Here is a 57092-nt window from a genome sequence, read left to right as displayed (position 1 = left end):
GGCGAGCTTAAATATTTTGAGACTTTGGGATCTTCTGGCCGAGCTATTAAAAGAGCGTTCTGCCCGACGTGTGGTTCTCAGCTTTTTGGCTTACCTGAAATTGCGCCTGAAATGATTTCAATACGTGCAGGTACGCTTGATGACCCGAGTCTCTATCAGCCTAGAGCAGAGGTGTTTGTGAGCCAAGCCTATGCATGGGATACCCTGAACCCAAACCTTAAACACTTTGAAAAAATGATAGAGAAGAGCAAGAAATAAAGCTTAATTAAAAAAGCCAAATATTCCTAAAATAATCACTAAAGTAAGGCTACCAATAGCTAGAAATAATATAGTTTTTCTATATTTTAGCTGCGGCATTTTACTTACAATGAAAATAAGGCATGCGAGTATGAGCGCTAAGGGCTGAAAAATATTTGATGGCAAAGTAAACATCTCGTTCCTTGTTATTTTTAAATTTATTTTAGAAATAAAGTAATAATCTCATTATATCGTCTTTTTATTTAATTGACGAACAGAACTTGTTTATAAATTCATATTTTTATTTCCATGATAGATCAATCAAGTTTTAAATTTAAAAGAACCATGTACGCTTTTTCGTACATACATTCGGGAAATTTGCGTCTTTTTATGACGTGATGAATTGCCTATGATGAACTCATCAGGAACAGGAAGTTCCGAAACGTAAAACAACAATAATAAGTTTAAGCATCAGGACGTGAGGTATTACAGGAAGTGTACCTAGTAACGAAATACGAAAAAAGCCCAACAGGATGTTGGGCTTTTTTCATTTCTTATTAACGAATTTCTTTACCACCTAAGGCAGCACAGTTAAATGGTGTATTCCATTTCACAGCAGTACCTGTGAGTACTGGGCGAACAATACGCCAAGGCCAGAAGCCAAATCTTTGGCTTTGGTGATAATTAATTACCACATCTGCACCATATTTACGGGCAACGGTAGCTAATTTAGGTTTTACTTCTTCAAAACCACCATAGGTTCCTTTCGCGGCTTTAATACGTTTAATAGATTTATAGTGCTCTGCTGAAGGGGTACCCTCAATTAAGCAAATAGGTGGATTTGCAGTAGTTTGAATTTGAGGTTGAGATGCAGTTTCTTGAGCATATGTTGTTAAAGGGAATGCTAGAAATAAAGCAGATAAAATAAAACGAAGTTTCATACTTTTCCGTATTGGTATCTTAATGAATTAAAGTTTATAAAATAGGTCTTATTTATATGACCTTATTTGGTGGCGCATTATAATCTTATCTTTTTCATATTTCTTATTTTAAAATTATATTTTTTAATAAATTAAGAACGTATATTTTTCTGTTAAAAGAATAAATTGGTTTTAGAAAAAAATTTTGAAGCTCGAGTTTATAATAAAATTTTAGGTAAATACCTTCATTCAAAACAGTATGAATATACTATGCCTAAAACCACAGACAACAAAAAACCCCATAAATCAAATATTCATGAGGTTTGATGATGGTGCCGGCACACGGATTCGAACTGTGGACCTACTGATTACAAGTCAGTTGCTCTACCAACTGAGCTATGCCGGCAATGTGGAGTGAATTTTACAGTTTCTTAAAAAAATTACAAGCCAAAAAATGAGCATTTAAATTTTTTCATATCATTTTTAAATTCTCATAGGGTTTAGCCTGAAAAAGTTAGGGTTTCAACGCATTAATGCGCTTTCACGTGTTTTGTATAAATGACTAAAAATATCCCAAGTAATGACAGTACAACGGTTAAGCCAACAATCGCATTCCAACCACCGTGCAACCAGAACCAACCACCTGCCGAACCGACAATACTTGAACCCATATAGTAAAAAAGTAAGTAGAGCGAACTAGCATGTGCTTTAGCTTGTTTGCTTTCAGCTCCAACAGAACTACTGGTGAGTGAGTGGGTAATAAAGAAACCCGTAGTAATAAATGCAATACCAATAATAATGCCGAAAAGAGAAGTGAGCAGGGTCATGAGACTTCCCACAATCATTAAAGCAAAGCCACTCATCATCATGGTTTTTTTACCGAAACGCTCGGCTAGTGTTCCTGCCAACGATGAAGACACCATGCCAAAGCTATACGACAAGAAAATAAGGCTAATTTGCGTCTGACTGAGTGAATAAGGCGCTCCACTTAAACGGAAAGTGGCATAGTTAAACAAGGTGACAAAAACACTAGTCAGCAAGAACCCAATGGCAAACAGGCGTAATAATTTTGTATTGCTTAAATGAGCACGCCACATTTGCATGTGAAAATCTAAATTTAGCCCTTTTTTCTGCACAAAATTACGCGAAGCAGGCAGTAGTTTTAAAAAGGCAATCGAGCAAATAAAACAGATTGCTCCAAGTAAGCCTAAAGCAGTTCGCCAAGAAAAATATTCAACCAAAATACCCATGCCGACACGGCCCATCATGCCACCAAAAGCCGTACCTGAAATATATAAACCCATAGTTTTACCTAGGTGCTCAGGTGCAATTTCTTCGGCAATCCAAGCCATCGTCACTGCGGGAACACCACCGAGCAGTAAACCTTCTAAAGCGCGTGCTATAAGCAAGCTGTGCCAGTTAGGGGTAAACATTGAGACAATATTAAGAATTGCTGCACACAGCATTGATGTAAAAATTACACCACGACGGCCAAGGGCTTGTGAAAAAGCACTCGATAGCACAATTGAAATCGCTAAAAAGGCAGTCGTTAATGACAGTGCTAAAGAGCTACTCGCAGGGCTAATTTGGAAACTTTGGCTAAATGCGGGCAGGAGTGGCTGTACACAATAAATCAGAGAGAAACTGGCAAAACCTACGAGGAATAAAGCAAATCCTGCGTATTTATAGGCTTTAGTCCCTTTGTGAATCCACTCACGGGAAAGAACAGAAGTTGCCTCAGTGTTTAAGGTACTGGGTGTAGATAAAGAGCTCATATCATGACCATGACAGAAAGAAAGTGCAGCGCTTGAAGGCGTGCTGCATCGAGAAAATTCGATAAATTAAAATTAGCAATTTGAATGGTATTTTTCTAATATATTTAACAATGGATCATGATATGTTTTATATATAGTGATGGAACTAAGACATATACGTTACTTTTTAGCAGTAGCAGAAGAAAAAAACTTTACCAAAGCTGCGCAACGCTTAAACATGAGCCAGCCGCCTTTAAGCATGCAAATACGAGACTTAGAAGAAGAGCTAGGTGCAGATTTATTTATTCGATCACCTCATGGGGTGGGGCTGACCGAAGCAGGGCTTGCCTTTTTAAATGCCATTCAGCCCGTACAGCAGCGTGTAGAAGATGCAGCGAGCTTAGTTAAACAAGTGGCAAATGGCGAAGTGGGCCAATTGCGATTAGGCTTTACAGGCACTTCAATGTTGAACCCTTTAATTCCTAAATGTGTTCGCTATTTCCAGCAGCAATACCCGAAAGTGAATTTAAAGCTTGAAGAAGCCAATACTTTACTACTCATCGATTTATTGCTTGAAGACCGTTTAGATGTCGCGATTATTCGCTCACCACGCAACATTCCAGATAGTTTAATTATTCAAGAATTATTAGCAGAACCCCTCATTGCTGCTTTGCCTTCCGAGACTTTTCAACTCGACGATGCATCACCAGAAATTGATTTAACGGCGCTACGAGAGCTTGATTTTATTGTCTCGCCCCCTTCCATTAGTGCAGGGCTTTTTGATGCGATTAAACAAGCCTGTCATGAGCATGGTTTTGAACCAAAAATTGGACAAAATGCTCCGCAAATTGTGTCAATTTTATCGTTGGTATCTGCAAATTTAGGGGTGTCTTTGGTTCCCGAGTCGACCAAACAATTGCAAATACAGGGTGTGGCTTATCGGTCTTTAAAAGCACCTGTACCTACGGTGGGGTTAGGGCTTGCTTATAAGAAACATAACCCTTCGCAAATGGCAATTAACTTTGCCAGTGTGGTACAAGTGGCTTGTCACCATGCGGACGAATATAAATGAAATTGGCTAGTTTGATTTTGGCGTTCTGTTCATTAAAAAAATGCCTGCAATAATAAAAATCGCGCCATATAAAAACGATAAAGTCGGCTGTTCGTGAATGAAAACCCAAGCCATAAGTGCTGCAAAAATCGGTTCAGAAAGTTCGGTCACTTGTACCTTGGCCGCACTCATATAAGACAATGCTTTGGTGGTGCAGAAAAAGCCGAGTATGGTCGGCAGAACAGCTAAACCAATCAAACCTAAAATAATGTCACTATTAAAATTAATACTGTGAAAATTAATTAAAAACGGAACCGCAAGATAAACGCTACCAAACAGCAGTAAGTATTTAGTCAGAAATAGTCCGCCGTTTAATTTGAACTTTTTCACTAAAACCGAAAATAGGCCATAACCCGTGCCGGCAATAGAAGCATTGATCAGCATTAAAAGGCTATTTTCACCTTTCCATGAAATGATACTAATACCGGCAACTGCCAATAATGTTCCAATAAGAGAGTGAATGTAGATACTTTCTTTTAAAATGAATCGACCAAAAAATAGGGCGGAGATGGCAGCCGAAGCCATGAGTACCACCACCACATTGGCTGCAGCACCGTGGTTGTAGGCAATGGTTTCGAAAAAGAATAAAGAGAAAATTCCTAAAAAAGCACATATGGCAATTTGAGTAAAAACGCTGAGTTTACTTGGCGTGCTGCTAATAAAAGCAAGCTTTTGGCTAACAGGGACTTTAAATAAAAACACACTTAAAAAGAAAAAGGCGATAATGGTTTTTAAAAAGGCAATGTCTTGTGGGTTTAAACCACTGTGCATGAGTAATTTACTAATTACACCAATAGAGGCATTGAGTGCAGCTGCACAAAGCGCAAATAGGCTTCCAATAATTAGATTATTCACTCTTATAATTCTTCCTAAGTTTTACGCATGCAGTCTACAATATTTTTTGGATGAATATTCAACAAAAATAACCAATTAACGCTTAATATTTTCAATGATTTATTTTGAATTGATTTAATCAGTTTTATAAAAACATAAACTCTTCTAAGAGACTTTTGTTTCAAATAATTGTGATTTATAGCGCCAACTCATATTATATAATTAGTTAATTATTAAAGAATTTTAAAAATGATTAAATCGATTATTTCTGGTTGCGCGGTTCTTACACTTTCGGCTTTGGCGGTGACTCATGCAGAGTTTTCTTATGAACAAGAATTACAACAAGGCTGTAATAAAGTGAAGCAATATGCGAGCTTAGGTAAGAAATTCTACGACCAAAAACAATATAAAAAAGCGCTCGAAAATTTCCAGAATCAAGCCTCTTGGACTGCATTTTGTAAAGCCAATGCAGACGAAACCACAGTTAAATTTACCGACCGAGATATTGAAGTTGCCAACAATAATGTGGGCTTAGCCTATGCTAAATTGGGTCAACCACTCTGGGCAAAATCTTGGTTTATGCTTGATGAAAAATCAAAATCTAGCCAGTTTAATCTTAAGCAATTACCTACACCTAAAGCATCAAATGACCTATCAGGTGAATATGTCCGTTACTCTGGTTTTGGGGAGTGGGATCACATCACGGTAAGCCGTGAGAAGGGCCAATATGCAATTAGCTATGCTGGTTTATATATGGGACTTAGAAGCTTAATTTATGGCCCAAACATGGGTGAGTTCGACACCAAAATGCCGTCTAATAAAAAGCAAACGGTTTATAAAAATGAAGACTGTCGCATTCAGCTCGATTTTAAAACCAATGCGAAGTTAGGAAATTATATTCAGGTTAAACAAAGCGAAGGCGAGTCGGGCTGTGGCTTTGGACATAACGTTTATGCCGATGGAACGTATTTAAAAGTTGAGTCTGGAAAATAAAAACGATAGGAACACAATAATGAAAAATATATTTGCGCCTTTACTACTTCTTTCGACGGTTATTTTTTCTGCTCACATTTATGCAGAGCCGACTAGCACCTGTAAAGAAGTGAAATTCCAAAAAGCCGATCAGGTATGGAGTGGGCACTATTATTTAAATGGCGTGATGGAAGTGGGTTCGGAGCTTTTACTTCAACCAGACGGAAAGTTTCAATGGATGCTCGCTGTTGGCGCTTTAGATCAATATGCCGAAGGCACATGGTGGAAAAACGGTGACTGTATTGGTTTAAAACCAGAGGCTAAATTTAAAAAGGATTTAAGTATATTCCCTGAAAGCCTAACGATTTCGGATAAATCCTTAGACGCGATTTGGGAAGGTGGACGCCAGCAGGGCACATATAGCAAAAATTAAATTAAAAAGTCCGACACAGAGTCGGACTTTTTTATAGCTTCGTTTTTAATGATTGACCGCAGCAAGTTGCTGAGCGTTATAGCGTGCGCCCATGTTTGGATATCTCGCAATAATCGCTTCAATTTCTGCCAAATCTGCCGCTGTTAAATGAAGGTCTACAGCACCTGCATTTTCCACAAGTCGCTCGATTTTACGCGTACCCGGAATTGGCATAATGTCGTCACCTTGCGCCAAAATCCAAGCCAAAGCCAGTTGAGCCGCTGTCGCATTTTTGCTTTGAGCAAACTCGCTGAATGCTTGCGCCAAGCTTTGGTTATTTTTCCAGTTATCGCCTTGATAACGTGGCAACTGACGACGGAAATCGTTTTCGTCTAGGCTACCCACATCAAGCGTATTGGTAATTAAACCACGTGACAGCGGTGAATATGGCACAAGGCTAATGCCTAACTCACGAATAGTTTGAAAGTGAGTATCTTCCAGCTCACGAGTAAGCAATGAATATTCATGTTGAACCGCTGCAATCGGATGAATCGCATGCGCTTTACGAATAGTTTCAGCCGACGCTTCACTGAGTCCTAGGTAACGAACTTTACCTTGTTTGACCAAGTCAGCCATTGCGCCAATGGTGTCTTCAACTGGAACATTTGGGTCTATGCGGTGCGCATAATACAAATCAATCACGTCTGTATTTAAGCGTCTTAAACTGTTTTCGACCGCAACTTTAATCCACTCAGGAGAACCGTCGATATAAGACTCTAAAGAGTTTTTCGGGTTAAGGTTGTCTTCTTTATAGCGGAAGCCAAATTTGGTCGCCAAAAATACTTTGTCGCGATGTTTTTCTAAAACTTTTGAGAGTAAAACTTCATTTGCGCCGTTGCCGTACATGTCGGCAGTGTCCCAAAAGTTAATACCGAGGTCTAAGGCCTTTTCTAGAGTGGCAATGCTTTGTGTGTCATCTGAGGCACCATAGGCAAAGCTCATTCCCATGCAACCTAAACCAAGTGCTGATACTTTTTCGCCTGTTTGTCCTAAAGTTCTATATTTCATTTTTCACACTCTTTTTGCAAAATCACTTGAGTAGAAAAACTATAAAATGCTTTGGCTCAAACTGACGTATAACATTCAAACCAATAATTATAAAATTCAAACAATCTGTTTTTAGGCTACGCAGTCTTCACGGAACTTTTTAGGTGAAAAGCCCGTGTTTTTCTTAAAGAAATTGGTGAAATATGCTGAATATTCAAAGCCTAAGCTATACGCAATTTCAGAAATATTCCAACTGGTGTGCTGTAGCAGCGCTTTGGCTTCTTGCGTAATACGCGAGCTAATATGCTCAGAGGTGGTTTTACCTGTGGCTTCTTTTACAGCTCGGTTTAAATGGTTCACATGCACCGACAAGCCATAGGCATAGTCATTTGCTGTTTTGAGTTTAAGCTGAAAATGGGGCGAGTCAATTGGGAACTGGCGTTCTAATAATTCAAAGAATAAATGGCAAATCCGAACCGCAGCATTGCTATGTTTTTCAAACTGTTGGGTCGGTTGCATTTTCATGGCTTCATGCACAATCAGGTGCAAATAGTTTCTTAAAACGTTGTATTTATGAATATAGTCTGAATTTATTTCAGTCATCATCTTTTTGAAAATAAATGAAATTTCTTCAATTTGTTGGTCATTTAAAAAATACAGCGGGTCGCCGTCGACTTTAAATAGTGGTGAATCTTTTAAAAAGCTTTGTCTTGACTCTTGGTTTACAAACTCTTCGGTAAATAGACAAAACCAGCCTGCTTGTTCGGGCGAATTAATTTCCCATGCATAGGGAACCATCGGGTTTGAAAACAGTAAAGCAGGGCGGTCGACTCGTATCCAGCGGTTGGCGTAGTGAAGTTCGCCTGTGCCTAAAACCAGTGAAATTTTATAATAATCGCGGCGGCTATAAGGTGTGAGGAACGAGCAAGCATCACGTTGGAACACGTTGAAATGTCCAAACGAGGTCGATGGAATCGAGTAATCGCTATCTCTGGTTAAAGAAAAGCGGCGATAAAAATCATGTATGGTTTCCATGTTTTTGCCTGCGTGCGTTATCAATTTATTTAAAGTTATAAAATTCAAACTTTATTTACTGTAGCTTTTATTTATAGCGTGATCAATCGGTTCATTTAAACAGGTTTGAAAATGAATGATAAATTAACAATGAAATGACTAGAAAAACTAAACTTTAAGAAAATATATTCTTAAATCACTATGCCAATGAAAATTAAAAATAATCTTTATAAATGAATAGCCAATATCACATTGACACTCAAAAACTCGCGGATTATCCTTTGCCTGCTGGCCACATTGCCAGTGGGTTTTAGCAGACCCTTTTACACAAGAGTACTAAAAGCTTGCTTTTCAGTACTGGATCCTTACGTCCCCCTTTTTTCTATGGTAGGACGGAGGGGGACGCGCTTGCGCGTGCTGGGTCCTTGTGTACCAGTCTGCTAACCCCTTTCGTTCTGCCACCATTATTTAGCAGTAATCGTGGTAGTTCTTCTTTAATACACAAGGAGTTCGCCATTATGCGTACTATTTCATCTCTCTCGTTGGCAACCTTCGCCAAAATCTTTGACTCTATACCTAACTGGTCTTTAAAACGGTTTAATCGACTCTAGGTTTTAAGCCATAGGTCATTACGACTAAAAAATCATAGCAACAATAAAACCCGAGATAGGCGAGCACACCATTTTTGTGCGGCTTTTGCATGCCTGTTTTTAGCGCTCAATTTAAGAGTGACGGCATTTCTATCTCTTTTATTTACAACAAGAAATTATTTTAAACGGTATACATGAAAAATTTAGAAGCTTCCTTTCGAGCGACGCGAGCGCTATACACAGCAGCAGAGTTATTTAAACAACATGGCTTCAACAAGGTCGGGGTGGACCGAATTGTTCGCGAGGCCAAAATGACTAAAGCCACCTTTTACAACTACTTTCACTCCAAAGAAAGACTGATTGAAATGTGTTTGTTGGTTCAAAAGGAACAGTTAAAAGAAAAAGTGCGGGCGGTAAGCGAGGCTCGCCAATATCCAGATTTGGTTCATCAACTCAGGCAAATTTACCTTTTACATGCTGACCTAAAAGGTGCCTATTACCTTTTGTTTAAAGCGATTTTTGAAATTAAAAAGCTTTATCCAAGTGCGTATCAAACTGCACTCAGATATAGGCGCTGGCTTAAAAATGAAATTTTTTGGGTACTGAGGGAATCTAAAAAAAGAGCCACATATGAAGAGTCTGATATTTTTGTATTTATGATTGATGGCGCGATTTTTGGACTTTTAGGTTCAGATCAGGCAAAGGACAGAGATACATTGCTTGAGTATTTTTTAAGGCGGGTTTGATGGAGGGAAGGCCCGACGGGAGTTGGGCTTTTAGTAGCTAAAAGAAATTTTTTATATTAAAGATTGCGAAACTCGTTTTTGCTTAAGAGTGGAATAAATGATAAAACACAAAGGATATTAATCCCTATTTTTCAATAAAATTTATTAAATATGAACCCAAAAACTCCTTGTATTAAATCAAATAAATTAAGTGAACTAAATAATTGTAATATATGGCTAAAAATGGAATCTTCACAGCCAACTGGTTCTTTTAAGCAAAGAAGTATTGGTAATGCTTGTCTGCAATATGCAAAAAAAGGTGCAAAAAAATTTATTAGTTCCTCTGGTGGAAATGCTGGGATTTCAGCTGCTTACATGGGAAATAAATTAAGTATTCCTGTAACTGTTGTTGTTCCTGAAACAACTTAATCACAAGCCATAAATCTCATGCAGCAAGAAAATGCAGAGGTTATTGTTCATGGGAAATCTTGGGTTGAAGCCAATGATCTCGCTCTAACTTATGTAAATTCAGAAGCTGTATATATTCATCCTTTTGATGACCAATATTTATGGGAGGGTGTTGCTCATATTATTGATGAAGTAATTTCAGACGGTGTGAGACCAGATGCAGTTATTTTATCTGTTGGCGGTGGAAGTTTACTCTCAGGAATTAGCCAAGGTTTAATAAAAAATTTACTTAATATTCCTATCTATGCTGTAGAAACAGAGGGAACAGCTTCTCTAAATACTTCTATCAAGACTGGTCAGCATGCGAAGTTAAATGAAGTAACTGGAATTGCTACAACACTCGCTGCTAAACAAGTATGCGAAAATGCTTTTAAAGTTTCGCAGGTTGAACAGGTTATTAGTTTGACTGTTTCAGATAAAGAAGCTCTAGCAGCTTGTTTTAATTTTTTAGATGATCATAGAACATTAGTTGAGCCAGCTTGTGGTGCGACTTTATCAGCCTTATACAATAAAAAATTATCCTTTTCTCCAACTGATAATATTTTAGTTATCGTGTGTGGAGGGGCAACGGTCACTTTGGAACAGCTGTTCAAATATTCGAAAGATTTAGCATTAGAAATATGAAATTTCTAATATATTTTAGAATAGATGCAAAATATTTTTAGTGTTATTCCCCGATAAGTAAAGGTTCTAATGAAGCATAAATTAATATTTATTTTCTCCATTATTCTCATAATTACAGGTTGCGGTAAAAAATATAAGATTACTCCAGAGGATTTGCCTGTCGCTCATATTAATCAAGAATACCAACAAATTATTAAGATTTCTGGAGGAAAGGTTATAGATAAATACGCTGAATTAGAAACGAATATTCCAGAAAATCTAGGTGTTACCGTTAAACCTGTTGATGACTTGGATGGATATAATGTTATACAAATCAAAGGTGTTCCAAAGTACAAAGGAAAATATACTATCCATATACGAGCTGACTTCTATGCAGGTGGTGATGCTGAAATTGACAAGACATATAGCTTTATTGTCCAAGATTAAAAATTATCGCAGAGTCGGGAAATAGCAAAGTAGAGAATTTAGTAATGACGGTAAAATTTAGACAATATTTCCTAATCTTTATTTTCGGATTATTACTTTCCGCTTGTCAGCCAGCCGCAAAACATAATGAAAGTTTAAATTCCCATCAGCAAGCCTACACTTTGCATATGGGTGAACAAGGTGTTCAAGATTTTTCAAAATATAGTGATGGAAATGTCGATAATCATCCAGCTGGCGTTAGCTTTAGAGAGCTTCAATTTTCTCCTCCTAACTTAGGAAAAATAACTATAGAGAATGGTTCTAATACTTTATCGATTGAGCATGTTTTCTCTGTATTAGGAACTCAATATGATAAAAATGAAGGGATCCAAGTTTTAGATATTGATGCTGGCTTTACAAAAGAAGAATTTGCTACCTCAGAGCAGGTTTATCAAAGCTATGTAGCTTTAATTAAGCGTATTAATCAGGCTGGTTGGAAAAACTATTTCTTTACAGATGCTCCGCGTATCGCTAAAGAAGATAATATTAAGCATCTATCGAAAAGTCGTGATGTCATTGACCCGAGTTATATTTTTAGCTTTGAAGAGTGGAAAAATATAATAAACAACAACCCGACAAAATCATTGGGTTATAGGTTGTATGCTAATGGGGTTATTTTAGATATCAGTTTAAAAAGAACAGCTAAGAATGAGCGGAATGAAGAACAATATATGCTTAGATTTAGCTTTCAGAGTGTGCGATACAATGAAAGAGACTCAATTCCTGACTCTGATAAAATGACACCTAGTGAATTCGAGCAAGCGTTTAAAAAAAGATTAATTGAAAATAAAAAATATCGGGAAAAGGAAGAAAGAAAAGCTAAGGCTGAAGGCTATCATATCGATGAAGAATATATAGATCCTGATGTTTGGTCTTATGTTAAGTAATTAATTTTTAAGTTTAAAATAATGAAAAGGCTTAAATTTAAGCCTTTTCGAATAACTCTAATTACCGCTCATTTAAAACCAACTGTTTAATCTTAACTGCCTTCTCGAAGTGATCTAGCTTGTGTACCATAATCCACCAATGCGCTGCTTCCATCAGTAACACAGGGTTATCATTCTTATTTTTAAAAAAAGCATAAAAAGATAGACCGACATTGTCTCCTTTTTTTTCAATTTTATCGTCGCATCCCTTAATAAAAATTTTTCTTAATTCATTTCTCATATTTAGTATCACTTCAAGTCTATAAAACTAAGACGGCTTATTTTGCTCGCCCCATTGGCACATCATATCTAACAAAGGAATTAAAGACTGTCCTCTTTCTGAAAGACGGTACTCAACTTTAGGCGGAATTTGAGGATATTCCTTACGAATAATAAGCTTGTCTCTTTCCAATTCTTTAAGCGTATTGCTGAGCGTTCTAAACGAAATATTGCCAATGCAGCGTTGCATCTCATTAAAACGCATGACATTTTTTTCATACAGCCAATACATAATAATCATTTTATATTTGCCATTAATTAAAGAAAGAGTGTAGCCGAAACCTGTCTCTTCTAATGGCGTATGTGATGGAACGCATTCAGTCATTTTTAAAATCTACACTATCTTTTAGTATAGTATATAACACAAATTACCGTACTTATATTTAGGAAAGCACACTTCTATAATCGATTTATCTACTTTTCGATAAGAGTGTTTTCATAATGAAAAAGACATTAGTCATTGTTACCCACCCTCACATAGACCAATCAGTCGTAAATAAAAGATGGGTAGAGGAATTAGAAAAACACCCGGACCAGTTTACGGTTCATCAAATTTATCAGGCCTACCCAGATGGGGTGATTGATGTTGCCAAAGAGCAAGCATTGGTAGAAGAACACGAAAATTTAGTATTTCAATTTCCGGTGTATTGGTTTAATTGCCCACCGCTTTTGAAACAATGGCTTGATGAGGTTTTGACCTATGGTTGGGCTTACGGCTCAACAGGTGACAAACTTAAAAATAAAAAATTTATGTTGGCTGTGTCTGCTGGTGTGAAAGAAAAGGTCTATTCAGAATATGGTGAATATAAGCTTTCTTTAGAGCAGATTTTTACTCCATTTAAGCTAACAGCTTTATATATTGGGGCGGACTATCAACCGCTTCATGCATTTTATGGTTTAGATACAAACCCTTCAGAAGATGACGATGTTCCGACTCATCAAGACATCGAAAATAATGCGATTGAGTATGTTCAGAAGTTATTAGCGTTGTCTGAGTAAATTTAAAGAAAGGAAGGCCTGAACGGGTGAGTTTGGGTCTTTAATAATTGTACTTCTAAGAGAACTTGGACATTTTAAATAAGAATAGTAGAGTAGATTTTTAACATATTATTTTAATTATTTATTTAACACGGCATTTTAAAAATTAGAAAGGAAGCCAAATGCTAAAGTCTAGAATCTTTGTAACTATCGGACTACTTCTTGCTGGACTATGTTTATTTGCAGCCTTTAAATCATACGAGAAAAAGGCTAACGCTGAAAAAGAACAAGCGAGTCGAGTTGCTATTTCCTTTTTTGATTCACTTTCAAATGGAGACGCAGCCGCAGCATATAAATATGTTTGGTTAGGCGAGAACTTAAATATTCGAAATGCTGAAATACCCCAAATTTATAAAGATTCAAAAGTTCTAGAAGTGCTAAAAGTTCGTTACGACTCAGCAAAAAATAGACCTGATTATTATCAACAATTTTATAAAATGATTTTACTCGTCATAAAGATAAAAACAGTACATGCAGATCTTGCTGGTAATCCTGCTGGAACCTATATTGTGTTTGTAACTGTTGTACAAAAAGATCCGAAATCTAATTGGCTTGTTACTGAGTTAGGTAGTGGGGCTTAATTGGGATAATAAAATATTTAGCCAATAAAAAAGACCCAAATCTAAACGATTTAGGTCTTTTTTGAATTCTGGCGGTGAGAGAGGGATTCGAACCCTCGATACGCGCAAACGTATACACACTTTCCAGGCGTGCTCCTTCAGCCACTCGGACACCTCACCAAGGCGTGCGATAGTAACTAAAAAAACGAGTCCTGCCAAGATTTAAGACGAGCATTACAGAAAAAAAATAATAGAGGTGATAAGATTGCGCTAAAAATCATATTGGTTTAATTACACAATGCAAAATACGGCCAAAAAAGCGACCTTGCCTGCCACGGCTTTGGCAGCTCTTGGAGTGGTCTTTGGAGACATCGGAACAAGTCCGCTCTATGCCTTGAAAGAGTCCTTCCATGCAGCGCATGGGTTGGGTATTCAGCCTGAAAACGTATTAGGAATTTTATCTATTATTTTTTGGTGCTTAATGCTGATCATCAGCATCAAGTATGTCGCCATTGTCATGCGTGCAGACAACAACGGCGAAGGCGGGATCATGGCCTTACTCGCATTGAACTTACGTAAAGCCAAAATTGCCGACAACAAAAAAATCTACATGATTGCCATTGGATTTATCGGCGCATCGCTGTTTTTTGGTGACGGTATTATTCCCCCAGCCATTTCGGTATTGTCAGCCGTCGAAGGCTTGTCTATTGCCACCGATGTGTTTGACCCGTTCATCATGCCAATTGCAATTACCATTATCATCTCTTTGTTTTTGGTACAAAAACACGGTACGGCTTTTGTCGGTAAGTTTTTTGGCCCGATCACCATGGTGTGGTTTTTATCTTTAGGATTATTAGGCCTTCACAGTGTTATTCAGACCCCTGTGGTGTTGGGTATGTTCAGTCCACACTGGGCCATTCAGTTTATCTATCATCATCCAGTAATGACCTTTTTCATTATGGGCGCTGTGGTGTTAACGGTAACGGGTGGTGAAGCACTTTATGCGGATATGGGCCACTTCGGACCAGTACCAATACGTATGGCATGGTTCTTTGTGGTGTTGCCATGCTTGGTTTTAAACTACGCAGGACAGGGCGCATTATTGCTCAGAGACCCAGCGGCAATTGAAAACCCGTTCTATTTATTGGTGCCGCAATGGGCACTTTACCCAATGATTATTATGGCGACCATGGCAACGGTAATTGCTTCTCAAGCTGTAATTTCTGGGGTGTTTTCTCTTGCGCGCCAAGCGATTCAATTGGGTTATTTACCACGTTTAAGTATTAAACATACGTCTGAGTCTGAAGAAGGCCAGATCTATATTCCTTTCTTAAACTGGTTACTTTTAATCGCAATTATTATCCTAATCTTGATCTTCAAAAGCAGTTCGAACCTTGCAAGTGCGTATGGTTTAGCTGTGACCTTAACCATGCTGTGTGACACGATTTTGGTTGCGGTGTTTATCTATTCAGCTTGGAAGTGGAGCCTGCCAAAAGTGCTGCTCCTGATTATTCCGTTCTTTATTTTAGAGTCGGTATTGGTCGGTGCAACTTCACTTAAAATCTTGTCTGGCGGTTGGGTGCCACTACTCATTGGTGCGATTGCCGTGACCATTTTAATGACATGGAAACGTGGTCGTGAGCTTACTTTTGCCAAGCTTGAACACGATACATTGTCGCTCGATTTGTTTGTAAAAAGTATTGGTAATAGCGTGCACTGGGTGCCGGGTGATGCAGTATTTATGACGGGTACGCCAAACGTTGTGCCACATGCCATGCTGCATAACATCAAGCATAACAAGGTGCTACATCAGCGTAATATCTTGGTCACTGTAGTGATTGAAGATGTGCCTTATGTTGAACCTGAAGAGCGTATTACGACAGAAACGTTAGCTGAACATTTCTTCCGTATTAAAATCTTCTACGGTTTTAAAGATGAAATGAATGTACCAAAAGCATTGATGCAAGCCTATGAACAGCTCGGTCTTGAGTATGACTTGATGCACATCAGCTTCTTCATTTCCCGTGATCGTATTGTGCATTCGGTGGGCGATGGTATGTCTCCATGGAGAGAGAAACTCTTTATCTCTATGCAGCGTAATACTAGTCCAGTGAGTGACTTCTACCAAATTCCAACCAACCGTGTGGTTGAGTTAGGTAGCCAAATCGAAATATAAAAATTGATGTAATAAAAAAACCAAGACAGATGTCTTGGTTTTTTTATGGCTCTGATTATTGAGCTTGTTGCATTGGTGCATCTGCTGGTAAAGCACCATCTTTTGCCATCGGATCTGCCGACTGATTTGGAGCTGCCGGAGGCGGTGGTGTGTTTGGATCTTGTGGCGCTGGAGGCGCTTGATTTGGTGCAGGTGGTACTGCATCGGTTGGTGCTGCTGGTGGCGCCATTTCACCACCTGCTGGCGGTGCTGGTGGAACGTCTGCCGGAATAGGAGCACCTGTAGGCGCTGCATTTGTTGGTGCAGCAGAAACTTGCTGTACTTGTCCGCTATTGACTAAATCGCTAATAGAACCAGGTTGGCCATTTACAGTGGTAGTAACTTTCACTTTAGACAAACTTTCTAAAGTATCTCCTGGCTGGACTGCTGGCTCAGCTAATGCTGCCATACTACACAATCCTGTGATTACGCCAATACCAATAATCTTTGAATGGATCATTAAGTGGACTCCGATTATATTTTTATCCAAATTTGTGGAGCTAACCATGTCATAAGCCATAAGTGCATTTCAACGAAAGATACGCAATTGACGTAATTCAATAGCCAAAGCCTCTCATAATTCCAACAGATTGTTACGTAAGGGGAAATAGAGTTACAAAAAAGATGACCATGTTTTAACCATATGAAAGATAAGAGATATACTTAAAAAAGCAGGATTGTTAAGCTGCGTCTGGACAGTAGTATTGATAGAAACATGGCAAGTAAAAAACGCAGTAAAGGTAAAAATTCATTCTCTCTAAGTGAGCATTTTGGCAAGATTATTCTTGCTTGTATTGCAGCCGGAAGCTTTGCAATTGCTTTCGGTAGTGAAAAGATTTCGCAGTGGTTTTCGCCTTTAAGTACTAACTCGACTTGTCTTAACCAGTTTTATCGAGAAGTTCCGCCTGCTTTAAATAAAGAAAGCTTAAAAAAAGACAGCTATCCACTGTGCTTTAACGGTTTTAATGTCCTCTATTCAGGCATTTCTAAAACACCATTATGGTCGGCCGAGCATTTAGATGCAGAACGTTTAAGTGTCAAAATTAAACGTGAAGATAACTTCCATGAAGAAACGCGTGTTCCTCAAAAGCATCGGGCACTGTTAAGTGACTATCGCGGTTCAGGCTATGACCGTGGGCATATGGCACCTAATGGTGATATGTCAAATAAAGAATCCCAATCTGATAGTTTCTCGCTCAGCAATATGGTGCCGCAAGCACCTAAAAATAACCAAGAAGTCTGGCGTAAGCTCGAAGAAGCGACCCGTGCTATTGCCACTAAACAAAAACAAGATGTTTATGTGGTGACAGGCCCTGTTTTTGAAGGCAAACGTCTTAAAACGATTGGGCAGGGTGTGATTGTACCAACCGCAGTTTATAAAGCGGTCTATATGCCAAAAACTGGCGCGATCGGGGCTTATTACGCACCTAACAATAACTCTCTACAAGTAAAAGTCGTGAGTGTTTGCTACCTTGAGGAGCGCTTAGGCGTTAACCTATTCCCGCAATTAACCGAGCAACAAAAGCGTAATGTCTATCGCCTACCTTTAACAGCGAGTCAAGTTAAGGCAAATCAAAAGTTAGACTATTTACACTGGGATGGTGAAAGTCAGTGTGAACAAGACTTAAATGCCGAACAAATTCAAGCGTTACAAGACCAGTTTAAAAAGCAAAAAAGTGGCTCTACCGAACCGATGGAAGCAAAAGTTCCAACGATTGACGAAGAAACACGCCAAGCTATTGTGAAGCAACTGGTTGAAGCATTGGTGAACTACTTCTTGCAAATAATGAAATAAGCAGCTTTTTTGATTGTTATTGCAACATCGTAATTGTTTAAAATAGAATCCATAGACAGATCTGTCTATGGATTCTATTTTAATAAGGACAATAACAATGTTTGCCTCGATGTTTCTTTTTTCATTTGCAATGTCTATAACCCCAGGGCCAGTAAACACTGTCATTTTATCGACCAGTTTAAATCACGGTTTAAAAAGATCGCTTCCCTATATTTCAGGCGCCACAATTGGTTTTACCTTGCTTTTAATTTTTATGGCATTTGGTCTTCAGAGTTTATTAACTCAGTTTCCTGTTGTATTAAAAATTCTTGCAGTTTGTGGAACGCTATTTGTTTGTTATATAGGCATAAAAATTATTCTTGCTGCCGCCAATATTTCCATTTCAAGTGCTCCTGTAGAGCAAATTATTATTCCTAATTTTAAAGATGGTTTCTTGTTACAGTGGCTCAACCCCAAGGCTTGGTTGGCTTGTGTGTCAGGCATTACCATGTTTACTAGCATTGAAAACCCGCAGTCGTTGCCGATCTTTATTATTATTTATTTCTTCACTTGCTACGCGTGTTTGTTCTTTTGGGGACTATGTGGTGATAAATTTTCAGTGGTGCTTAATCAGGGCAACCGTTTGAAATATTTTAATATCTTGATGGGAGCTTTCTTAATTTTATCGGCTCTTTTAATTTTGATCGATTTTTTTTAAATTGATCGTATTACACTGTGAAGATATAACAACGAGATAAGACCTATGTTTAAACCATTTGAAAAGGGTACAGAGTCTTCATCAATTGAAGATTTAACATTAGAAAATGATGTCGATTGCGTCAGCATTTACGGCAACTTGCAAATTACCAAAGACAAAGTCGGGTTAGAACAGGCAAAGGCATTGCAGAGCTTTTTAAATGATGTTGTGGCGGCTTTGGAAAAAGAAGAATTGCCTGAGAAAATTGAACGTCCGGCTGAACAAGAAATTAATAATCCGTTTTTGTAATAAATATATTTTTTCAATTTGCTACCGCGACGGCGGCACGGATGCCGCCTGTTTCACTGCGTTACATGGAAGTAACGTCAGTGAAACGAATGAGTTTTGTCACTTTTGCTCAATCAAAAGTGAGGCATTACCTACACAACTACAACTTGAGTGGACGCGGTATTTGCGGTCGTGCAGTTAATCCTTATTCCCAGCAACCACTTTATAAATAATTGCCCCAATCACAGCCCCTAAAATCGGTGCCACCCAGAACAACCACAACTGACTTAACGCAGCCGTTTCAGCAAAGAACGCAACACCTGTACTACGTGCAGGGTTCACCGAAGTGTTTGTTACTGGAATACTGATTAAGTGAATGAGTGTTAAACCCAAACCAATTGCAATAGGAGCGAAGCCAGCAGGCGCACGGCGATCAGTTGCGCCTAAAATAATGATTAAGAAGAAAGCAGTAAGAACCACTTCAATAATAAAAGCAGAACCTAAGCCAAACTTGTTTGGTGATAAATCACCAAAACCATTTGAAGCAAAACCACCAACACCGCTAAAGCCCGCTTGGCCTTGAGCAATAATATAGAGAACAAATGCAGCAGCAGTCGCACCGACCACTTGAGCAACAATATAGGGAATTAAATCTTTAACATCGAAGCGGCCGCCGACCCAAAGGCCAACACTTACCGCGGGATTAAAATGTCCACCTGAGATATGCCCTAGAGCATAGGCGCCTGTGAGTACGGTTAAACCAAAGGCAAGGGCTACACCTGCAAAGCCAATACCAAGTTCAGGGAAAGCTGCGGCTAATACTGCGCTACCACAACCACCAAAGACTAGCCAAAACGTACCTAGAAATTCAGCAAAATATTTATTCATTGTGATTACTCATCTATTGATGTATTTTTTAATTAGTGTGAAATATGTCACAAAAAATTAAGCATGTGACTATATGAAATTTTTGTTTTCAGTGTTGTTTTAATCAAGAAAAGATTTGTAAGTTTTGGTTGGTTATTCTTTGTCTAAAAATTGATCCCTCCATTGCTGGGGTGTTTGATTGGTCCAATGTTTAAATGCTCTTTGAAAGGCACTTTGTTCTGAATAACAAAGTAAAAGTGCGATCTCTTGTAAGCTTAAATGCGGATCTTTTAAATACTCGGTTGCGAGCATAAAGCGCACTTGCTGAACACGTTCCTGAAAGGTGGTGTCTTGTTGTTGTAAGTGTCGTTGGAGTTGTCGAACTGATAGGCCTAATTGAGCAGCAATATATTCAATTTGATACTGATTCTTTTGCAGTCCAGTCAAAATTGAATGCTGTAAGCGCTGATCAAGTTGGGTCGAATTTGGTAATTGTTCTAACAATGCTTGCGCTTGCTGAACCAATAGCTGCTGTAGAGTGTGGTCGGCACTGCTGAGTGGCTTATGAATTTCCGTAATTGGAATGAGTAACTCTGTACGCGGCTGGCTAAAACGAACGGGACATTGGAAATATTGTTCATAGACTCTGATATTTTTAGGGGCAGCATTTAAGAAACGTACTTCATGTAAATGCACGTCTTCATGAGACATAAAAAGACGTAAGAACTGAATCACCAACGCAATGGCGATTTCATCGGTAAGCTGGGTAGGGTGTAGCTCAGTCGCTTCCCAGCGAATAGAGCCATATCTTCCTTGTAGCTCAACCACTAATGGGCTACCGTCATAAATCAGACGGTGAAAATCATGATAGCGAATTAAGGCTTCACCTAAGTTGTCGCAAGAGAGCGCGAGGTAAGCAATAATCCCTAAGTGTTTGGGTTGCACATATTTGGCAATTTCGAGTCCTAAACCCGGCTTTGGGTCTAGTTTATAAATCACTTCTAATAGGTCACGCCAAACAACATAGTCAAATCGTTCCAGATTTTGAATTTGTTCTAATTGTTCAGGAATAGCTAATTGATTGGCTTCACAGTAAGCCTTTAAAAGATGCCCCAGTCCTCCATACACTGAGCCTGTATAATTTTTTAATTGTGGCATCCCTAACCACCTCTTCTTGTCGTGATTTGTCAATGAAACCATAAATTCTGGTCAATACCTAGCATAACGAATTTTATATTCTGAATAAAAAGAAAAAGGAGTTAGGTGATGTTAAAAGGGTTTATTGCTGGAATTGCAGTTGCGAATGCATTTGAATGGGTAGCACACAAATATATTTTGCATGGTGTACACCGTGCTGGAAAACCACGTTATAGCCCAGTACCAAAAAGTATGGAGTCGCATTGGGCACACCATCGTGAAGTCCGTAAACAACAGTTTCATGATGATTGCTATGTTGAGGGAGTGGGAAACTGGCGAACTAAAAATGAGTTAATTTCGCTTGCTGTGGTGGCAACCGTTTCAAGTGCAATTTTTTACCCGTTTTCAAAAGGTATGGTTCTCGCAGCTTGGTATAGTGCAGGAAATTATTATTATATTCATCGCCGTGCACATTTAGAGCCCGACTGGGCAAAGCGTAAAATTCCGTGGCATTACGATCACCACATGAACTCTAATCAAGACGCCAATTGGTGTGTGACCAAACCTTGGTTTGATTATGTAATGGGAACACGGGTGGTGTCTTCGGCAGATTTAAAAGAACAAAACCCTTTGGGGATACGGTTACCTACTGCGCTTGCTAGACCATTGTCTCAAGCAGTAGAAAAAATCTTTCCTGCAAAATGGGTCGAGAAAAAAGAAAAGCCTCAACTCGTTAGCGATATAAATTCGGTAGATGGAGCTGCATAAAAAAAGGGGCATATCGCCCCTTTTATTATCAATGTGCTTACAAGCGCATTTCGATACCTTGTTCAGCTAAATATTGTTTAGCTTCTGGAATCGTATATTGGCCAAAGTGGAAAATACTTGCTGCCAATACTGCATCAGCACCACCTTGTAAAATACCATCTGCAAGATGCTGTAAATTACCTACACCACCAGAAGCAATGGTTGGAATCGTAACGCGGTCATTAATGGCACGCATTAAAGCAATATCGTAACCTGCTTTCGTACCATCGGCGTCCATACTGGTAATGAGTAACTCACCCGCACCGTAGTCAGCCATTTGTACAGCCCACTCAATCGCATCAATGCCCGTTGGTTTACGACCACCGTGAGTAAAGATTTCCCATTTGTTTTCACCAGTTTTTTTGGCATCAATTGCAACGACAATACATTGTGCGCCAAAGTGCTGTGAAGCCTCTTGAACAAATTCTGGGTTAAATACGGCAGCTGAGTTAATACTCACTTTATCTGCACCTGCATTTAATAACGCACGAATATCTTCAACCTTACGTACACCACCACCGACAGTTAATGGTACAAATACAGTCTCGGCCATACGTTCAACAGTACGGTAAGTGGTATCGCGTCCATGATGTGTAGCGGTAATGTCTAAGAAAGTAATTTCGTCTGCACCTTGTTCGTTATAGCGACGTGCCACTTCAACAGGGTCGCCCGCATCACGAATATCGAGGAATTGAACGCCTTTAACTACGCGTCCGTTATCAACGTCTAGGCAAGGAATAATACGTTTAGCAAGCATAGCTTTTTCCAAAAATAATCGCCGTTGGTGAAAGTTCCTACACAGGCGCTACACCTTCATGGAGGGAAGAGGTATTCTATCAAACTTCACAGATGTTTTTTGCAGGTTTTCCATGTCGGTTTATACCCCGTTGAGTTTAGATGAAGTTCGCACCTTTGCTGCACCTTATGGATTAGAGGTGTTGGAGCTGAACCCAATTCAGGGAGGTATTCAAAACACCAATTATTTTTTGGTTGATGTAAACCGCAAACAATATGTACTCACCGTGTTTGAAGAGTTAGATGCACAAGGGGCAGGCGAACTTATTCCTGTACTTGAACAATTGGGGACTCATGATGTACCTGTTGCAGTGCCGTTAAAACATAGCGGTCAAGCGGTTCATGTGATTGCAGACAAGCCTGCACAAATTGCACCACGTTTAATGGGTCACCATCCCATGCAAACCACAGTAGCGCAAGTTGCAGCGATTGCAGATGCACAGGCGAAACTGCATGTGGCTTTACAAGATTTTCCACTTGTACGTGAATATCGCCGTGATCACCAATACTGGACAGGTGTTGCAGAGCAGCTGAAACCAAGCATGACTCAAGATGATCAAACTTTACTTGAGCAGGTCTATCAAGCTTTTAATGCGAAAACAGCGCAGTATTTAAATCGACCAACAGGTTTTATTCACTCTGATTTGTTCCGCGACAATACTTTGTTTGAAGGTGAGCAATTACAAGGTATTCTAGATTTTTATGAGTTAAATCAAGATGAGTTGCTGTTTGATATTGCGATTACCATTAATGATTTTTGTACCGAATATCCAGCAGCGTATTTAAACTCAGACAAAGTAGACGCTTATTTAGAGGCATACCAAAAAGTTCGTACGCTTACATCAGATGAGCTTGCATGTTTAGATGTGTTCTTGGCAATGGCAGCGTGCCGTTTTTGGTCAATGCGTTTGCAAGTTGCTCAAAAAAATAAAGAAGAAGGACGTACCGGCGATGACATTTTGCAAAAAGACCCGCAAGAAATGCGAGCAATGATGCAAGACCGTTTAAGTCATGTAAAAGCATAAAAGGGAATAAAGATGCGAGATCAGGGGCGTTTAGTCGAATGGTTCGACGAAAAAGGTTATGGCTTTATTCAGCCGGATGATGCTGAAAAAGAACGAGTCTTTTTGCATATCAAAGATTTTGCACGCCCCGGACCTCGGCCAATTATTGGCTGTGCACTGGAATATCGGGTGATTCTCGATGAACGAGGCCGTTTTCGTGCTCAGCAGGTCACTTATTTAAAGGCATCTCAAACCCGTAAGGCTTTAAAACCTGCAAAAGCAGAATCTTCTTTTCAGGCCAGCCCATGGTCTGCTATGCAAATGGGGATTGTGTTTTATTTCGTTTTAATGGGCATTATGAGTTTTATTCATATTTTACCCGCCTACACTTTGTTATTTGTTTTAATGATGAATGCCTTAAGTTATTGGCTCTATTCTCAAGATAAAGAAGCCGCACAATTGGGTAATCGACGTGTGCCTGAACAAACACTGCACATTGTTAGCTTTTTAGGAGGTTGGCCAGCTGCATGGTGGGCACAACAAAAACTGAGACATAAAACACAAAAACAACCCTTTCGTAAGATTTATTTTTGTACCATATTCTTTCATTTACTTTTGATTTTGTGGCTAATTTCTCCCTTAAACGTATTGCGGGGCTCATAAAAGTAAATCGTTTTTAATAAACTTGAGAGGTATAAAAATGAATAGTTCTATCGACCAAGATCCAAATCGTACTTTAACACTTATTTTATATGTACTTTATATCGTTGCCATTTTTACAGGCGGCTTACTTGCGGTTATTGCTTTAATTATTAACTACGTAAAACGTTCTGATGTACAAGGCTCGATTTTTGCGAGCCACTTTACATGGCAAATCAGAACATTCTGGTGGTATCTCGCTTGGAATATTATTGCCTTTCTGCCGTTTATTTTCCTGTTCTTTACGGGCGAAAATACTAATCTATTTGCAGGCGTTGCCGTTTCATCGACCGTATTCTGTGTGGGTGTAATTGGTGCTGCGTGGATCTGGATTGTATATCGTGCAATTCGCGGCTTGATTGCGCTAAATGATAACCGTCCGATGTATCAATAAATCATGATTATTGAACATGTGCATTTGAGTATAAAGTCTGGGCAAAGTGAAGCATTTCTTAAGGCATTCGAGCAGGCTAAACATATTGTTTATCCAATGGAAGGCTTTAATGCGGTCCAACTGATTAAGCATGCAACCGATCCCCATCATTATATTTTAATGATTTTCTGGGATGAAGTTGAAAATCATACAGAAGAGTTTAGAAAGTCTGAGGCTTATCAGGAGTGGAAGACTTTGCTCCATCCATTTTATGACCCAATGCCGACGGTTGAGTACTACCAACCGTGTACGTTATTGAAGAAAAAATAATAGATAGATAGTAAAAAAGAGAGCGTTAAGCTCTCTTTTTTATTCTCGAATTCTTCTATTTTTCCTAATTGGTAGCTTAATTTTTAACTCACTGACTAAAACGCCTAAGACTACTAAAGCACCGCCAAAAAGGGCAATCATTGGCAAACGCTCACCTGCAATTCGGCCAATAATGCCCGCCCAAACAGGTTCGCCTGCGTAAATAATTGCAGCACGTGAAGGATCAACCACACGTTGAGCCCAGTTCATAACAAATTGAATGAGTGCACTCGCTAAACCTAATGCAATAGCAATCAGTACTAGGGGCCATGAAAATGCTGGAATCGTATGTTCACCCACCACAGGCATGATGGCGAAAGAAAGTAGAGAAGCGACACCAAGTTGAATGATTGTGACGCGGCGTAAATTTACCTTTCCAGCAAAGTAGCTAATAAAAATAATTTCTAAAGCAATCGCAAAGGCACCCAAGATTGTTAACAGCTGCCCAAAACTTAATGAAATTTGCTCAAAACCATTTCCCGTTAAGAAAACAAGGCCAGCAAACGCAAGAGCAGCTCCCACCCAAGTCATGATATGGGGAGTTTTTCTAAAGATGAGCCACATTAAAATAGGAACAAGCGGAACATATAGCGCTGTTAAAAATGCTGATTCACTACTCGGAATGGTTTGTAGACCAATGCTCTGGGTGCCGTAGCCTGCCGCAATCACAAGGCCAATCACACTACCAGCGCCTAAATCTTTTAAAGTAACACCTTTCATACTTTTTAATGAAATAAGAAGCAAAGTAAGAGCCGCTACAGCAAAACGACAGCCTACAAAAAACATAGGTGATGAAAAATTCAGTGCGTACTGCACAGTTAGAAATGTTCCACCCCAAATGACCGTAATCAAAATGAGAGCTAATTGAGGAACTTTGCTTGAACTCTGATAAGTTGGTGACATACTCAAACTAAAAGGAATTGTGCAATATACTGCACATATTGCGCTATTCTTCTGTTTTGTGCAATATATTGCTCAAATTTTCTTTATTCATCTATTTTATGAGCCAGTCGAGTAGCGTTTTACAACATGTAGGCACAAATATCCGTTCATTAAGAGATGAGCGCAGTTTAAGCCAACAGGACTTGGCTGATCGGGCAGGTGTAAGTAGACGTACCATTGCTGCTCTGGAAACAGGCCAAGTCAACATTAGCTTAGCTAAACTCGATGCGATTGCGGCAGTGTTGGGAGTAGATTTTAGAACAATTGTGAGTGCGCCTGAGCTAAAAGAACATGCTGTAGTAAATGCACTCGCTTGGCAGGGTAAAGATGAAGAAAGTAAAGCAACCTTGCTCGCTTCAGTTCCATCTCGTTCCCAAGTTGAGCTTTGGATATGGTCTTTGGCAGTGGGAGAGTCTTACGTGGCGGAAGCAGATGCAGACGGATGGCAGGAAATTATTTACGTATTAGAGGGTGAGTTGACCATACAATTTACTGACAGCAAAAAAATAATACCAGCTGGTTCATCTTTTATTTTTGAAAGTTCTGTTACTTATACCTATATCAATAGTGGTAACCAAGTGCTTAAATTTACTCGTAATGTGGTGTATTGATTTGGAATTTAAGCTTTTTAATAAAATATATATTTTTAAAATTTATGCAGTTTATTGAAGGCATATATGATGTATATGACCTATCTTAAAAACCTGTGAATTCAATTTAAACAAAAAATACGAATAAGAATAAATAAGGCAAGTTATGATATTTCGTGTGTAATGAAATTATTTTTAACTCGTTTTAATAGAAAAAAGATACAGAAATGAAGTTCTTATTAAGTTCACAAGATATTCAAAACTATAAATTTTTATGGCAGGTTTCTAAAGAAAATTATAAGAAGCAGAAAGGGAGTATGTTTCTCATGTTTTTATTAGTAATGTTTACAGCATTCTTTACGACATTATTGCCATACCTATTAAAAATTATTATTGATTACTCTGCACAGGCATATAACTTTCTACTAGATATTCGACTTCCATTTAATTTCTTATATCTAATCGTACTCGCTTATGCTGCAGCATGGTTAGCGAATGAGTTATGTCATTGGACAAAAAATATTTTTAGTGCTTATTTGATGGTTGATTTCAAAAGTGCATTAATCTTTGCGGGGCTAAAAAATTATTTAAATCTTAAAAAAGATGAACAAGATCAAATTGAAGCTGGAACAGTGATCAGTGATCTTGCGAGAGGAAGTTCTGCTTTTGGTGAGATAAATCTTACGTTACTGCTTCATTTGGGGCCAATCATTTTTCAATTGGTTATGATTTTTGCTGTTTTATTTACAACCATTAGCTTACTTTTTAGTATCAGTTTTTTATTGGTAGCTATCGTTATTTTTTTAGTTTCCTTTCATATAAATAAAAGAAGTAGTTCTTTATTCGATTCGATGTATCAACAAGATAATCAGGTAAATAGCCATTTGATACATCACATCTCAAATTCATATGAAATTAAAGTAAAAAATGCAGTACCGTTTCAATTGTCAAAATTTAATACCACATTAGACTCATTCATCAAAACAGCTAAAGATAGGAATAAAAAAATAGGGCTATTGATGATTTCTCAATTGTTCCTGATCTTTTTGTTTTTACTATTTTTTATGTTATTTACCGTATTTCTTTCAACTGAAAAGCAGCTTACACCGGGTGCTTTCGTGTTGATAAGTACTTATATTATTCAACTCACCAATCCATTTTTAGCGGTTTCTCAAAGCTTGATGCGTTTAAATGGTAACTTTGTAGCCTTAGCAAAATATCGAAAATACTTTTATCTCAATAAAGAAAATTATACGCATTCTATCGTTCAAGACTCCAACGTTCTTTTTCAATTTATAAATGCTAAATTTTTACTTGGGAAAAGAGCTGTAGATCATTTTAATTTAACAATATTAGCCAATAAAACATATGTCGTGATTGGTCAAACAGGTCTAGGCAAAACTTCTCTGATGAATTATTTAATGGGCGTGTACCAGATTCAATCAGGGCAGCTTTGCTATAAGAATATTGATATTAGCCAAAATTTCTCTAAGCATATTTTTGATGAGGTTGTTTACGTTGCACAGCAACCTATTATTTTTCCTTATTCGTTAAGAGAGAATTTGGTCTACAACTCTCAGCATATATATGAAGACTCTTACTTACTTCAGATGCTTGAGCAATTTAACTTATTGCATATTTTAAAAAAGCATCAACTAACGCTCGATGATGATTTAACTGAAATTTATAAGAATTTTTCAGGAGGAGAGAAACAAAGAATTTGTATTCTTCGTGGTTTATTGGCTCCTCCTCAACTCATGATCTTAGATGAACCGACTGCCGCCTTGGATGTAGATACTGCAAAAAATATACTTGAATATATTCAGCAGGTTGTTCCATCTGTAATCATGATTACGCATTCACCGTATGCGATGGAAATTGCGGATGAGGTAATCGATTTAGAAAAGTTATTAAACTAAAGATAATCAAAAAATAAAAAAGAGCCTAAACGGCTCTTTTTTTACATCTTAAAAATTAAAGACGGTTTTCATCCAACAAAAGCTGAGCTTCACGAAGGTTTAAACTACCTTCATAAATTGCGCGGCCTGTAATCGCACCTAAAATGCCCGGTTGGCCTTTTAAGTTACGAACGTCATCAAGGTTGGTTACACCACCAGAAGCAATTACTGGTAAACCTGAGTATTGAGCCAAGTTTACAGTTTGCTCAACATTTACACCTTGCATCATGCCGTCACGTGCAATGTCCGTGTAAACAATGCTAGACACGCCCGCATCTGCAAAGCGTTTCGCTAAATCAGTTGCTTTCACATCAGTAACGTTTGCCCAGCCATCAGTTGCAACCATACCATTCATGGCATCAATACCAACAATGATGTGACCAGCAAAGCGTTTACAAGCTTCTTCTACAAATTCAGGCTCTTGAACTGCTTTAGTACCGATAATGACAAAAGTCACACCAGCTTCTAAATAGTGTTCAATCGTTTCTAATGAGCGAATACCACCGCCAATTTGAATTGGTAATTCTGGCTGAGCTTTAGCAATCGCTTCAACAACAGGCTTATGAATAGGAGTACCTGCGAAAGCACCATTCAAATCAACCAAATGCAAACGGCGCGCGCCTTCATTTACCCAATGCTGGGCAGTTGCAACTGGATCGTCAGAGAAAACGGTATCGTCTTCCATACGCCCTTGTTTTAAACGCACACATTTACCATCTTTCAGGTCAATTGCTGGAATGATTAGCATGCTTCCGCTCCTTGCTTCATCATGATTATGAAATTGTGCACATCTTAGCAAAGTATTGATCAATCGCTAAGCCTTAGAAAAGACTTTTATTACTTTACGCCTGAAGCACGGTTTGAATCGTTTGTGAAATGTGGGCGGGTAATAGTTTTTGGTTTCTGAGTTCTTCAAATACCAGTAATGCAGCATAAGCATCAGCGGCGGCATAATTTATTTGCTGAGATGTAAGTGGCTTTCGTGCCCAGTTTGAAGTCCCGACTTTTTTCGACTTTGCCAGATATTGTCCAAATAACAGTGCTACCGCTTTTTGTAGACCGATCTGCTGTTTAAAACCAAAGTGACTAAATCCTTTGGCAAGGTCAACACAACTTTCTAGCTCTATACCTTTTTTATGAAAAATCTGCTTATCATTTTTAAGTCCAAAACCGACTTTAATTTGCTTCTGGTTAGATAAAATGGGCTGCAAGAATTTTAAAGTTGATGAATTGACATGAAATAAATAGGCTTTTTGTGCTGTAGCAAGTTGAATCAAGTGTGGCCCAGTTGAGATTTCACCCACTTTAAATGTAGGTTTAGACTCAGAATCAAATCCCAAAATTGCAGCATTTTTTAATTCTTCTTCAATACTTTTGCATTGCTCAATATTTTCAATCACCACAATATTATGGTGGTTAATATTTTCAAAAGGAGGAAGCTGCTGAATAGAGGCTTTATCAAGGAGGGCAACGGCTTCGGACATATTTAACAGCGTACAAATGAATTGGGCTATTCACTTTATATATGAATAAAGCCTAGAGGACTAGGCTTTATGAATGTCTTTAAAAATTACTGAGACTGAGAAGGTGTACCAATGACTACACTTTCACTTTTCTCGACATAGCCTTCATAGGTTGGAGACATGATTGTGGCAATGACAGCAAAAACCAAAGCAAGTGGAATTAGGACAATATAAATCCAGCCTAAAACGCGTTCCCAACCAGGAGTAGGGCGCTGTGGGCCGTAATCATTATTGCCTTCTGTACCTTTTGCCGCAAAGAGATAAATCATAAAAATTAGGTTTACGGCAGGGATCAGCATCAGTAACGATAGCCATCCTGTATTATTGCGGTCATGCAAACGGCGGATGGTAAATACAAAGCTTACATAGAGACAAACAATATAGAGAATGGCGATAACAATCATGCCTGCCGTAGAAAGGCCAGTCAGTTCCTGACTAGATGTAAACCCAAAAGTAAAAGCGATGATGACAACAGCGATACCGATGACGAGTGAAAATAAGAATGTCCAAGCAGCATAAGAGAGTCGCCCAAAACGACCACTAGCTTTAAAGGGGGAATCGTGCTGAAGTGGCTGATTTTCGAAAGGTGAATTCATTTTGTTTTCCTGATCATTTGGTTTTATTTAAAAGTATAAATATTCAATATTTTGTTGAATAAAACATCATTCTATAAATGATTAGTTGTTATTGTAAATAAAAAAAGACCAGGCCATCTCGACCTGATCTTTTTCAGTTTTAAATCAGATTAAATATTCCATTCCACAAAGTTTTTAAGTAACTGCAAACCAGCAGTATGACTTTTCTCTGGGTGGAATTGAGTCGCGAATAAATTATCTTTATGAATTGCTGTGCAGAAATTCACACCATACTCACAAGTCGCAGCCACAACGCTTTCATCTTTTGTTTCGACATAGTAACTATGTACAAAGTAGAAGCGAGCATCTTGTTCGATGTTGTTCCACATTGGATGGTTTGGGTCCATTTGGTGAACTTGGTTCCAGCCCATGTGTGGTACTTTTAAACCTTCCATTTGAGGGAAATGTTTTACTACGCCGTCAAAAATACCTAATGCGTCTACACCGCCATTTTCTTCAGAACTTTGTAGTAATGCTTGCATGCCTACGCAAATCGCAAGAACAGGTTTATTAAATGCAGCTTTACGTACAACTTCATCAATCCCTGCTTCACGCATACCTTGCATACAGTCACGCATTGCACCCACACCTGGAAAAACAATTTTGTCGGCTTGTGCAATTAACTTTGGATCATTGGTCACATCGACTGTAGCGCCTACATGCTCAAGTGCTTTAGCAGCTGAATGTAGATTGCCCATGCCATAATCAAGTAACGCGATACGTGTCATTAGAGGCTACCTTTTGTCGATGCGATCGTGTTTTCAGCACGTGGATCAACTTCACATGCCATACGTAAAGCACGAGCAAGTGCTTTAAAAACACTTTCGATTTGATGGTGGCTATTTTTACCTTTTAAGTTATCGATGTGTAAGGTCATAAGCGCATGGTTTACGAAACCTTGGAAAAACTCAGAAAATAAATCGACATCAAATGTACCGATGCGCGCACGAGTAAATGGAATATCCATGAATAAACCCGGACGACCAGATAAATCGACAACAACACGAGATAAAGCTTCATCTAATGGTGCATAAAAATGACCATAGCGTTTTAAACCTTTTTTATCGCCCAAAGCTTGTGCAAAAGCTTGTCCAAGCGTGATACCACAGTCTTCTACGGTGTGGTGATCATCAATCTCGAGGTCTCCGTCACAATGAATATCGATATCAAATAAGCCATGTCGCTTGATTTGATCAATCATATGGTCTAAAAATGGAACTCCAGTGTTTAGTGTGCCTTGACCAGTACCGTCGAGATTTAAACGAACTCGAATTTTGGTTTCATTGGTATTTCTAACCACTTCACTGATACGTTGCGTCATGGACACGTTCCTCAAAAAACGTCAAAAATGATTGGATGTTAACGACAATTTCGCTGTGACGAATTCGTGACAGCATCATAGTTTGCTCAGGAGGGTTAATCAATGCCTATTACCGTACATGCTTATAGTTCTCTAGATAATTCAGAGATCCGCGATCAGCTTGAGCGACTGTATGATACAAGTCCGGAGTTTGGTGACGGGCACGATGCGATTGAACAACTTGAACAAGATTTACAACAGTATACCACGCTATACACTGCCGAATTTAACACCAAAATTATAGGTGCAATTTGGTCTTCAGGACAAGGCGAAAGCAAGGTTCTTGAATATATTGTTGTGCACCCTGCGAACCGTGGTCGTGGGGTGGCTGAGCGCTTAGTCGAAGAAGCTTGCCGTATAGAAGAGTCAAAAGGTGTTAAAACTTTTGAACCAGGTTGTGGCGCGATTCATCGCTGTTTGGCTCACATTGGTAAACTACATCACTAAAAGCTTCTATTATTTTGTGGTTGTGATTTAAAAATAATCACTTGTTACAAAAAACACGGAAGTTGCTTGACGTCTTCTTATAAACATTGTTTAATACGCCCACTTCGGCGTGATAGCTCAGTAGGTAGAGCAACGGATTGAAAATCCGTGTGTCCCCAGTTCGATCCTGGGTCTCGCCACCATATTCGAAAAAGCCCCATACATAATGTATGGGGCTTTTTTCATGCTTGTTTATTTAATAAAAATGTTAAGACCTTACCTGTGTATAAATCTCATTTTATCCACAAGCAAAGAGGGTTATCCCCAATATCGCCTTAACTTTCTCAAAATAGCCCAAACAAAACGTGGTTCTAATCATTAGAACTATCACGAATAAGTCGTTTTCCTAAGCACACTGCTTCTACCTCGTCATAGCCAAGCTGTTCGTAAAAATTCAATACATTCAAATTGTCTTTACGAACTAATAATTGCAGTTTTGGGCAGCCACGAGCAATGAGGCGCTTCTCAAGCTGCTGAACGAGCGCTGTAGCGATTCCTAAGCGTTGTTGGTGGGGGTGAACAGCCAAATAGTTAATCCAGCCTCTATGGCCATCGTAGCCGCCCATAAGCGTACCAATCAGTTGCTCATCTTTAATAGCAACTAAAAACAAATCATCCTGTTGTGAGACTTTCCTGAAAATATCGGTTTCAGGATTATTCCAAGGACGGGTCAGACCACAGCTTTCCCATAAAATAACGACATCATCCAGATCTGCATTTGTAAATTGACGAATAATAAACATATGGATTTCTACTTTTTGTTTTGATGTGCTGAAAAGATAAAATAAAAATTCGGGCTTGAGCAGTTTTTTATTAATAATTTAAACAAATAAAAAAGCACCCCCGAGGGAGTGCTTGAATTAAACCAGTGATTTAAGCTGATTTTGCAACTGGTGCTGCTTGAAGCATTTGACCTGTTTCTTCGAAGTTTGCATGCCAAGACAATGCTTCACGAAGTAAGTGAGGAGTATGTCCACCTTTAGCACATGCACGGTCAAAGTAGTCATTTAATGCATCACGATAAAGTGGGTGTACACAATTATCGATAATAGCGCGAGCGCGTTCACGAGGCGCTAAACCGCGTAAGTCAGCTAAACCTTGCTCTGTTACTAAAATATCAACATCGTGTTCACTGTGGTCAACGTGGCTCACCATTGGCACGATAGAAGAGATATCGCCGCCTTTAGCAATTGATTTGGTTACAAAGATCGCCAAGTGAGCGTTACGAGCGAAGTCACCTGAACCACCGATACCGTTCATCATTTTAGTACCACACACGTGAGTTGAGTTCACGTTACCGTAAATATCAAACTCAAGCGCAGTGTTAATACCGATAATCCCTAAACGACGAACTAATTCAGGATGGTTAGAAATTTCTTGTGGACGAAGCACTAATTTGTCTTTGTAAGCTTCGATATTACCAAAAACTTTTTCGCCACATTTTGCAGAAAGGGTAATTGAGCTACCAGAAGCAAATTTCATTTTGCCTGCATCAATGAGTTCAAAAGTACAGTCTTGTAGTACTTCTGAGTACATGATGAGGTCTTCAAAATCAGAATCTTTTAAACCTGTTAATACAGCATTGGCAATAGAGCCAATTCCTGCTTGTAATGGACCAAGGTTTTTCGGTAAACGACCTTCTGCAACTTCTTTATTAAAGAAAGCAATTAAGTGGTTTGCAATGCCTTGAGTCTCATCATCTGGAGGAGTTACTGTTGATGGTGAGTCATGTGTATCGTTAAATACAATACCTACAATTTTTGCAGGATCAATTTGGATTGCTGTTGTACCAATACGCTCATCCACTTTTGTCAATGGAATTGGAGTACGTGTTGGGCGATAAGTCGGAATATAGATGTCGTGCAAACCTTCAAAGCTTTCGCTTAAAGAGGTGTTGATTTCAACAATAACTTTTTCAGCAAAAATAGCAAAGCTTGCAGAGTTACCTACAGAAGTTGTTGGAATAATACCGCCATCTTCAGTAATCGCAATTGCTTCAATCACCGCAACGTCTGGACGTTTAAGTTGCTGGTTACGCATTTGCTCAACAGTTTCTGATAAATGTTGATCAATAAACATAACTTCGCCGTTGTTAATCGCACGACGTAAAGTGTTGTCTACCTGAAATGGCATACGACGAGATAAAACACCTGCTTCCGTGAGTTGTTTGTCTAAGTCATTACCTAAGCTAGCACCCGTAATTAACGTGATTTTTAACGGATTTTTCTTTGCATGCTCTACAAGTGCTTGTGGAACAGCTTTAGCTTCACCGGCACGAGTAAAACCACTCATACCAACAGTCATTCCATTTTCGATGAATTGCGCAGCTTGTTCAGCACTGATGACCTTGTCATGAAGAGAAGCTAGGCGAATACGACTTAAAGACATTGGACATCCTCAATATTGTCAAAACATACGGGATTTTAGCTATGAAAAATTGAAAAGTGCATAGGTGTTAGGCTAAGGTCTAATTTTGTAAATAAATGGCGGTATAAATTATATTTATGGTTTTTATTTAATTGATTTTTATTGCTTTTATTTGTCATTAAAACAAGGCTTTTAATTGCTGATTGATCAAATTAAAAGCGCTCACTTAATGTTTGTTTTATTTTTTCCAAAGGATTGGTCGTGGTATTTTCTTCGGTACTCGGTTTTGGGATTGGTAAAGAAATAATAACTTCTAAACCACCTTGTTCACGATTATGAATTTGAATCTCACCATGATGAATATCAACAATACGTTTAACAATAGCCAGCCCAAGACCACTACCTTGAATGGTTCTTGCTGAGTCTCCGCGAACAAAAGGTTGCATTAACTCTTCAATTTGATCTGCAGGAATGCCTTCGCCATGATCAGCAACGGTAATTAAAATACATTCATTTTCAACTTTTGCACTGAGCTCTATCGGTTCAGCACCATAGCGTTTTGCATTATTAATCAAGTTGGCAATCAATCTTTTTAAAGAAAGACTACGTGCCGGAATAATAGGTACATCCTGCATCTCGAATTGAATATCGAGAGGTTTAAATTGTACAACAAGTTCTTGCAAAAGCATGTTGATATTGGTGTCTTTCAACTCCTCATCTGAGCCATCGCGCATGTACGAAATGAACTGATTAAGAATTGCATCCATATCATCTACGTCATAGACCAAACCTTCACGTAAAAACTCATCAGGCAGCATCTCTGCTGTTAAACGTATGCGTGTAAGAGGGGTACGTAAATCATGTGAAATACCTGCCAACATAATACGTCGTTCACGCTCAGTCTGATCGAGTGTATAGACCATACGATTAAACGCTTGGTTTACTTGACGAATTTCTAGTGGACCGTGGTTGGTATCAAGGTACGGTGCTGTTCCGGATTTACTGTATTCATTGGCAGCATTCTGCAAACGACGCAGGGGGCGGTTCATCTGTCGAACCAAAATTAAAATAATGATAGCCGACAGTAATGGAACACCCACGACCCAACCCACTAAAAGTTCAGGACTGTAGTTGGCATAGGTTTTTAAAGGCTCGCGAACCCAGTTGCCATGCATTTCAGGAGTTTGAATCCAAATGCGTGGGCTCGGTTTAAACTGAAAGTAAACGGTAACGTCTTTAGTCCCAATCTCATTTGCCAGCTTTTTTTCGACATGATTGGTAAAAAACTCGGCAATGACCTTTTCTCGGACACTTGGATATTCTTTGGGGTTGGTAACGTATTCAATACCGACTCGATTACGCAACCACGCATCAATATCTACTTCATTTTCACGATGAAAAATTCGTATATCAGGATTATTGACGAGCTCAAGCTCGACCGCAAGATAACGGGCGTGCTGTTGAATTTCAGGTAAATAAAGAGTGCGCCAAAAGAACCATAAAGACATAAATAAGCTAAAGAACACTACCAGCAGTACCAAAATAGTGGTACGCATGGCAGCAGAACGTGGCTTTATTTTGTCGAGAAAACGTTCCCATCGAGTCCGTTTACGCTCTGAATAGGTCACGTAATCGGTAAAGTTCTGTGGGGCGATTGGTTCTAAACTCACTCTATCTTATCTCAAGCTTATTCAGCACCATCTGGAACGAACACATAGCCGACACCCCATACCGTTTGGATGTAACGTGCACGCGCTGGGTTATCTTCAATTAAGCGACGTAAACGAGAAACTTGAACGTCAATTGAACGTTCCATTGCACCCCATTCACGGCCGCGCGCTAAGTTCATCAATTTATCGCGTGTTAATGGTTCACGTGGGTGTTGTACCAATGCTTTTAATACAGCAAATTCGCCAGTTGTTAAGGTAACGATTTGCCCTTCGCGTGTCAGTGTGCGGGTAGATAAATCTAAAGACCATGGTCCAAAGCTTACTACTTCAACTTGTTGGCTTGGTGCACCCGGAACTTCACGAACTTGGCGACGTAATACTGCACGGATACGGGCTAAAAGCTCATTTGGGTTAAATGGTTTTGGCAAGTAGTCATCTGCACCAGCTTCAAGACCAGCAATACGGTCTGAATCGCTACCACGTGCTGTTAACATGATGATTGGCGTATCAATATTTGATTGGCGTAAACGACGGCAAATACTTAAACCATCTTCAACCGGTAACATAAAGTCGAGTACGATAAGTGAAAATAACTCACGTTGTAATAAACGGTCCATTTGCGAAGCATCGTGGGCAGTTTTTACAACAAAGCCTTTATCTTCCAAAAAACGTTGCAAGAGGGTACGTAAACGCACATCGTCATCGACCACTAAAATACGTTCGACACGATCCGTTTCGTTGTGTACGGTTTCAGGATGTTCAGCAGGTACAACTAAACTCATGATGTACTCCCTTTTAAAGTCATAATTTATATATTATTGGGTCGGATAGGCTTATTGCCAACAAGCCCTCAGTATAATGCTGATGTTCTTGTTTAGACTATGTATCAATTTGCTCAAAATTACAATTTTCAAGGTGGTTTGAAACCAAAAAACAACATCTTAAGCCCATAATTTAGCAAAGATAGATCTAAAACAACAAATAGTTAAATTTTCAATAAATTTACAATAACTTTGTAGTGATAACTAATTGTTTCAAATCAGTTATTTGAAATGAATATAATAGACTTTTGATTGCTGAATAAGATAAAAAAACTGGGTAGTTAAGGAACTAGAGGAATAAAGTAGTGCTCAACCTCAATGTTTTTATCTTCTGGGCTATGTATCAATATGATCATTTTCTCATAAATTATATTAATTTTTTGTCATGTTCATGACATAAGTCGTACGTTTATATTTTTTAAAGATTAAAAGGTAGGGTTCAGTTTTAACTTTTTCATACTTAAATCACTGTTTTTGCGTGCTCTAGTAGTCGTAAAAAGTATAAATATTCAGAGTCAATACAAAAAAACGTTTTGAATACGCAAACAAGTGTGGATTTTATGGGCTTGGTCTTTATAATCAGTGCTTTTAAACTTTATCCTTGTGGGATCAAACACGATGACTGACTTAGTTCAGCAGTTGGCAAGTGAGCTTGCCGTACGTCCAAACCAAGTAGAAGCTGCCATCCGCTTAATTGACGAAGGTGCCAGTGTTCCATTCATTGCCCGTTACCGTAAAGAAGTAACACAAGGTTTAGATGATACGCAGTTACGCCAATTAGATACTCGTTTAGCGTATTTACGTGATTTATATGAGCGCCGTGAAAAGGTCATTCAGTCATTGCAAGAACAGAATAAATTGAGTGATGACTTGTTGGCGCGGGTGAATGCAGCCGAAACAAAAAATGCTTTAGAAGAAATTTATGCACCGTATCGTCCTAAGCGTACAAGTAAGTCTTTTAAAGCAAAAGAAGCAGGTTTAGGACCGATTGCTGAAAAAATTATTGCAGAACAAGTTGACCCGACAGAAGCATTGGCTGGTTTTAGTCATGAAGACTATCCAGATGTTGAAAGTCAGTTAGATGCGATCCAGCATATTCTGATTGATGACTGGGCACAAAATATTGCGCTTACTACAGAATTAAAAGCAACTTTTGCAAAAACTGCGGTTTTAAAAAGTACAGTCGCTTCTGAAGAAAAGAAAGAAGTCGGTAAAAAATTCCGTGATTACTTTGAATTTTCTGAAGGTTTAAACAAATTACCTTCACACCGTTTATTGGCGATGTTGCGTGGTCGTCAAGAAAATGTATTAGGTTTAAAAGTTGATGGTGAAGATGATGCGCCATTAGCGCGTATTGAAACTGAATACAACCTTGAGCAAATTCAACCTCAAGCACGTCAAGATTTTTTAAAACAAACTGCAAAATTATTCTGGTTAGGTAAAGTTCGTCCTCAAATCGAGCATTCATTGCTAACAGAGAAACGACTTACTGCCGAAGCAGAAGCAATGCAGGTATTTGCTGAAAATCTTCGTCATTTATTATTATCAGCACCAGCGGGTGGTCGTACGACTTTAGGTGTTGACCCTGGTATTCGTACTGGTGTGAAACTTGCGGTAGTAAGCGATGCAGGTGATGTACTTGCCCATAGCACGATCTATCCATTCGCGCCTAAAGAAGATAAAGAAGGTTCTATTACTGAACTTGCACGTCTATGCCGTGAATATAATGTAGAGCTTATTGCTATTGGTAATGGTACAGCTAGCCGTGAAACAGAAGCTGTAGTGGCTGAAATGATGGCTGCTAATACAGACCTTAAATTAACACGTGTGACTGTAAGTGAAGCGGGTGCATCTGTTTACTCTGCAAGTGAGCTTGCTGCGGCAGAACTTCCAGAGCTTGATGTTTCAATTCGTGGAGCAGTGTCGATTGCTCGCCGTTTACAAGATCCACTTGCTGAACTTGTTAAGATTGATCCGAAATCAATTGGTGTAGGTCAATATCAACACGATGTAAATCAAACTGGTTTGGCTAAAACACTTGATGCGGTAGTTGAAGACTGTGTGAATGCTGTTGGTGTTGATGTAAATACGGCGTCGCCAGCAATCTTGGCTTACATTGCAGGTTTGAATAAAGCCATTGCTCAGCAAATTGTTGAATATCGCAAAGAGCATGGTCGTTTTGATAACCGTCAAGCTTTGAAAAGCGTACCACGTTTAGGTGAGCGTACGTTTGAACAAGCGGCTGGTTTCTTACGCATCCAAAATGGTTCTGAACCTTTAGATGCTTCTGCTGTTCACCCTGAAAGTTATGGTCTTGTTGAGAAAATTGTTGCTGCAAAAGCGACAACTGTGAAAGACATCATTGGTAATACCGAAATCATTCGCCAAGTAAAAGCTGATGAATTTGTTGATGACAAATTTGGTTTGCCAACAGTTCAAGACGTATTAGCTGAACTTGAAAAACCGGGTCGTGACCCACGTCCAGAGTTCCGTACTGCTAAATTCCGCGAAGATATCACTGAAGTTGGTCAATTAACTGAAGGTATGCAGCTTGAAGGTGTGATCACTAATGTCACAAACTTTGGTGCTTTCGTTGATATTGGCGTGCATCAGGATGGTTTAGTTCATATTTCTGAATTAGCGAATGAGTTTGTTTCTGACCCGCATAAAGTTGTAAAACCAGGTCAGATCGTACAAGTGCGTGTTATGCAGGTTGATGTTGAACGTAACCGTGTGAACTTAAGTATGCGTGCTGAAGGCTCTGCGCCTGTAAAAGCACAGCGTCCACCACGCCGTGAACAAAATACAGAACAGCGTTTTGAGCGTAAGCCTCAAGGTAAACGTCCTCAACCGCGTAAAGATCAAGCTGAACGTCCTCAGCGTAGCAAGCAAGAGAAGCCACAAGAACAAAAGATTGGTGGTTTAGGTGCATTGTTATTACAAGCGGGAATTAAAGGTTCTAAATAAGAGTCTTTAGTTGATAAAAAGGCCTCCAATTGGAGGCTTTTTTATGGGTTAAATATTATGTTTTCAATAACTATATAAAAGCAAAATAAGAAAAAAGCAGTCGTAAAGATGAGGTGAATCTTAAGATCAACAAATCGTTGTTAAATACACAATTAAATACACAACGTTATAGCATAACTAAACTTTAATGATATTCAGTTGTTCGACATCATCAACCCAGCCTTGAAGCATTTACTCACTTTCAGGCTGTAATAGTACAACTTTGCTTATTTCTTTTTATTATAAATGGTTGTTTTATGTCGGTTTTAAACCTGAAAAATAGATTTCATTTAAAAGACCTCTTATCCGGAGTTGTCGTATTCCTCGTGGCATTACCACTATGCTTGGGTATCGCTTTAGCCTCAGGTGCTCCCATCATCTCTGGTATTATTGCAGGTATTGTAGGCGGCATTATTGTGGGTTTACTGAGTGGTTCTCACATTAGCGTTGCAGGCCCAGCGGCAGGGCTGACTGCTGTCATCCTTGTGCAATTAGAACAATTGGGCGGCAATTATGCCGCCTTTTTATTATGTATTATTTTTGCCGGTGTTCTACAAATTCTATTTGGATTATTTAAGTTAGGTTTTTTTGCGAACTTTATCCCAAATAATGTCATTTTAGGGTTATTAGCCGCTATTGGTGTCATCCTGATTGCCACACAATTACCTTATCTGTTTGGACTTTCTGATTTTTCATGGAAACAGGTTTGGACTTCAACACCAGATGCATTCCTTCAACGTTTTGATGGAGGAGCGGCACTTATTGGTTTGCTCAGTCTATTCTTAATTTTAGCATGGGATAGCAGCCCGCTTAAAAAACTAGCTTTACCTTCTGCTTTGATTGCGGTTGTGCTCGCAGCAGTTTTAAATTTTATTTTGGTGAGTATCGGCTCTGCATGGGCAGTGCAAATTGATAACCTCATTCAATTGCCGAATATATTACAAGCACCCGAAAAAGTATTAATTTTCCCTGATTTTAGCTATTTAGCTGAGCCTATGATTTACACAGGGGCAATTACTCTGGCTGTCGTTGCATCTTTAGAAACGTTATTGAATTTAGAGGCAGCAGATAAAATCGATCCTCAAAAACGTTCTTCTCCGCCGAACCGTGAACTTTGGGCACAAGGTACAGGGAATATCGTTTCGGGCTTAATAGGTGGCATGCCCGTCACCTCAGTGATTGTACGTAGTTCGGTGAATGCGAATACAGGCGCGCGTAGTAAGTGCTCTACCATTATTCATGGGGTATTGTTGCTGTTAGCGGTTTTGTTCTTCGTGCCATTAATGAACATGATTCCTCTGTCTGCATTGGCTGCGATCCTTATTGTGACAGGCTTTAAGCTTACCCATCCAAAACTATTCAAACAGCTTTATCAAAAAGGTTGGAAACAGTTTTTACCTTTTATTATTACCTTAGTTGCAATTTTGCTGACAGATCTTTTAATGGGAATTTTAATTGGTCTGTTCACCAGTAGTGCTTTTATTCTCTATGGCAATTTTAATAAAGGTATTCGTGTTTATAGAGAGAAGCGTTTGCATGGCGTAGTCACGCGTATTGAACTCCCATCACAAGTGACCTTCCTTAATCGTTCTGCGCTTATTTCGGCATTGGAACATGTACATAAACATCAGCAACTCATTATTGATGCAACTCAGTGTGATTCGATTGATCCTGATATCTATCAAGTTATTCAAGATTATCAAAGTGAAACGGCTATTAAACGCCAAGTAAATCTTAAATTGGTCGGGTTCAAACAGCACTATCAAGACGTTGATGATGCGGTACTTGATATTGATATTAGTACACATGATTTGCAACAAAAGTTGAGTCCACAACAGGTCGTTAACCTACTTAAAGAGGGGAACGAGCGTTTTGTAAAAAATGAACGCCTTCAACGTGATATTTACCGACAAATTCGTGTGACTGCAGATGAAGGGCAACATCCGATCGCAGCAGTCCTTGGGTGTATGGACTCACGTGCTCCTACGGAAATGATTTTTGATGTGGGTATTGGTGATCTGTTCAGCTTGCGAATTGCAGGTAATATTGCTGGGCAAAAAGTATTGGGTTCACTTGAGTTTGCGTGTCAGGCTAAAGGTTCTAAAGTAATCGTTGTTTTAGGACATACTGATTGCGGTGCGGTGACGAGTGCATGTCAATTGCGTTTAGAACAAAAACAAGTATCTGATGTGAAGGAAATGCCACATATTCAATATGTACTTGGACCATTAATGCATTCGGTTGATAGCGTATATGACATTATGCAACCACGTGAATTAGGTAATGCTTTTATTAGCCAAGTCACAGCAATGAATGTTCATTACAACATCCAGTACATTATTAATAATAGTAGTGTGCTTAAAGATATGGTTGATCGAGGTGAGATCGTAGTTGTGGGTGCAATTTACGATGTGAAAACAGGGCACGTTCAGTTTCTCGATTGATCAGTTCTTTAGTTAAAAAAAGCGCCTTATTTAAGGCGCTTTTTATTCGTTATGTGATTAATTCAAAATTACCAATGTTCACCTGGGAAAATACGTGCATATGCTTTTTGCGCCCAGTTTAATTTCTCGGTTTTTTGTCCCTTCGCTGCATCTGAACTTGGGAATAAACGGAAACCAATCGACATGAACATATTATTAATGCCTGGCGCTACAGAATAAGTCATTGAAGCTAAGCGGCCTAAGTTGGTTGCCATACGTTTTGGACGTTTCACAATTGCATAAGCAATTAAGTCAGCAGCCTGCTCAGGTGAAAGTGTTGGTACATATTTATAAATTTTAGTTGGTGCAATCATTGGGGTACGAACCAATGGCATATAAATTGAAGTAATTGCGATTTTGTGTGCATGAACTTCGGCAGATAGGCAGCGGCTAAATGCATCAAGAGCGGCTTTAGACGCGACATATGCAGAGAAGCGAGTAGCGTTTGCTAAAACACCAATCGAGCTAATATTAATAATTTGTCCGTCTTTACGCTGAATCATATGCGGCAAGATATTGAGAACTAGGCGAACCGCGCCAAAATAATTTAATTGCATCGTGCGTTCAAAGTCATGAAAACGATCATAAGACTCATGTACAGCACGGCGAATAGAGCGACCTGCGTTATTAATTAAAATATCAATGTGATCCACAGTTGCTAAAATTTCTTTAGAAACTTGGTCAATCATTTCCATATCGTTGAGATCACATGGGAAAATTGATGCCTTACCGCCACGTTTTTCGATATCTGCTTTTACTTCTTCCAAAGTTTCTTGAGTACGGGCAACCAGTAAAACATGGGCACCAGCATCAGCAAGTTTGTTTGAAATCGTTAATCCGATTCCACTCGAGGCGCCTGTCACTAAAATGACTTTATCTTGTACCTTTTCCTGGAACAGAGCTTCTAATTTTTTATTCACAGCATTTTACCTAAGTAGGGGCAGGGACTATTTATTCCGGTATGTAATTTTTATTTTTTACAACCGTAGGTTCATCCAGATGAACTCATAAATATTGTCTTTATCTTAATAGATGTTTAAAAATTGTCTAGTCTGTAAATATATGAAATTTAACAATTTATTTAGAGTAAAAACTCTAAAATAGTATCTTAATCCATTAATTGTTTTAGTCATAAAATGAACAAGAAAATGAAAAAAGCCTCTATTTCCAGAGGCTTGATAAATAGTTTAAAAGTTATACAGCTGAAAGTGCTTGTTCTAAATCGGCAATTAAGTCATCAATATGCTCAATTCCAATGGAAAGACGAACCATATCTTCACTTACACCAGCAGATTTAAGCTCCTGTTCATTGAGCTGACGGTGAGTTGTAGTTGCAGGGTGGCAAGCCAAACTTTTCGCATCACCAATATTCACCAGACGAGTAAATAGCTGAAGTGCATCGATGAATCGAGTACCGCCTTCACGCCCATCTTGTACACCGAAAGATAAAATTGCAGAAGGTTTACCTTTTACATATTTTTGAGCAAGCTGGTGCTGCGGATGATCTTTTAAACCTGCGTAATTCACCCATTTTACTTTTGGATGGGTCTGTAAATACTCTGCAATTTTTTGCGCATTTTCAGTATGACGCTCCATGCGGAGGTTTAGAGTTTCTAGACCTTGTAAAATCAAGAAAACACTCAGTGGACTAATAGCCGCGCCTGTATTACGCAATGGTACAACGCGAGCTCGTGCTATATAGGCAGCCTCGCCTAATGCCTCAGCATAATTAACACCGTGATAGCTTGGGTCTGGTGTATTCAAAACTTTAAAGCGCTCTGGATATTTACCCCAAGGGAATTTGCCGCTATCGATAATTGCACCACCAATACTATTGCCATGACCACCAATATATTTAGTAAGAGAATGAATAACGATATCGGCGCCATATTGAAACGGTTTTAATAAAGCAGGGGTGGCAACCGTATTATCGACAATGACAGGCACACCATATTCATGGGCGATTTTTGAAATTGCTTCTAAATCGATAATATTTCCGAGTGGATTCCCAATTGACTCAACAAAAACAAGTTTAGTTTTATCATCAATTAAATTACGTAAACTTTCCGGCTGTTGATAATCAAAAAAGCGAACTTCAATACCTTGTTTTGGTAAGGTGTGGGCAAATAAATTATAAGTTCCGCCATATAAAGTTGAGACGGAGGCAATGTTGTCTCCCGCTTCTGTAATCGTTTGGACAGCATAGGTAATCGCTGCCATTCCAGAAGCCAAGGCTAAAGCACCAATTCCGCCTTCGAGAGCAGCAAGGCGTTGCTCAAGCACAGCAGTGGTCGGGTTCATAATACGGGTATAAATATTGCCCTGAACTTTTAAATCGAAAAGGTCGGCACCGTGCTGTGTATTATCAAATGCATATGAAGTGGTTTGATAAATAGGGACCGCAACCGCTTTTGTTGTTGCTTCGGGGGAGTAGCCAGCATGAATTGCTAAGGTTTCATCTTTATAAGTCATGATTACTTCATCTTCGTGAGTTAAATATTGAGCGAGTCTAGCTTAAAAGTTAAATAGAAAATTGCACAAATTCTGGTTTGTTTTCTAATTTTAGGAATATAGATAGAAAAATATGCGCTGAAACACTGTACAAATCTTATCCATAAACATTTTGCAACTTATTGAAAAAGAAAATTGTTTGATAAATCCGTACGATGGAAATCATAACTTCAAGTTGTTGGGGTTTTCAGCGTATAATACGCGCGATTATTTATCGCTTATGCGATGTATTGGTTTTTCAATTGAGGAGTCCTGCGTGGCCCAATATATTTATACGATGAACCGAGTGTCTAAGATGGTTCCGCCAAAGCGCGAAATCTTAAAAGACATCTCTTTATCATTTTTCCCGGGTGCCAAAATTGGTGTGCTCGGTTTGAACGGTGCAGGTAAATCTACCTTGCTTCGTATTATGGCTGGCGTAGATAAAGATTTCTCTGGTGAAGCTCGTGCACAACCTGGAATTAAAATCGGCTATTTAGAGCAAGAGCCACCTCTTGATCCGACTAAAGACGTTCGTGGTAACGTTGAAGATGGCGTGCGTGAAGCTTTAGATGCTTTAGAACGTCTTGATCAGGTATTTGCAGAGTATGCAGATCCGGATGCAGATTTTGATGCACTTGCAAAAGAGCAGGAAAAATTAGAATCAATTATCCATGCTTGGGATGCACATAACTTAAATAACCAGCTTGAAATCGCGGCAGATGCCTTGAACCTTCCAGCTTGGGATGCAGACGTAACTAAGCTTTCAGGTGGTGAACGCCGTCGTGTAGCACTTTGCCGTTTATTGCTTTCAAAGCCAGACATGTTGCTTCTTGACGAACCGACGAACCATTTAGATGCAGAATCGGTATCTTGGTTAGAGCGCTTCTTGAAAGATTTTCCTGGCACAATCGTTGCGATTACGCATGACCGTTATTTCTTGGATAACGTTGCCGAGTGGATCTTGGAGCTTGACCGTGGGCATGGTATTCCTTACCAAGGTAACTATTCTTCTTGGTTAGAGCAAAAAAATGCTCGTTTAGAACAAGAGCAGAAACAAGAAGAATCTTTTGCTAAAGCATTGAAAAAAGAACTTGAATGGGTTCGTTCAAATGCGAAAGGTCAGCAAAAGAAAAACAAAGCGCGTATGGAACGTTTTGAAGAGCTTAACTCTAAAGAATTCCAGCAACGTAATGAAACGTCTGAAATCTACATTCCACCTGGCCCTCGTTTGGGTAATAAAGTTGTGGAAGTGGAAGGTATCAGCAAATCATTTGACGGCCGCGTATTGTACGAAAACTTATCGTTTACTGTACCTCCAACAGCAATTGTAGGTATCGTTGGTCCAAACGGTGCGGGTAAAACGACTTTATTCCGTATGATGACTGGCGAACAGCAACCTGATACAGGTACTGTGACTTTAGGTGAGTCAGTTAAAGTGGCTTACGTGGGTCAGATTCGCGACACTCTAGACAATAACAAAACTGTTTGGGAAGAAGTGTCTGGTGGTTTAGATATCTTGAAAGTGGGCGATTATGAAATTGCTTCACGTGCTTATATCGGCCGCTTTAACTTTAAAGGCCAAGACCAGCAAAAACGCGTAGGCGAATTGTCTGGTGGTGAGCGTAACCGTTTACAACTTGCGAAAATTTTACAGCAAGGTGCGAACGTTATCTTACTGGATGAGCCATCAAACGACTTGGATATTGAAACTTTACGTGCGCTTGAGGATGCAATTCTTGTATTCCCAGGTACGGTAATGGTGGTATCGCATGACCGTTGGTTCCTTGACCGTATCGCGACACACATCTTGTCATTTGAAAATGAACAGCCAGAATTCTACACGGGTAACTATGCAGAATATGAAGCATACCGTCAGTCACGTTTAGGTGAAGACGCTGTTCAAAAACGTACTAAATACAAAAAAATTAGCGGATAATCTCTGTTAATTTAAAAAACCAGCCTAAGGGCTGGTTTTTTATTTCCTATTCAAAAATATTAAGAAATGAGAAATTAAAAATCTCTAAAGTGATTGAATTTATACTTATATTTTTAATTTATTAAGATTAATATTACGTCTCAATTTATTAAAAGGTAAATATACCTCTTTGGAAAATCATGAAAAAAATTAAACTTTATACTATTGCTTTAGGGGTAGCTGTAGCTACACAACTTACTGGATGTCTTTCAGTAAAATCGTATGTTGATCCTGCTTATAAGTCTGTCACTTATTCGGAAATTAAAAGACCAGCTCAACCTATTCCAGTGGTTTTAACTACTGAGTTTCAGAGGAATGGAGAGGTTATTCCAAAAGCAGGTAAAGAACTACAATCTGCTGTTGAGCGTAGTTTAAGAGCAACCGGCGTATTTTCTCCAACAGCTCAGTCGAATGGCGAGAAGCAGGCACAATTACATTTAACTGCGAATAATGTGGCCGATTTGGGTGAAGCTGCAGGTAAAGGAGTTTTAACTGGTTTGACTTTTGGCGCTGTTGGTAATGCGATTGCTGATAAATATGAGTTTAAATTTAATTATGTTGATGCTCAAGGTAAAGAAACTTCTCAACGTTACCCACATATGATTTTAACAACCGTTGGAAATAAAAAAGCGCCTATTGAGAATGTGCAGCCAATGTCGATCAATCAAGCATTTAATAAAGTTGTTGATGATGTTGTAATTCGTTTCTCTTCTGATCTGCAAAAACAGCAATAAATCCTAGGTTAGTTAAATAAGCCATTTGGAATAATATATTGCTAGTTGATTTTTATTTAAAAAAACCAGCCTAAGGGCTGGTTTTTTTATTTAAGGATTTGGAAATATTAATTATTAAATTCGCCTCGTAAATCAGCCCACATCAGTGACGGAACGACCGTAATCACGTCGAAGGTCATGGCAAATGGATAGAGCACCATACGGGTCGCCTTTTTCAAAGGATGTTTTTTGGTAATTTTATTTTCCTGTTGCAGGATAATCGGATAGGGTTGCGCTAAGGTTTTCTGGACCTTTTTAGCTTCCTGTGATTGATAAAGCTGGCCTTTAAAGAAAATATTGATATAAGGATAAGGTGCCGTTTGTTGATTTTGAATGATATCGAAATTTTGTCTAAAGGCGAGAGACTTTAATAATTTTTTTTGCGAGTCATTTAAATCAACCATACGCGTGTTATAGCGTATTTGTAAAACACCATGAAAATGATTGGGATCATCCATGGTCAGTACCAGTGGGGATGGACTGGTCAGACTTCGTTGGTCTGCTGGGATTGCATGAAGAAGTTTTGATAGCTCAGCGCTTCCCTCGGTCATTAAATAACTAAAATCTTGACCTACAAAGACGATCCCTTGTTCTTGCTGGTTTTGAACAGCTTGTCCTAAAGCAATGATTTGATCTTTTGCTAAAATGATTTTCTCGGTTTTTGTGGTTTCGTTAGGTAAAGCTTCTGAAAGTAATGTCGTGGCACAAGCACTCAAATTTAAACAGACGACAACGAGTAGGGTGGAAAATAGTTTATACATTGCAGGAACTCAAACAGGAAATTAATTTTTCTAAAGAAAAAACTTTTTTAAAACAGCGATAAATTAACCAAAAATCATTTTGTAATTTTATTACATTGCTATCGCTTGCTATAGTGACTTTGTGCAATTTACTGTCATGGTGTACCGTTGCCACGTTCTACAGTTTTTATGTCCGTCTTGTTTAGTTTGCTTATATTCCAAAGCTTATGGAATGTGGCAGCGGCATTTTGCGTGCATAAAAATCAGGAAAAGACATTACAACATTTCGGTCATCATGCAGATTTAAATGTATATCAATCTTCAGACCATATGCAGACTGAACATGTGGGTATTGTAGAAAATTCTGAGAATGCTCCATTAAGCTGGCAAGATCATCACGATCATTTACCTTCATGTTTTCATGTAGTGATGACTGAAAATGCACAACAAGCTCAAGAACCTTTTGTGCGTGTACATGAGCTTTCACAAATCTATTACTGGTCTAATTCTTATCAGTCTCCGTATCTTGGCTCTTTAAATCCCCCTCCTGTCTTAACCCTGCTATAGGTGGGGTAGCCGAAAAATAACCCACCAGAAATTTATTTATTTCAAAGGGTTATTTTATGCTTAATTATATGTGCAAACAAAGCGCAGCAATCTTCTATGTAGATTACTCGCTTAAACATTCACGTCTTTATGTTAATGACAAGGCGGGATATAAGGTTCTGTCAAATCTTTCGGGAAAACAAAAATATCATTTTAATGAGTCGGTTATCTCATCTCTGATGATTCACAGTGATGGAGGTTTATGGAAATGAATATTTTATTTTCCCCCCGTGTTAGAACTGTGAGCTCCCGAGTGATTGGGCTGATTTTAGCTATTATTCTTGCTTTAAGTTTTAGTAAATGGCATTTCCAAGCGGCATTTATAGAACATATTTTATGGTTCTTTGGATGGTTTTTTGTGGGCATCGGAGTAATGGGAAGAATATGGTGCAGTCTTTACATTTCCGGATTTAAGAATGCCAAGTTGGTGACAGACGGTCCCTATTCTTTATGTAGAAATCCACTCTATCTGTTTAGTTATCTGGGTGGAGTCGGGATCATGTTGATTACAGAGACGTTTATCTTTCCAATAGTATTCACGCTTTATTTTCTCTGTTATTACCATTTTGTTATACGCCAAGAAGAAGCATTCCTGAGTGAAAAATATGGAACTGCATATTCAGATTATATAAAGACAATTCCACGCTTTTTACCAAGTTTCAAAAATTTTAAAGAGCCTGAGTTCTATCAGGTTTCACCGAAGCATTTCCGTATTTTTTTGACGCAGGTGGTGTGGTTTATCTGGGTTGCGGCCTTAGTCCAACTTTTTGATGAGTTGCGACTGCACGGTGTTCTCCCTTCATTGTTTAGTTGGTTCTAAAAATGAAATGAAAGTATATCCGCATGCTTCTTAGAGACTCAGAAGATTTGTCCTGAATTGATTAACTAAAGCATGCGAAAAATTAATTTTATTTCTGGGCTAAGCCCTTAAATAAATTCGGAATATTTAGATCTGGTGATTATTATGTCTATTAAACTAAATACAAAATCGGCTTTGATGGTTTTACTTCTTTCAACAAGTTTGGCTCATGCTGATGGAGGGTTAATATTCCTCGAAAAGAATATTAAGTCTCAGCAAGAAACAAAAGCTAAAGCTGAAGAAAGTAAGAACCCTCATTTAACTTGTAAGCGTAAATAATTTCTTTTGTAGGAAACTAATTAATTAATAATTAGTTTCCTATGAGTAAAGATAAAGATTCTTAATGATTTATTCTTATCTTTACTCAAGCGAGATTAGAATCATTTCTATACTGCTACTTATAGATGTAATTTTATTACATGCCCACTGCCTGCTATAGTGGCTTTGTTCAACTTCTTAGTTTAATGGTGTGCTGTTGCCACGTTCTGCACTTTTCATGTCCGTCTTATTCTGTTTGCTTATATTCCAAAGTTTATGGAATGTGGCAGCGGCATTTTGCGCCCATGAAAATCAGGAAAAGGCATTACATCATTTTGGTCATCATGCAGCGTTGAGTTATGAAGCTTCACAGCATAGCCATACGGAAAAGACAGATATCGTAGGGACACATAAAGCTCCTTTAACCTTGTCTGATCATCATGACCATTTACCTTCATGTTTTCATGTTGTGATTGTAGAAGCACAAGAAAAAATTATTTCGCCGTTAATACAGTCATCTGAGCCAAAACAACAATATTATTGGTCCAATTCTTATAAGTCCCCTCATATTTCTAAACAAGACCCGCCTCCTGTTTTAACCCTGCTATAGGTGGGGTAGCCGAAAAATAACCCACCAGAAATATTATTTATTTCATAGGGTTAATTTATGTCTATTTTTTTATACGAAAAACGTTTCGTTAGTCTGAGTACGTCTTGGATATTTAAATCATTAGTTGTTGCTGTTGCACTTTCAACTGGTGTCGTAACAAACGCAGCCAGTTCAAATCAGAACCTTGCTGAGAATACACAACCACAGCGTGTACAGAAGGTTTTAACGTTTGAACAGGTGCTCGATCAGGTTAAGCAGTTTCAGACTCAAACAGGAATTTGGCAAACTCAACAAGATATCGCCGAGAGCAATATCAAACAGAGCCAGCTATGGGAAAATCCGACGGTTTCTGTACAGCAAACGGGTTTTAAATCTGGAAAAGATCAGGAATTAGAACTTGGGATCTCGCAAAAACTAGATATTTTTGGTGTACGTTCCGCAGCAAAAAAACTAGCAAGTGTTCAGCAAAATCAAGTTGAGTTAAATCAGGTTTTATATGAGGCTCAACTGAAGCTGGCGGTAAAATATTTATGGTCACAAGTATCTATTTTAGAGCTTGAACATGAAGTTGCTAAAGCCCAGTTAAGAACGAGTAAGAACCTTTTAGATGCTACCCGCTTACGCTTTCAGGCAGGCAGTATTGCTCAGGTTGATTTAGATCGAACTCTCATGACGCATGTTGAAAATCAGCGTTTATATCAGGAAGTTGAATTATCACTGAGTAGTGCTAAAAGAAAATTGGCTAACTTATGGGGTGAGACAGAAGATAACTTCACATTACGTCCAGATATAAAAAGTGCATGGCCTTTAAAAAATGAAGGTGATATCGATCAATATCTAAAACAGAATTTGTTAGAACAGTCCCTGCGGCTTCAAGCAATACAACAAAATTCTGAAATTAATTATTTAAAGGCAAAAAATCGGCCTACGCCTACTGTAAATATGGGCGTGGTTCGTAGTAAAACCGCAGAAACGAGTAGTACCGAAAATCAGATTCGAGTAGGTATTGCAGTTCCTTTAAATATTTTTAATCGCCAGCAATATGCACTCAAAGTTGCTCAAAGCAAACTCGATTTAATTGACCAGCAGCAAAGCTTTTATAAAAAGCAAAGCGAGAATTCTATTCGTACTCTACAGTACGAGTTAGCGGGTTTAAAGCAGCAATATAATTTAATGAATGAGCAGCAAGTCCCTTTATCAGAGACGGTACAAGAGAAAATGTTGCTTGGCTTTAAAGTCGGTAAATTTGCAATTACCGATGTTCAGCAATCTACCCTTCAATTACAAGAACAACGTTTGAAGAAAGTTCAACTCCTTAAATCTGCTTGGCAAAAAGCAATTGAGGCAGAAAGTTTAGCTCTCGGGATCGATCCAAATATGGTGATGTCTGGAGATGCATTAAATCAAATTAATCAAAATTTATGGCAAGACACCTATAAGTTGCCGACAGTTGGAGGGGCAGAGTAATGTCAGTTAAAAAAATGAAAAACCAATGGCTTATTGCTCTTTTATTGCTGATTGTCTGCCTTGCTTTAAGTGCTTGGTTATTTTTCTCTGGAAAAAAACAGCCTAATACTGATGAAGGTGAAGAAGAGCATGCAGAGGGTGAAGTTGGTCATGAAGAATCTGAAAAAGAGGAAGGCAGTTTAAACCTCACGTCTAAGCAACTGGTTGAATATGGAGTGAAGTTAGAGCAAGTAGGACGTGGAGAAGTTGAGCAGAATCTCTCGTATCCTGCCAAACTTGTTGTAAATACAGACCAGCAAGCACATGTCTCTTCAACTTTTTCTGCGCGTGTAGATAGTGTAAATGTTGCGTTGGGACAACAAGTTGAAAAGGGTCAGGCGCTTGCGACTTTATTTGTACCTGATTTAGTCGATCAACAAGCTAACTTAAGCATGGCACAAGAAGCACTGACATTAGCCCAGCAAGATTATCAACGTGAAAAACAATTGTGGGAACAAGGGGTTTCTGCACGTCAAGATTACCAGCGCGCTTACAATGCATATCGTCAAGCGCAAATTCAGGTACAAGCTGCAAATAGCCGTTTATCTGCTTTGGGGGCGAATCGCTCAAGTAAAGGCCGATATGTTTTAACTGCACCTTTAAGTGGTGTAATCAGTAATAAAGATATTGTCATTGGTGAGCAAATTGGCCCTGAAAAACAATTATTTGTTATTGATCGCCTAGATCAGTTATGGGTCGAATTTGTGCTACCAAGTGCAAATACCAATATTCAGCCTAATCAGGAAATTGAATTTAAATCATTGCAAACGAACAATATTTTCAAAGCGCAGGTACAAAGCCTAACTTCAGAAGCAGATACTCAAACTGGTCGTTTACAGGTTCGTGCCAAGGTACTAACACCTTCAAAAGAATTACGCCCTAACTTAATGGTCAATGTGTTACTGAAACAAAATAATGCAGCGACTGTATTACGGGTTAACAAGACAGCGATACAACAGATTGATGGAAAGAATGTCGTCTTTATTGCAAAACAGGAGAAGGACAAAATTCATTTTGCCCCTGTTGCCGTTGAGTTAGGCAATTATTCTTCAGATGCACAATGGGTAGAAGTTAAATCAGGAATTACTGAAAAACAGCAATATGTGACTCAAGGTAGTTTCTTGCTTAAGTCCGAACTTGAAAAAGGAGAGGCTGAGCATGGACATTAATAAACCTGATTTGCCAAAGGCTGAAGGTTTGTTTGATCGAATTATTCAGTTTTCAATTAACAACGCCATTTGGGTCATGATGTTTGTTATTGCTTGGATTGGTGTCGGAATTTATAGCTATCAAAAACTTTCAATTGATGCTGTGCCTGATATCACCAATGTACAGGTACAAATCAATAGTCAGGCCAATGGTTTTACAGCACCAGAAGTTGAGCAAAGGATTACTTATCCGATTGAAAATGCCATGTCTGGTATTCCAAATCTGGAACAGACTCGTTCAATTTCCAGATATGGTCTTTCTCAGGTCACGATTATCTTTAAAGATGGTACTGACATTTACTGGGCAAGACAGCTGATTAACCAACGTTTACAAGAAGCTAAGAGTGCTTTACCAGATAGCATCGATCCGCAAATGTCTCCAATTTCGACTGGACTCGGTGAGATTTATCAATGGGTGGTAAAAGCAGAACCAAATGCTAAAAAAGCAGATGGTTCAGCTTATAGCGCGATGGACCTGCGTGAAATTCAAGACTGGATTATTCGGCCCCAGTTACAACGTGTGCAAGGGGTAGCCGAGGTTAATAGCATTGGTGGATATAACAAAACCTATGTGGTCTCTCCAGATCTGACACGGTTACAACAGTTGCAAATTCCACTCACTGATTTACAAGATGCGCTTCAAAATAATAATGAAAACCGTGGTGCCGGATTTATTGAAGAGAATGGCCAGCAACTCACAGTTCGTGTTCCGGGTATGTTGACATCGATACAAGATATCCAGAATGTTACGGTCGCCACTAAAAACGGTTTACCTATACGGGTTGTCGATGTAGCGTCAGTATCGATTGGTCATGATTTGCGTACAGGTGGTGCTACCTATAATGGACAGGAAACTGTTTTAGGTATCGCCATGATGATGATGGGTGAAAACAGTAAAACTATAGCTAAGGCGATTGACGATAAAGTTCAGGAAATTCAAAGATCACTCCCTCAGGGCGTGGTGATTGAAACAGTCTATGATCGTAGTAGCCTCGTAGATAAAGCGATTAAAACAGTAGCTAAAAATTTGATTGAAGGGGCGATTTTAGTCATCGTTATCCTTTTTATTTTTTTAGGAAACTTTCGCGCCGCTTTAATCACTGCTTGTATTATCCCATTGGCAATGCTTTTTACTTTAACAGGTATGGCGGAACAAAAAATCAGTGCCAACCTGATGAGTCTGGGCGCTTTGGACTTCGGGATCATTGTTGATGGGGCCGTTGTTATTGTTGAAAACTGTATTCGGCGTTTAGCTGAAGCGCAGCATTTAAAAGGTCGCTTATTAACACGTTCCGAACGTTTCACTGAGGTCTTTCTAGCCGCTAAACAAGCACGACGCCCATTAATCTTTGGTCAGATCATCATTATGGTCGTGTACCTACCAATTTTTGCTTTAGCAGGCGTAGAAGCAAAAATGTTTCACCCTATGGCAATGACTGTTGTCCTAGCATTATTAGGAGCAATTATTTTATCTGTGACCTTTGTTCCGGCAGCAGTAGCTCTGTTTGTTACGGGTGAAGTGAAGGAAAAAGAAAGCCGCTGGATGATGACGCTGAAAAAAGGTTATGCAGGCTTACTCGATAAAGCATATGCCTTTCGATATGTTGTTGTCACAGCAGCGGTCAGCATCTTGATTTTGACAAGTGCTATTGCAACAAGAGTGGGGAGTGAGTTCGCACCTCAACTCAGTGAGGGTGATTTTGCATTACAACTCATGCGTGCACCGAGCACAGGCATAGAAGAGTCGCTTAAGATTCAAGAGAATGTAGAAAAGCAGTTACTCAAAGCTTTCCCTGAAATTAAAGCCATTTTTGCAAGAACAGGAACAGCCGAGGTTGCTACCGATGTCATGCCTCCAAATATTTCCGATGGTATTGTTCTATTAAAACCACATGATCAATGGCCAAACCCTAAAGAAACGATAGATGAATTGCGTACCAGAATGCTGCAATTCGTGAATCAGATTCCTGGCAATAATAGTGAATTCTCGCAACCGATTGAACTACGTTTTAATGAACTCATTTCAGGCGTCCGTAGTGATATCGGGGTGAAAGTTTTTGGGGATGATATGCAAATCCTCAATCAGGAAGCGGAAAAAATAGCCCAACAGCTACGTAGCATTCCAGGTGCCAGTGAAGTCAAAGTTGAACAGACTGACGGTTTGCCATTACTTAATGTAGATGTTGATCATGCTCTGGCTGCGCAATATGGATTATCAGTCAAGTCTATTCAGGATATTGTCGCTGCGAGTATTGGAGGACAGAGTGTAGGGCAAATTTTACAGGGCGATAGACGTTTCGATTTCGTGATTCGCTTACAGGAAAACATGCGTACGCCTCAGCAGCTAGCACAATTACCGATTCGCTTACCAAACGGCGGTCTGATCCAGTTACAAGACGTTGCCAAGGTTGAGAATATTCTGGGCCTTGCTCAAGTGAGCCGTGAAAATGGCAAACGCCGAGTGATTGTGACGGCAAATGTGCGTGATCGTGACCTTGGGTCTTTTGTACAAGAGATGCAAAGTAAACTGGCGCAGCAAAAGCTACCTAGCGGTTATTGGTTAGGTTATGGAGGGCAATTTGAGAATCTTGCTTCTGCCACTGCAAGAATGCAAATCGTTGTACCGATGGCGCTCATCATGATCTTTGTGTTGCTGATGGCGGTATTCAGTAATTTTAAAGATAGCTTACTGGTATTTAGCGGGGTTCCTTTCGCTTTATCAGGTGGATTAGTCGTTTTGTGGCTGAGAGATATTCCGCTTTCTATGTCTGCTGGAGTCGGGTTTATCGCTTTATCAGGTGTTGCGGTATTGAATGGTTTGGTCATGCTCACATTTATTAAAGAGCTAAGAGCAACCCTAGATGTTCATACAGCAACTTGGAAAGGTGCTGTACTGCGACTACGCCCTGTATTAATGACGGCATTTGTTGCTTCACTTGGTTTTATTCCAATGGCTTTAGCAACTGGAACTGGTGCAGAAGTACAACGACCTTTGGCAACTGTAGTAATCGGTGGCATTATTTCATCTACGATACTAACGCTGGTTTTATTGCCAGTCATTTATCGATGGATGAATGAAAGCAAGACGAATAAAGTTGAGCATTCATAATATCATCGATTTGAGATATCTTTTTTGATGAAAAAGTTTGAGTCAGAAAAGTATTTGAAACAGGTAAAGGTAAACATGAATTCATGGTTACTTTTACCTCACCATAAAGATAA

Annotated in this window: 58 protein-coding genes, 3 tRNA genes and 2 pseudogenes (1 of these 63 cut by a window edge); 36 read left to right on the top strand and 27 right to left on the bottom strand. The window is 38.9% G+C overall.

The genetic code is table 11. The annotated features are described in order from the left end of the window. Positions 1–258, top strand: partial view of a GFA family protein gene (locus J663_RS08105; RefSeq protein ID WP_005066916.1) — the 3' portion only. It extends 165 nt beyond the left edge of the window; 258 of the gene's 423 nt are visible here — the last part of the coding sequence; the start codon falls outside the window, past its left edge; it ends in the stop codon at positions 256–258. Positions 259–794: 536 nt separating this feature from the next. Here the strand turns inward: J663_RS08105 and J663_RS08100 are convergent. Next, positions 795–1178 (bottom strand): hypothetical protein, encoded by a 384-nt coding sequence (locus J663_RS08100; protein ID WP_033849006.1) that lies wholly within the window; start codon positions 1176–1178, stop codon positions 795–797. A 165-nt stretch (positions 1179–1343) separates the two neighbouring features. Between J663_RS08100 and J663_RS19310 the strand changes: the two genes are divergently transcribed. Beyond that, positions 1344–1484: a hypothetical protein gene (locus J663_RS19310; protein ID WP_139117106.1), complete on the top strand. Its 141-nt coding sequence runs from the start codon at positions 1344–1346 to the stop codon at positions 1482–1484. Positions 1485–1487: 3 nt separating this feature from the next. On the opposite strand, the gene J663_RS08095 is transcribed toward J663_RS19310, so the two are convergent. After that, positions 1488–1563: transfer RNA gene (locus tag J663_RS08095), tRNA-Thr, on the bottom strand. A gap of 124 nt (positions 1564–1687) precedes the next feature. Beyond that, the gene (sxtP, locus tag J663_RS08090; RefSeq protein WP_033849004.1) at positions 1688–2932 is read right to left on the bottom strand and encodes a multidrug efflux MFS transporter SxtP; all 1245 of its coding nucleotides are present in this window, start codon (positions 2930–2932) and stop codon (positions 1688–1690) included. Positions 2933–3071: 139 nt separating this feature from the next. Here sxtP and sxtR point away from each other — a divergent pair. Beyond that, a pseudogene (gene sxtR, locus J663_RS08085) lies at positions 3072–3993 on the top strand (multidrug efflux pump transcriptional activator SxtR). On the opposite strand, the gene J663_RS08080 reads toward sxtR, so the two are convergent. After that, entirely contained in the window at positions 3990–4877 is an 888-nt protein-coding gene (locus J663_RS08080; RefSeq protein ID WP_033849002.1) for a DMT family transporter, read from the bottom strand. The pseudogene sxtR and the gene J663_RS08080 overlap by 4 nt on opposite strands. Positions 4878–5105: 228 nt before the next feature. Between J663_RS08080 and J663_RS08075 the strand changes: the two genes are divergently transcribed. Both J663_RS08075 and J663_RS08070 read left to right on the top strand, forming a co-directional pair. Further along, the gene (locus J663_RS08075; protein WP_033849000.1) at positions 5106–5849 is read left to right on the top strand and encodes a hypothetical protein; all 744 of its coding nucleotides are present in this window, start codon (positions 5106–5108) and stop codon (positions 5847–5849) included. A gap of 19 nt (positions 5850–5868) precedes the next feature. Beyond that, positions 5869–6261 (top strand): hypothetical protein, encoded by a 393-nt coding sequence (locus tag J663_RS08070; RefSeq protein ID WP_033848998.1) that lies wholly within the window; start codon positions 5869–5871, stop codon positions 6259–6261. A 45-nt stretch (positions 6262–6306) separates the two neighbouring features. Here the strand turns inward: J663_RS08070 and J663_RS08065 are convergent, their stop codons facing one another. Both J663_RS08065 and J663_RS08060 read right to left on the bottom strand, forming a co-directional pair. Next, on the bottom strand, positions 6307–7308 hold the full coding sequence (locus J663_RS08065; RefSeq protein ID WP_033848996.1) for an aldo/keto reductase: 1002 nt from the start codon (positions 7306–7308) through the stop codon (positions 6307–6309). Between the two features lie 111 nt (positions 7309–7419). Then, positions 7420–8322: a helix-turn-helix domain-containing protein gene (locus J663_RS08060; protein ID WP_033848993.1), complete on the bottom strand. Its 903-nt coding sequence runs from the start codon at positions 8320–8322 to the stop codon at positions 7420–7422. Positions 8323–9085: 763 nt separating this feature from the next. On the opposite strand from J663_RS08060, the gene J663_RS08055 reads away from it, so the two are divergent. The 4 genes and pseudogenes from J663_RS08055 to J663_RS08040 all read left to right on the top strand — a co-directional run bounded on the left by J663_RS08055 (position 9086) and on the right by J663_RS08040 (position 12060). Then, positions 9086–9637 (top strand): TetR/AcrR family transcriptional regulator, encoded by a 552-nt coding sequence (locus tag J663_RS08055; RefSeq protein WP_033848992.1) that lies wholly within the window; start codon positions 9086–9088, stop codon positions 9635–9637. 150 nt (positions 9638–9787) lie between these two features. Continuing rightward, positions 9788–10708 (top strand): annotated as a pseudogene (locus J663_RS08050) (pyridoxal-phosphate dependent enzyme). 69 nt (positions 10709–10777) lie between these two features. After that, positions 10778–11134, top strand: a complete 357-nt coding sequence (locus J663_RS08045) for a hypothetical protein (protein WP_033848990.1) — start codon at positions 10778–10780, stop codon at positions 11132–11134. A gap of 44 nt (positions 11135–11178) precedes the next feature. Continuing rightward, entirely contained in the window at positions 11179–12060 is an 882-nt protein-coding gene (locus J663_RS08040) for a hypothetical protein (RefSeq protein WP_033848988.1), read from the top strand. A gap of 61 nt (positions 12061–12121) precedes the next feature. Here J663_RS08040 and J663_RS08035 read toward each other — a convergent pair whose 3' ends face one another. Together J663_RS08035 and J663_RS08030 are read right to left on the bottom strand one after the other, a co-directional pair. Then, the gene (locus tag J663_RS08035) at positions 12122–12340 is read right to left on the bottom strand and encodes a DUF6500 family protein (RefSeq protein WP_033848986.1); all 219 of its coding nucleotides are present in this window, start codon (positions 12338–12340) and stop codon (positions 12122–12124) included. Between the two features lie 27 nt (positions 12341–12367). Continuing rightward, positions 12368–12703: a winged helix-turn-helix transcriptional regulator gene (locus J663_RS08030; protein WP_033848984.1), complete on the bottom strand. Its 336-nt coding sequence runs from the start codon at positions 12701–12703 to the stop codon at positions 12368–12370. Positions 12704–12819: 116 nt separating this feature from the next. Here J663_RS08030 and J663_RS08025 point away from each other — a divergent pair, with 116 nt between their 5' ends. Together J663_RS08025 and J663_RS08020 are read left to right on the top strand one after the other, a co-directional pair. Further along, positions 12820–13377, top strand: coding sequence for an NAD(P)H-dependent oxidoreductase (locus tag J663_RS08025; protein WP_033848983.1), 558 nt, complete (start codon positions 12820–12822; stop codon positions 13375–13377). A 161-nt stretch (positions 13378–13538) separates the two neighbouring features. After that, positions 13539–13997 (top strand): hypothetical protein, encoded by a 459-nt coding sequence (locus tag J663_RS08020; protein WP_033848981.1) that lies wholly within the window; start codon positions 13539–13541, stop codon positions 13995–13997. A gap of 69 nt (positions 13998–14066) precedes the next feature. Here the strand turns inward: J663_RS08020 and J663_RS08015 are convergent. Next, positions 14067–14156, bottom strand: a tRNA-Ser gene (locus J663_RS08015). A gap of 118 nt (positions 14157–14274) precedes the next feature. Here J663_RS08015 and J663_RS08010 point away from each other — a divergent pair. Continuing rightward, positions 14275–16152, top strand: a complete 1878-nt coding sequence (locus tag J663_RS08010) for a potassium transporter Kup (RefSeq protein ID WP_033848979.1) — start codon at positions 14275–14277, stop codon at positions 16150–16152. Positions 16153–16207: 55 nt separating this feature from the next. Here the strand turns inward: J663_RS08010 and J663_RS08005 are convergent, their stop codons facing one another. Next, positions 16208–16651, bottom strand: a complete 444-nt coding sequence (locus tag J663_RS08005) for a hypothetical protein (RefSeq protein WP_032053314.1) — start codon at positions 16649–16651, stop codon at positions 16208–16210. A gap of 255 nt (positions 16652–16906) precedes the next feature. Between J663_RS08005 and J663_RS08000 the strand changes: the two genes are divergently transcribed. From J663_RS08000 to J663_RS07990, 3 genes are all read left to right on the top strand, one after another. Next, positions 16907–17986, top strand: coding sequence for a DNA/RNA non-specific endonuclease (locus J663_RS08000; protein ID WP_033848976.1), 1080 nt, complete (start codon positions 16907–16909; stop codon positions 17984–17986). A 97-nt stretch (positions 17987–18083) separates the two neighbouring features. Continuing rightward, positions 18084–18683, top strand: a complete 600-nt coding sequence (locus J663_RS07995; RefSeq protein ID WP_033848974.1) for a LysE family translocator — start codon at positions 18084–18086, stop codon at positions 18681–18683. Positions 18684–18728: 45 nt separating this feature from the next. Further along, positions 18729–18971, top strand: coding sequence for a hypothetical protein (locus J663_RS07990; RefSeq protein ID WP_000476055.1), 243 nt, complete (start codon positions 18729–18731; stop codon positions 18969–18971). 177 nt (positions 18972–19148) lie between these two features. Here J663_RS07990 and aqpZ read toward each other — a convergent pair whose 3' ends face one another. Both aqpZ and J663_RS07980 read right to left on the bottom strand, forming a co-directional pair. After that, positions 19149–19838 (bottom strand): aquaporin Z, encoded by a 690-nt coding sequence (gene aqpZ / locus J663_RS07985; RefSeq protein ID WP_033848972.1) that lies wholly within the window; start codon positions 19836–19838, stop codon positions 19149–19151. A gap of 132 nt (positions 19839–19970) precedes the next feature. After that, complete coding sequence (locus J663_RS07980) at positions 19971–20975, bottom strand: AraC family transcriptional regulator (RefSeq protein WP_033848970.1); 1005 nt, start codon at positions 20973–20975, stop codon at positions 19971–19973. 108 nt (positions 20976–21083) lie between these two features. On the opposite strand from J663_RS07980, the gene J663_RS07975 reads away from it, so the two are divergent. After that, a complete protein-coding gene (locus J663_RS07975; protein WP_033848968.1) occupies positions 21084–21722 on the top strand; it encodes a hypothetical protein in 639 nt (212 codons plus the stop codon). A 37-nt stretch (positions 21723–21759) separates the two neighbouring features. Here J663_RS07975 and hisF read toward each other — a convergent pair whose 3' ends face one another. Then, entirely contained in the window at positions 21760–22518 is a 759-nt protein-coding gene (gene hisF / locus J663_RS07970) for an imidazole glycerol phosphate synthase subunit HisF (RefSeq protein ID WP_033848966.1), read from the bottom strand. Positions 22519–22630: 112 nt separating this feature from the next. On the opposite strand from hisF, the gene J663_RS07965 reads away from it, so the two are divergent. From J663_RS07965 to J663_RS07950, 4 genes are read left to right on the top strand one after another with little or no spacing between them, the layout of a single operon-like run. After that, positions 22631–23581, top strand: coding sequence for a homoserine kinase (locus J663_RS07965; protein ID WP_033848964.1), 951 nt, complete (start codon positions 22631–22633; stop codon positions 23579–23581). A gap of 12 nt (positions 23582–23593) precedes the next feature. Next, positions 23594–24223 (top strand): DUF1294 domain-containing protein, encoded by a 630-nt coding sequence (locus tag J663_RS07960; protein ID WP_033848962.1) that lies wholly within the window; start codon positions 23594–23596, stop codon positions 24221–24223. 37 nt (positions 24224–24260) lie between these two features. Continuing rightward, positions 24261–24653 (top strand): DUF4870 family protein, encoded by a 393-nt coding sequence (locus J663_RS07955; RefSeq protein WP_005078529.1) that lies wholly within the window; start codon positions 24261–24263, stop codon positions 24651–24653. Positions 24654–24656: 3 nt separating this feature from the next. Further along, positions 24657–24962 (top strand): antibiotic biosynthesis monooxygenase family protein, encoded by a 306-nt coding sequence (locus J663_RS07950; protein WP_033848961.1) that lies wholly within the window; start codon positions 24657–24659, stop codon positions 24960–24962. 39 nt (positions 24963–25001) lie between these two features. On the opposite strand, the gene J663_RS07945 is transcribed toward J663_RS07950, so the two are convergent. Next, positions 25002–25904: a DMT family transporter gene (locus J663_RS07945; RefSeq protein WP_033848960.1), complete on the bottom strand. Its 903-nt coding sequence runs from the start codon at positions 25902–25904 to the stop codon at positions 25002–25004. A gap of 98 nt (positions 25905–26002) precedes the next feature. Here J663_RS07945 and J663_RS07940 point away from each other — a divergent pair, with 98 nt between their 5' ends. Both J663_RS07940 and J663_RS07935 read left to right on the top strand, forming a co-directional pair. Further along, on the top strand, positions 26003–26554 hold the full coding sequence (locus J663_RS07940) for a helix-turn-helix domain-containing protein (RefSeq protein WP_033848958.1): 552 nt from the start codon (positions 26003–26005) through the stop codon (positions 26552–26554). A gap of 206 nt (positions 26555–26760) precedes the next feature. Then, complete coding sequence (locus J663_RS07935; protein WP_033848956.1) at positions 26761–28452, top strand: ATP-binding cassette domain-containing protein; 1692 nt, start codon at positions 26761–26763, stop codon at positions 28450–28452. 55 nt (positions 28453–28507) lie between these two features. Here J663_RS07935 and hisA read toward each other — a convergent pair whose 3' ends face one another. The 5 genes from hisA to hisB all read right to left on the bottom strand — a co-directional run bounded on the left by hisA (position 28508) and on the right by hisB (position 31970). Then, positions 28508–29239: a 1-(5-phosphoribosyl)-5-[(5-phosphoribosylamino)methylideneamino]imidazole-4-carboxamide isomerase gene (gene hisA, locus J663_RS07930; protein WP_033848952.1), complete on the bottom strand. Its 732-nt coding sequence runs from the start codon at positions 29237–29239 to the stop codon at positions 28508–28510. Positions 29240–29333: 94 nt separating this feature from the next. Beyond that, complete coding sequence (locus J663_RS07925; RefSeq protein ID WP_033848951.1) at positions 29334–29975, bottom strand: 3'-5' exonuclease; 642 nt, start codon at positions 29973–29975, stop codon at positions 29334–29336. An 86-nt stretch (positions 29976–30061) separates the two neighbouring features. Continuing rightward, entirely contained in the window at positions 30062–30610 is a 549-nt protein-coding gene (locus J663_RS07920; RefSeq protein ID WP_033848950.1) for a DUF805 domain-containing protein, read from the bottom strand. Positions 30611–30759: 149 nt separating this feature from the next. Then, positions 30760–31377, bottom strand: a complete 618-nt coding sequence (hisH, locus tag J663_RS07915) for an imidazole glycerol phosphate synthase subunit HisH (RefSeq protein ID WP_033848948.1) — start codon at positions 31375–31377, stop codon at positions 30760–30762. Continuing rightward, entirely contained in the window at positions 31377–31970 is a 594-nt protein-coding gene (gene hisB, locus J663_RS07910; RefSeq protein WP_002116767.1) for an imidazoleglycerol-phosphate dehydratase HisB, read from the bottom strand. The genes hisH and hisB overlap by 1 nt, the downstream gene beginning before the upstream one ends. Before the next feature lie 102 nt (positions 31971–32072). Here hisB and J663_RS07905 point away from each other — a divergent pair, with 102 nt between their 5' ends. Together J663_RS07905 and J663_RS07900 are read left to right on the top strand one after the other, a co-directional pair. Then, a complete protein-coding gene (locus J663_RS07905; RefSeq protein WP_002116928.1) occupies positions 32073–32456 on the top strand; it encodes a GNAT family N-acetyltransferase in 384 nt (127 codons plus the stop codon). A gap of 106 nt (positions 32457–32562) precedes the next feature. After that, positions 32563–32638: transfer RNA gene (locus tag J663_RS07900), tRNA-Phe, on the top strand. A gap of 168 nt (positions 32639–32806) precedes the next feature. Here the strand turns inward: J663_RS07900 and J663_RS07895 are convergent. From J663_RS07895 to ompR, 5 genes are all read right to left on the bottom strand, one after another. After that, positions 32807–33238 carry a GNAT family acetyltransferase gene (locus J663_RS07895; RefSeq protein ID WP_033848947.1) on the bottom strand — a complete coding sequence of 144 codons (432 nt, stop codon included), beginning with the start codon at positions 33236–33238 and terminating at the stop codon, positions 32807–32809. Between the two features lie 130 nt (positions 33239–33368). Continuing rightward, complete coding sequence (locus J663_RS07890) at positions 33369–34883, bottom strand: acetyl-CoA hydrolase/transferase family protein (protein WP_002116671.1); 1515 nt, start codon at positions 34881–34883, stop codon at positions 33369–33371. A gap of 35 nt (positions 34884–34918) precedes the next feature. Further along, on the bottom strand, positions 34919–35041 hold the full coding sequence (locus tag J663_RS18865) for a hypothetical protein (protein WP_014207857.1): 123 nt from the start codon (positions 35039–35041) through the stop codon (positions 34919–34921). Between the two features lie 33 nt (positions 35042–35074). Next, complete coding sequence (locus J663_RS07885) at positions 35075–36532, bottom strand: ATP-binding protein (protein ID WP_005804509.1); 1458 nt, start codon at positions 36530–36532, stop codon at positions 35075–35077. Positions 36533–36549: 17 nt separating this feature from the next. Next, entirely contained in the window at positions 36550–37314 is a 765-nt protein-coding gene (ompR, locus tag J663_RS07880; RefSeq protein ID WP_000060753.1) for a two-component system response regulator OmpR, read from the bottom strand. Between the two features lie 657 nt (positions 37315–37971). Between ompR and J663_RS07875 the strand changes: the two genes are divergently transcribed. Next, positions 37972–40320, top strand: coding sequence for a Tex family protein (locus tag J663_RS07875; protein WP_033848945.1), 2349 nt, complete (start codon positions 37972–37974; stop codon positions 40318–40320). A 296-nt stretch (positions 40321–40616) separates the two neighbouring features. After that, positions 40617–42803, top strand: a complete 2187-nt coding sequence (locus J663_RS07870; RefSeq protein ID WP_033848943.1) for a SulP family inorganic anion transporter — start codon at positions 40617–40619, stop codon at positions 42801–42803. A 68-nt stretch (positions 42804–42871) separates the two neighbouring features. Here J663_RS07870 and J663_RS07865 read toward each other — a convergent pair whose 3' ends face one another. Together J663_RS07865 and J663_RS07860 are read right to left on the bottom strand one after the other, a co-directional pair. After that, positions 42872–43762: an SDR family NAD(P)-dependent oxidoreductase gene (locus J663_RS07865; RefSeq protein WP_002116932.1), complete on the bottom strand. Its 891-nt coding sequence runs from the start codon at positions 43760–43762 to the stop codon at positions 42872–42874. A gap of 274 nt (positions 43763–44036) precedes the next feature. Continuing rightward, the gene (locus tag J663_RS07860; protein ID WP_033848941.1) at positions 44037–45314 is read right to left on the bottom strand and encodes an O-acetylhomoserine aminocarboxypropyltransferase/cysteine synthase family protein; all 1278 of its coding nucleotides are present in this window, start codon (positions 45312–45314) and stop codon (positions 44037–44039) included. A 295-nt stretch (positions 45315–45609) separates the two neighbouring features. Between J663_RS07860 and ettA the strand changes: the two genes are divergently transcribed. Both ettA and J663_RS07850 read left to right on the top strand, forming a co-directional pair. Then, complete coding sequence (gene ettA, locus J663_RS07855; protein WP_005067029.1) at positions 45610–47271, top strand: energy-dependent translational throttle protein EttA; 1662 nt, start codon at positions 45610–45612, stop codon at positions 47269–47271. 179 nt (positions 47272–47450) lie between these two features. Continuing rightward, positions 47451–48044 (top strand): hypothetical protein, encoded by a 594-nt coding sequence (locus J663_RS07850; protein WP_033848939.1) that lies wholly within the window; start codon positions 47451–47453, stop codon positions 48042–48044. A 107-nt stretch (positions 48045–48151) separates the two neighbouring features. Here J663_RS07850 and J663_RS07845 read toward each other — a convergent pair whose 3' ends face one another. Next, a complete protein-coding gene (locus J663_RS07845; protein ID WP_033848938.1) occupies positions 48152–48844 on the bottom strand; it encodes a hypothetical protein in 693 nt (230 codons plus the stop codon). A gap of 147 nt (positions 48845–48991) precedes the next feature. Between J663_RS07845 and J663_RS07840 the strand changes: the two genes are divergently transcribed. The 8 genes from J663_RS07840 (at position 48992) to J663_RS07810 (ending at position 56979) form a co-directional block, all read left to right on the top strand. Next, complete coding sequence (locus tag J663_RS07840) at positions 48992–49390, top strand: cation efflux protein, CzcI-like (RefSeq protein ID WP_032004912.1); 399 nt, start codon at positions 48992–48994, stop codon at positions 49388–49390. Between the two features lie 56 nt (positions 49391–49446). Continuing rightward, positions 49447–49641 (top strand): hypothetical protein, encoded by a 195-nt coding sequence (locus J663_RS19580; RefSeq protein WP_005067033.1) that lies wholly within the window; start codon positions 49447–49449, stop codon positions 49639–49641. Beyond that, entirely contained in the window at positions 49632–50249 is a 618-nt protein-coding gene (locus tag J663_RS07830) for a methyltransferase family protein (protein ID WP_017400516.1), read from the top strand. The genes J663_RS19580 and J663_RS07830 overlap by 10 nt, the downstream gene beginning before the upstream one ends. A gap of 144 nt (positions 50250–50393) precedes the next feature. Then, on the top strand, positions 50394–50567 hold the full coding sequence (locus J663_RS18860) for a hypothetical protein (RefSeq protein WP_191113142.1): 174 nt from the start codon (positions 50394–50396) through the stop codon (positions 50565–50567). A 196-nt stretch (positions 50568–50763) separates the two neighbouring features. After that, positions 50764–51156, top strand: coding sequence for a cation efflux protein, CzcI-like (locus tag J663_RS07825; RefSeq protein ID WP_033848935.1), 393 nt, complete (start codon positions 50764–50766; stop codon positions 51154–51156). Between the two features lie 57 nt (positions 51157–51213). Further along, a complete protein-coding gene (locus J663_RS07820; RefSeq protein WP_033848933.1) occupies positions 51214–52623 on the top strand; it encodes a TolC family protein in 1410 nt (469 codons plus the stop codon). After that, the gene (locus J663_RS07815) at positions 52623–53831 is read left to right on the top strand and encodes an efflux RND transporter periplasmic adaptor subunit (protein ID WP_033848932.1); all 1209 of its coding nucleotides are present in this window, start codon (positions 52623–52625) and stop codon (positions 53829–53831) included. Before J663_RS07820 ends, J663_RS07815 begins: the two co-directional genes overlap by 1 nt. Continuing rightward, positions 53821–56979, top strand: a complete 3159-nt coding sequence (locus tag J663_RS07810) for an efflux RND transporter permease subunit (RefSeq protein WP_033848931.1) — start codon at positions 53821–53823, stop codon at positions 56977–56979. The genes J663_RS07815 and J663_RS07810 overlap by 11 nt, the downstream gene beginning before the upstream one ends. Positions 56980–57092: the final 113 nt, after the last annotated feature.

It is taken from the genome of Acinetobacter sp. 826659, assembly GCF_000588515.1.
GTDB lineage: Bacteria > Pseudomonadota > Gammaproteobacteria > Pseudomonadales > Moraxellaceae > Acinetobacter > Acinetobacter pittii.
The sequence above is the reverse complement of the archived record's forward strand: the minus strand, read 5'-3'. Positions and strand labels throughout refer to the sequence as shown.

Bases quoted from the DNA above. Each gene is read 5' to 3' on its own strand.
- J663_RS08100 (WP_033849006.1), bottom strand. From the start codon at position 1,178: ATGAAACTTCGTTTTATTTTATCTGCTTTATTTCTAGCATTCCCTTTA.
- sxtP (WP_033849004.1), bottom strand. From the start codon at position 2,932: ATGAGCTCTTTATCTACACCCAGTACCTTAAACACTGAGGCAACTTCT.
- J663_RS08075 (WP_033849000.1), top strand. From the start codon at position 5,106: ATGATTAAATCGATTATTTCTGGTTGCGCGGTTCTTACACTTTCGGCT.
- J663_RS08070 (WP_033848998.1), top strand. From the start codon at position 5,869: ATGAAAAATATATTTGCGCCTTTACTACTTCTTTCGACGGTTATTTTT.
- J663_RS08065 (WP_033848996.1), bottom strand. From the start codon at position 7,308: ATGAAATATAGAACTTTAGGACAAACAGGCGAAAAAGTATCAGCACTT.
- J663_RS08060 (WP_033848993.1), bottom strand. From the start codon at position 8,322: ATGGAAACCATACATGATTTTTATCGCCGCTTTTCTTTAACCAGAGAT.
- J663_RS08055 (WP_033848992.1), top strand. From the start codon at position 9,086: ATGAAAAATTTAGAAGCTTCCTTTCGAGCGACGCGAGCGCTATACACA.
- J663_RS08045 (WP_033848990.1), top strand. From the start codon at position 10,778: ATGAAGCATAAATTAATATTTATTTTCTCCATTATTCTCATAATTACA.
- J663_RS08040 (WP_033848988.1), top strand. From the start codon at position 11,179: ATGACGGTAAAATTTAGACAATATTTCCTAATCTTTATTTTCGGATTA.
- J663_RS08035 (WP_033848986.1), bottom strand. From the start codon at position 12,340: ATGAGAAATGAATTAAGAAAAATTTTTATTAAGGGATGCGACGATAAA.
- J663_RS08030 (WP_033848984.1), bottom strand. From the start codon at position 12,703: ATGACTGAATGCGTTCCATCACATACGCCATTAGAAGAGACAGGTTTC.
- J663_RS08025 (WP_033848983.1), top strand. From the start codon at position 12,820: ATGAAAAAGACATTAGTCATTGTTACCCACCCTCACATAGACCAATCA.
- J663_RS08020 (WP_033848981.1), top strand. From the start codon at position 13,539: ATGCTAAAGTCTAGAATCTTTGTAACTATCGGACTACTTCTTGCTGGA.
- J663_RS08010 (WP_033848979.1), top strand. From the start codon at position 14,275: ATGCAAAATACGGCCAAAAAAGCGACCTTGCCTGCCACGGCTTTGGCA.
- J663_RS08005 (WP_032053314.1), bottom strand. From the start codon at position 16,651: ATGATCCATTCAAAGATTATTGGTATTGGCGTAATCACAGGATTGTGT.
- J663_RS08000 (WP_033848976.1), top strand. From the start codon at position 16,907: ATGGCAAGTAAAAAACGCAGTAAAGGTAAAAATTCATTCTCTCTAAGT.
- J663_RS07995 (WP_033848974.1), top strand. From the start codon at position 18,084: ATGTTTGCCTCGATGTTTCTTTTTTCATTTGCAATGTCTATAACCCCA.
- J663_RS07990 (WP_000476055.1), top strand. From the start codon at position 18,729: ATGTTTAAACCATTTGAAAAGGGTACAGAGTCTTCATCAATTGAAGAT.
- aqpZ (WP_033848972.1), bottom strand. From the start codon at position 19,838: ATGAATAAATATTTTGCTGAATTTCTAGGTACGTTTTGGCTAGTCTTT.
- J663_RS07980 (WP_033848970.1), bottom strand. From the start codon at position 20,975: ATGCCACAATTAAAAAATTATACAGGCTCAGTGTATGGAGGACTGGGG.
- J663_RS07975 (WP_033848968.1), top strand. From the start codon at position 21,084: ATGTTAAAAGGGTTTATTGCTGGAATTGCAGTTGCGAATGCATTTGAA.
- hisF (WP_033848966.1), bottom strand. From the start codon at position 22,518: ATGCTTGCTAAACGTATTATTCCTTGCCTAGACGTTGATAACGGACGC.
- J663_RS07965 (WP_033848964.1), top strand. From the start codon at position 22,631: ATGTCGGTTTATACCCCGTTGAGTTTAGATGAAGTTCGCACCTTTGCT.
- J663_RS07960 (WP_033848962.1), top strand. From the start codon at position 23,594: ATGCGAGATCAGGGGCGTTTAGTCGAATGGTTCGACGAAAAAGGTTAT.
- J663_RS07955 (WP_005078529.1), top strand. From the start codon at position 24,261: ATGAATAGTTCTATCGACCAAGATCCAAATCGTACTTTAACACTTATT.
- J663_RS07950 (WP_033848961.1), top strand. From the start codon at position 24,657: ATGATTATTGAACATGTGCATTTGAGTATAAAGTCTGGGCAAAGTGAA.
- J663_RS07945 (WP_033848960.1), bottom strand. From the start codon at position 25,904: ATGTCACCAACTTATCAGAGTTCAAGCAAAGTTCCTCAATTAGCTCTC.
- J663_RS07940 (WP_033848958.1), top strand. From the start codon at position 26,003: ATGAGCCAGTCGAGTAGCGTTTTACAACATGTAGGCACAAATATCCGT.
- J663_RS07935 (WP_033848956.1), top strand. From the start codon at position 26,761: ATGAAGTTCTTATTAAGTTCACAAGATATTCAAAACTATAAATTTTTA.
- hisA (WP_033848952.1), bottom strand. From the start codon at position 29,239: ATGCTAATCATTCCAGCAATTGACCTGAAAGATGGTAAATGTGTGCGT.
- J663_RS07925 (WP_033848951.1), bottom strand. From the start codon at position 29,975: ATGTCCGAAGCCGTTGCCCTCCTTGATAAAGCCTCTATTCAGCAGCTT.
- J663_RS07920 (WP_033848950.1), bottom strand. From the start codon at position 30,610: ATGAATTCACCTTTCGAAAATCAGCCACTTCAGCACGATTCCCCCTTT.
- hisH (WP_033848948.1), bottom strand. From the start codon at position 31,377: ATGACACGTATCGCGTTACTTGATTATGGCATGGGCAATCTACATTCA.
- hisB (WP_002116767.1), bottom strand. From the start codon at position 31,970: ATGACGCAACGTATCAGTGAAGTGGTTAGAAATACCAATGAAACCAAA.
- J663_RS07905 (WP_002116928.1), top strand. From the start codon at position 32,073: ATGCCTATTACCGTACATGCTTATAGTTCTCTAGATAATTCAGAGATC.
- J663_RS07895 (WP_033848947.1), bottom strand. From the start codon at position 33,238: ATGTTTATTATTCGTCAATTTACAAATGCAGATCTGGATGATGTCGTT.
- J663_RS07890 (WP_002116671.1), bottom strand. From the start codon at position 34,883: ATGTCTTTAAGTCGTATTCGCCTAGCTTCTCTTCATGACAAGGTCATC.
- J663_RS18865 (WP_014207857.1), bottom strand. From the start codon at position 35,041: ATGACAAATAAAAGCAATAAAAATCAATTAAATAAAAACCATAAATAT.
- ompR (WP_000060753.1), bottom strand. From the start codon at position 37,314: ATGAGTTTAGTTGTACCTGCTGAACATCCTGAAACCGTACACAACGAA.
- J663_RS07875 (WP_033848945.1), top strand. From the start codon at position 37,972: ATGACTGACTTAGTTCAGCAGTTGGCAAGTGAGCTTGCCGTACGTCCA.
- J663_RS07870 (WP_033848943.1), top strand. From the start codon at position 40,617: ATGTCGGTTTTAAACCTGAAAAATAGATTTCATTTAAAAGACCTCTTA.
- J663_RS07860 (WP_033848941.1), bottom strand. From the start codon at position 45,314: ATGACTTATAAAGATGAAACCTTAGCAATTCATGCTGGCTACTCCCCC.
- J663_RS07850 (WP_033848939.1), top strand. From the start codon at position 47,451: ATGAAAAAAATTAAACTTTATACTATTGCTTTAGGGGTAGCTGTAGCT.
- J663_RS07845 (WP_033848938.1), bottom strand. From the start codon at position 48,844: ATGTATAAACTATTTTCCACCCTACTCGTTGTCGTCTGTTTAAATTTG.
- J663_RS19580 (WP_005067033.1), top strand. From the start codon at position 49,447: ATGCTTAATTATATGTGCAAACAAAGCGCAGCAATCTTCTATGTAGAT.
- J663_RS07830 (WP_017400516.1), top strand. From the start codon at position 49,632: ATGGAAATGAATATTTTATTTTCCCCCCGTGTTAGAACTGTGAGCTCC.
- J663_RS18860 (WP_191113142.1), top strand. From the start codon at position 50,394: ATGTCTATTAAACTAAATACAAAATCGGCTTTGATGGTTTTACTTCTT.
- J663_RS07820 (WP_033848933.1), top strand. From the start codon at position 51,214: ATGTCTATTTTTTTATACGAAAAACGTTTCGTTAGTCTGAGTACGTCT.
- J663_RS07815 (WP_033848932.1), top strand. From the start codon at position 52,623: ATGTCAGTTAAAAAAATGAAAAACCAATGGCTTATTGCTCTTTTATTG.
- J663_RS07810 (WP_033848931.1), top strand. From the start codon at position 53,821: ATGGACATTAATAAACCTGATTTGCCAAAGGCTGAAGGTTTGTTTGAT.